This is a genomic window from Caulobacter sp. P1_D6, assembly GCF_056406095.1.
This window is the reverse complement of record NZ_JBFUAW010000010.1, coordinates 1-52,874: the sequence shown is the minus strand read 5'-3', so window position 1 is coordinate 52,874 and position 52,874 is coordinate 1. Positions and strand designations below refer to the sequence as shown.

The window sequence follows — 52,874 nt, the reverse complement described above, 5'->3', positions numbered from 1 at the left end:
CGCCCCGGTTGGCGATCAGCAGCTTCTTGAACATCCAGCCGTTCCCTACGCTTTTCTCGTTGTCTCGTTGGACAGGCACTAGCAGGCCGCCAGAGGTTTGCAACGGCGCCGCAGCGTGACATTGTTCATGACACCGGTTTCCAACAGGAACCGTAACGACGAGTGACGACCAGCGCCCGGCCTGTTCGCACGCCCCAGAGGAAACCACCGATGCTTCGTCCCGCCTTCGCGCTGCTGACCCTTGCCGCCATCCTGACCGCGGGCCCTGTCCTGGCCCAGACCGCGCCGGCCCCGCCCGCCCCGCACGCCCCGCCGCCGGCCCCGCCCTACGGCCAGCCGGTCACCCTGGCCCAAGCCAAGATCGCCGCCGCCGCCGCCGAGGCCGAGGCCCGCAAGCAGGGCTGGTCGATGGTCATCGTCRTGGTCGAGCCCAGCGGGGCCTTGGTGTTCAGCGAGAAGATGGACGGCGCCCAGTACGGCTCCAACGACGTGGCCCGCCGCAAGGCCGAGACCAGCGCCAGCTTCCGCCGCCCGACCTCCTACTTCCAGGAAGCGGTGAAGGGCGGCACGCTGAACGCCATCTTCACCGGCGCCCTGGCCATCGACGGCGGCGAACTGCTGATCGTCGACGGCAAGATCGCCGGAGCCATCGGCGTCTCGGGCGGCTCCGGCGCCCAGGACGGCGCCGTGGCGCGGGTCGCGGCGGCGGCGCTGAAATAGGATCTCGCGATCGGGGACATGCCCATGGGCATGTCCCCGGCCAAGCACGTCTGGCCTCAGTCCGCGAACTCCCGGGCGCACATCGCCACGTACTCGTCGTGCTTGTCGGCCGCTTCCGGCGCGACCAGACGGCAGATCGCGGCGCTGAAGGTCACGGGCGCCGTGCCCGGAGCGGTCACCAGCTTGCCGTGGGTCACCGCCTTGGCGCTGTCGACATAGCCCTCGCTTCCGGCATAGTCCGGCGCGACCTTGTTGAACCAGTCGCGGTCGTTGGACGTGTGGGTCCGGCCCGCCAGCAGCCCGGCCCGCGCGGCGGCCACGGTCCCGGCGCAGATCGCCCCGACGATCTTGCCGTCGGCCAGGGCCTGGCGCAGCAAGGCGAACAGCCCGTCGTCCTTGTAGCCGGCCCAGGCGTCCGAGCCGATCAGCAGGAAGACGTCGGCGTCCGACAGCACCGGATCGGCGAACTTGTAGTCGGCGGCGGCCAGCACCCCGCCGATCGAGGTCTGCGGCTCGCCGTCCGGCGTGGCGATCTCGATCTGCACGCCATAGTACTCGCGCAGGGCCGGCAGGACCTGCCCGGCCTCCCAGTCGGCCCAGCCCGGTTGCAGGAATGCGACGGCGACGGTCATGGGAAGGTCCTTTCAGCGGTTCGAAACGAACGCGGCGAGCGACCTTATGCTCCGCCCAGCCCCGACTTGTCAGCAGGCCGCCCTCTATCGGTGACGGGTCCGAATGCCTAGATTGCTGGCCATGACCGACACAGCCCATCTCTCCGCCACCGGCTTCGATCTGACCCCGCCGACCGAGCCGGAACGCCAGCGCCTCGAGGCCGACCTGACGGCCGAGGAAGCCCGCGTCCTGCTGCACCACGGCACCGAGGCCCCGTTCTGCGGCGGCCTGCTGGGCGAGAAGAGCCCCGGCGTCTATTGCTGCCGCGAATGCGGCCTGCCGCTGTTCGAGTACAAGACCAAGTTCGAGAGCGGCACCGGCTGGCCCAGCTTCTACGCCCCGTTCGACGAGGCCCACGTCAAGGAGGTGCGCGACACCTCCTACGGCATGCTGCGCATCGAGACCCTGTGCGCTCGTTGCGACAGCCACCAGGGCCACGTCTTCCCGGACGGCCCTGCCCCGACGCGGCTGCGCTACTGCATCAATTCGGTGTCGCTGCAGTTCGTGAAGGCCGGCGATCCCCTGCCCGACCCGCTGCATCGCGGCGACAAGGTCGCGGGCTAGCGCCGCTGGGGACATGCCCTTGCGGCGTGTCCCCGAGTTCAGACGCGGCGTTCGCGGGTGGGGACACGCCGCGAAGGCATGTCTCCGGATCAGCGCGCCACTTCGTTTCCACCCTCGGTGACCATCGGCACGCTGTAGTTCAGGTAACCGCGCTCGACCATGCGCCGCATGGCCTCGTAGACCGCGGCCAGCTCTTCGTAGGCGGTGCGCAGGGTCGCCAGGCGCGCCGTCTGCTCGGCCGAGATCGCCCCTCCGCTTTCGGTCATGGACACCGCCTCGGCCACCCAGCGGGCACGGGCCACGGCGGCGGCCACCGCCAGGCGCTGGAACTTGCCGGAGTCGCTCTTGCCGATCACCTGGGCGATCACGGCGGTGTTGGAGGCGAAGGCCGTGTAGTCGATCTGCTCCAGGTGACCGCGCAGGCGGCGCTGGGTCTGGGGATCGGTGTCCTGCGGCTCGAAGTGATCGTGGCCGCGTCGAAAGCTGGATGTCACGGTCGAGGACATGACGGTCTTCCCTGGGCTCCACCCTAAAGCCGGGTATTGGGCTGGCGGATTGCGGAAAACTCTGCGCCCGCCGCCTTAACGGCCGATTGAGAAGCGTCAGCAGGGTCAGTCCGAGGTGAAGATCCCCTGCAGGCCCACGATCATGGCGATGATCCCGAACACCGCCAGCACCAGGCCCGGCCCTTGCGCGCCGCTGGCCGGCAGGTCGCGGCCCGCCAACCTTCCGGCCCGCAGGCGATCCCACAGCAGCAGCACCCCGACCGCGATCCCGACGATCTCGAAGTGGAAGACCCGCGGCCCGCTGATCAGGTGGACGATCAGGAAATAGCCGCCGCAGATCAGGGCGATGATCCCGACGATCCAGCGGAACGGGCCCATCCGGTCGGCGAACCGGACCAGGCTGTCGCCGGCGTTGGGGATCAGCGCCAGCAGGCCGATGGCCAGCAGGAAACCGCCGAGGATGTTGGAAAGGTCGAGGATCAGGGCGAGCATGGCTGTGGAATGCGGAAACGGCGCCGCGCGTTCCAATCGGCCCCGTTACGCCGGGCTTGAATTATTACAAACGTACTCTAACCTCGCCGACAAGCTTCGCTGGAGACGACCCGTGCGCGTGACCATCTTCAAGGCGATCCTCGCCGCCGCCCTGCTGTCATCGACCGCCCTGCCGACCCTCGCCATGGCCCAAGCCGTCGCCTCGCCGCCGGCCGTCGACCAGAAGGCGTTCGACAAGCAGGAGGCCAAGGACCGCAAGGTGGTCGAGAAGGCCCTGAAGGTCACCTCCTTCGCCGAGTTGGAGCCGATGGTACCGGACCTGCGGAAGGTGGTGGCCAACGCGCCCGCCCGATGGCCGGTCGTCGACTATCAGCCGGGCCTGACGACGATCCGCGTCAACGACTCGCGCGCGGTCCTGGTGACCATGTTGGCCGTGGCCGCCTCGAACGAGGGCAAGAAGGGTTCGGAGCAGAGCAAGGGCGTCGCCACGTTCAACACTTACGGCACGGCCGCCTTCCTGCTGGGCACGCTGGCGGTCGAGCATCGCCAGCCCGAAGAGGCCCTGGTCTGGCTGGACCGCGGACTGGCCTTCCAGCCCGACAATCTGATGCTGGTCACCGAGAAGGGCTCGGCCCTGGTCCTGCAGCATCGCTTCGCCGAGGCCCTGGCCTTCTACGACGCCCGGCCGCCGCTCGACATGCTGGCCACCCTGGCCAATCCCGACGGCGAGGCGCGCGTGCAGCGCGGCCGCGGTTTCTGCCTGATCGAGCTCAACCGCCTGGACGAGGCTGAGGCCGCCTATGTGAAGTCGCTGGAACTGGAGCCCGACCACGGGGGCGCCAAGGCGGAGCTGGCCTATATCCGCAAGCTCAAGGCGGGCGGCGCCAAGCAGGGCGTGGACGTCTACACGGGCGAAGAGGCCAAGGCGCGCAAGGACTAGCGTCCCCTAGGCCAGCGCCTTCCACCCGAACGTCAGAAGCGGCCGGGCGTGGGCGACGAAGTCGGCGATGATCTCGGGCAGTTCGTCCTCGCCGATCTGCTCGCCGGTCAGCGGCTGGCGAACCAGCCATCGCGTGCGCTTCAGGGCCGGCTCCAGCGTGGTCCCGGCATGCGCCTCGAAACCCTTGGGCATGCGCTTGGTCGGCTCGCCGGGGTCCAGCGGCAGACCCTTGGCGGCCAGGGCCTTCTCGACCGTCGCCCAGCCCTTGGGATCGGCGACGATGGCCCGGCGGAAGGCGTCGATGTGCGGGCGTTCGGTCAGGTAGAACCCCGCGGCCGCGAACGGTCCGTTTCCGGCGTAGCCCGCATCCGCCTCCTGGGCCGACGGCAGGGTCGAGGGGTCCAGCGGGTCGATGGTCTCCGGGTCGAAGGCCGGCAGCGGGCCGCCCTCGGGCTCGATGTGCACATAGACCAGGCCCGGCGACAACTTCTGCCAAGTTCCATCAAGATTGGCACGAGTGAGCGTGGCAGAGACATGGGTCTTGTAGGGCCGCTTGTCCTTGGAGAACCGCACGTCGCGATGGATGCGGAACACGCTCTTCTTGGGATCGCCGGCCAGCGGCAGGCCGCGCCGCGCCAGAGCCGCGTTCAAGGCTTCGATCAGGGCCGACAGGGTGGGCTTCAGGCGCTCGTCATAGACGGCGCGGTTGGCCGTGAACCACTCGCGGTCGTTGTGCGCGGCGAGCCCGGTCAGGAAGGCCAGATCGGCGGCGGCGAAGCCGGGAAAGGACGGATGATTCATGACGCGAGGCTAGACCAGAAACGCGCCGGCTGTCCCTGCTGACACCCGCTGTCAGCAACGCGTGTTGACGCGAACATATACGGAACAAACCGTCTTGCGCCTGTCACCTTCAAGGCGGATGGTCCTGCCCGGAAAGCCCCCACATTCCAGGAGCACTGCCATGACCGTTCAAGAGATCGCCGCCGACCTCGTCGCCCTGTGCAAGGCCGGCAAGTTCGACGAGGCCGGCGAGAAATACTGGGCCGACGACGTGGTCAGCATCGAGGCCATGCCGGGCGACATGGCCCGCGTCACCGGCAAGGACGCCGCGCGCGGCAAGGGCGAATGGTGGGCCGCCAACCACGAGGTCCACGACTTCGAGGTCACCGGTCCGTTCGTCAACGGCGACCAGTTCGCGGTCGGCTTCAAGATGGAGCTGACGCCCAAGGCCACCGGCGAGCGCACGACCATGGACGAGGTCGGCCTCTACACCATCCGCGACGGCAAGATCGCCGAAGAGCGGTTCTTCTACTGAGCGACAACGATCGATCTGCCTGCTTGCAACGAGGCCGTTCTCGATCACGTGTGATTGCAAAGGCCATAGCGTGGCGACCACCCCCATGGGTTGGTGCCCGCGACGGCGCTCGCGCGAAGGGTTGCATCCCCAGACCCCCTGGGTCTTAGATAGCTCTGCTATACAAAAGGGGAGGCTCGTTCCATGGACCTAGCAACACGCATCCTGGAGCTCCAGAAGCGCGCGCTTGAACATCGCGAAGTGCTGCTAACGGAAGAGGCCGCGAAAACCGCGCTGGTGATGCCGTTCCTGCAATCGCTTGGTTACGACGTCTTCAATCCGAGTGAAGTGGTTCCAGAGTTTACCGCCGACGTTGGAACCAAGAAGGGCGAGAAGGTCGACTATGCTATTTGTAACGAAGGTAAGGTATCGATCCTAGTCGAATGCAAGCCTTCGACCATCGAGCTTAATATCAATCACGCCGGCCAACTTTTTCGCTATTTCAGCGTCACGGACGCACGACTTGCGGTGTTAACCAATGGCGTCGTTTATCAATTTTATTCCGACGTCGAACGCCCCAACAAAATGGACGACAAGCCCTTCTTCACGTTCAGCTTGGACGGCGTAAAGACGGCAGACGTCAAGACGCTTGAGAAGTTCGCCAAATCGTCCTTCGACATTGAAAAGATCGTTCAGGAGGCTGGCAACCTCAAACTTCAATCGCTCTTGCGCAAAGAGATCGAAAAGGAATTCGCCGAACCGTCCGAAGAGTTGGTGCGCTTACTGGCCAGCCGCGTCCACGAAGGCCGGCTAACGCCCGCGATCAAGGACAGCTTCGGCAAAATGATCGCCTCATCGATCTCGACCATCATTCGCGAACTCGTCAACGAACGACTCTCATCGGCTCTGAACGCTTCCAACCCTTCCATCATGGAACCGGATGGCTCGGCGGAAGAGCCTGACGACGATGGTGTGATCACCACGCCCGAGGAAATCTCGGGTTTTCACATCATTCAAGCGATTGCTTCGAAGTATGTCGATCCGAAGAGGATCATCATCCGGGACGCGAAGTCCTACTGCGCGGTGTTGCTGGACGATAACAACCGAAAGACCATCGCCAGAATGCATTTCAATGGCATCACCACGAAGTATCTTGGAACCTTTGTCGGCAAAGAAGAACATCGCCATCTGCTTCCGGAACTGACGCACATCTATCAACTCAGTGATCACATCGAAACGCGCATCAAGGAACTGAACAACAGCAGTGAGTAAAATCCGAATGGAAAGCGTAGTCGGGCGGCGGCCAAATCGAAGCTATTCGCCCGACCACATTTAGCTGGGTTTCACCCGGAGATTTCGCTCACCGCTCCAGGAACGGCGCGAAGCCGCCGAAGATCATGCGCTTGGCGTCGAAGGGCATGTCCTTCATGTCCTTCTGCAGGCGCGGATCGGCCATGACCTTGGCCATGATCTCGTCGCGCGAGGCCTTGTCCTTGTAGACGATCCACGAGAACACCACCGTCTCGTCGTCGGTGGCCTGCACCGCCCTCGGGAACGAGGTCAGTTCGCCATAGGGCACGTCGTCGGCCAGGCACTCCACGTAGGACAGCGCGCCGTACTCCATCCAGACCTCGCCGCCCAGCTGGGCCATCTTCTTGTAGGCCTCGATATTGGCCTTGGGCACCGCGATCACGAAACCATCGACATAGGACATGGCGTCCTCCTCTGCTGGGTTGTGAACAGAGGACGCTCGACGGCGTGACGTTCCGACATGCCAGGGCAAAAAAGGGTTCGCCCGTGGCCCTCCCCCTTATGCGAGACGGCTCAGGGCTGGACCGTGTAGCCCGCCGAGGCCGGCACCCATAGCAGGGTGTCGTTCATCTCCTGCTGGGCGACGCCGTCCATCGTGACCTCGGCGATCCACCAGTCGCCGCTGCGCCGGTAGGTCGTGCAGACCTCCTTGCCCAGCATCGCCGCCATCGATTGCAGGAGCTGGGCGCGGATCGGAGCGGCCTCGGCCTCGGGCAGCCGCCGGCCGCGCACGGCGATTTGGGCCTTGTCGACACCCGACAGCGGGCCGCAGACCGCGCCTTCCCGCACGACCACCGGCGAGACGGTCTTCATCGTCACCAGCGGCGAGGGCTGGAGCACCACCTCGGCCTGGTTCAGGATCTGGCCGCCGGTCCCGAAGGTGTAGCCGGCCACCCCCCCCGCCCCCCCACGGCCGGCGCGGCGACCTGCAAGGCCGCCGCCAGAAGAAGGCTGATCACCCCCTAGCTCTCCGTCTTCAGATAGATCTCCGACCCCTGCTCGCGGAACTTGTCGCTCATTTCGGCCATGCCCTGTTCGATCGAATTCGGGGCCATGCCGGCCGCGAATTCGCGGACTTCCTGGCTGATTTTCATCGAGCAGAACTTGGGACCGCACATCGAGCAGAAGTGCGCGGTCTTGTGCGCCTCCTTGGGCAGGGTCTCGTCGTGGAAGGCCCGGGCGGTCTCGGGGTCCAGACCCAGGTTGAACTGGTCTTCCCAGCGGAACTCGAACCGCGCCCGGCTGATGGCGTCGTCCCACATGGCCGCGCCAGGGTGACCCTTGGCCAGATCGGCGGCGTGAGCGGCCAGCTTGTAGGTGATGACGCCGGTCTTGACGTCGTCGCGGTCCGGCAAGCCCAGGTGCTCCTTGGGCGTGACGTAGCAGAGCATGGCCGTGCCGAACCAGCCGATCATCGCCGCCCCGATGGCGCTGGTGATGTGGTCGTAGCCAGGGGCGATGTCGGTGGTCAACGGGCCCAAGGTGTAGAAGGGGGCCTCGTGGCAGTGCTTCAGCTGCTCGTCCATGTTGGCCTTGATCTTGTGCATGGCCACGTGGCCCGGCCCTTCGATCATCACCTGCACGCCGTGCTTCCAGGCCACCTTGGTCAGCTCGCCAAGGGTGCGCAGCTCGGCGAACTGGGCCTCGTCGTTGGCGTCGGCGGTCGAACCCGGACGCAGGCCGTCACCCAGCGAGAACGACACGTCGTAGGCGCGCATGATCTCGCAGATCTCTTCGAACCGCTCGTAGAGGAAGTTCTCCTTGTGGTGCGCCAGGCACCACTTGGCCATGATCGAGCCGCCGCGCGACACGATGCCGGTGACCCTCTTTGCAGTCAGCGGGATAAAGGGAAGCCTGACGCCGGCGTGGATGGTGAAGTAGTCCACCCCCTGCTCGGCCTGTTCGATCAGGGTGTCGCGGAAGACCTCCCAGTTCAGGTCCTCGGCCACGCCGTTGACCTTCTCCAGCGCCTGGTAGATCGGCACCGTGCCGATCGGCACCGGGCTGTTGCGGATGATCCAGTCGCGGATGTTGTGGATGTTGCGCCCCGTGGACAGGTCCATGACCGTGTCGGCGCCCCAGCGGGTGGCCCAGACCAGCTTGTCGACCTCGTCGGCGACGGTGCTGAGCACCGCCGAGTTGCCGATGTTGGCGTTGATCTTGACCAGGAAGTTGCGGCCGATCGCCATCGGCTCCAGCTCGCCGTGGTTGATGTTGGCCGGGATGATGGCCCGGCCGCGCGCCACTTCCTGGCGGACGAACTCGGGCGTCACGAAGTCGGGGATCGAGGCGCCGAAGTCCTCGCCGTCGCGGATGCACGGGCGGTCCTGCTCGCGGCGCAGGTTCTCGCGGATGGCCACGTATTCCATCTCGGCGGTGACGATGCCGGCGCGGGCGTATTCCAGCTGGGTGACCAGCTTGCCTTGCGCGCCCTTGAAGATCGGGCGCTTGGCGGTGAATTGCGGGGCCAGGTGCTTGCCCTGGGCGAAGCCGTTGTCCTCGGGCTTCACCTCGCGGGGATTGGCGACCAGCTCGCAGTCGCCGCGGGCGATGATCCAGGGCTCGCGCGAGCGCTCCAGCCCCTGCTCGATGTCGATCTTGGCGTGGGGGTCGGTATAGGGGCCCGACGGGTCGTAGATGGTGACCGGCGGCTCGTTGGCGCTGGGATGGACCGCGACTTCGCGGAACGGCACCCGGATGTCGGGGAACAGCGAGCCGGCCTGGTAGACCTTCCGGCTGCCGGGGCGCTCCCCGGTGGGGATGGCGCCGATGGCGTCTTTGATGGGCAGTTGAACGTTCATTTCGGGCGCTCCTCAGGCGTTAAGGAGACCCGGACGTGTCGCGCTAAGTCGGTTTACGGGCTGGGTTTCTAGGCCGAGACCGCGTTCCCTCCCTTCGCCGGCATGACCCGGATCAGGTTCGACGGGTCAGGGCTGGCGCCCAATCTCAGCCGCGCGAAGCGGCCCCCCGGTGAACGGGGGGACACTAGGCCGACTGACGCACGGGTCAAGCCGTGTGACGAGGAGTTCACTTGCCAAGAGGGCCGGCCCCGCCCGATCAAGCGAACGCCGTTCTTCCGGAGCCCTCGCATGATCCCGTCCCGCCTCGCCCTCGCCGCCCTGCTGGCCCTGACCGCCGCGCCCGCCTTCGCCCAGGACGTGGTCAGGAAGATCCCCGCCCCGCACGGCGAGGTGATCATCGCCAACGCCCGCCAGCAGCAGAGCTACGACACCATCCACTACGCCCCGGCGCGGCGGGCCGGAGACACGCTCTACGTCTCGGGTGTGATCGTCGGGCGCGCCGACGACGAGGGCACCGACCCGGAGGCCTTCAAGGCCCAGGTGCGCCGGGCGTTCCAGGCCATCGACGCCACGCTGAAGGCCTCGGGCGCCAGCTTCGACGACGTGGTGATGATCAACAGCTTCCACGTCTGGGAAGGTCCCGACCAGCCGGCTCCGCGCCGCGAGCAGCTGGCGATGTTCAACGCCGTGAAGTCCGAGTTCATGAAGGCCCCGCACCCCGCCTGGACCGCGGTGGGCACGACGGGCCTGCTGAACCCGCACGGCATCGTCGAGGTGCAGGTGATCGCCAAAGTGCCTGCCCAAAGCCGCCCGTAAGCTTCGCATGGGCCTGGAGCGCCAGGCCCATATGAGGTTTGCTACGATCGATCCTCAGTCATTCCGGGAAAGGGCCGACGCATGATCACCGTTTGGGGCGGACAGACCTCGCGATCGATCCGGGTCGTCTGGGTGCTGGAGGAGATGGGCCTGCCCTACCGGGTGCGGCAGGTGGACATGCTCGCCGCTGAGCAGGACCCCGAGTTCCTGGCGATCAACCCCGCCGACTACATCCCGGCGATCCAGGACGGCGACGTCGTCATGGTCGAGTCGATCGCGATCATGGAGTACCTGTTGGCCCGCTACGGGCCGACGCCGCTGGCGCCCGCGCCGCACGATCCGAACTTCTCCGCCTACCAGCAGTTCCTGCACCTGGGCGAAGCCGGCCTCGCGACCCTGATGATGCCCGTCGTCGTCAGCCGCTTCATCGCGCCCAAGGCCGAGCGGGAGAACTGGGGCGCGACCTGGTGTCTGCGGTCGTTCCAGAAGCGGCTGAAGCTGGTCAGCCAACGACTTGCCAGTTCGCCCTACCTCGCGGGCGAGGCTTTCACCGCCGCCGACATCTCGGTGACCTACGCCCTGAACCTGGGCCAACGGAACTGCGGCGTCATCCTCGGCGACGTCGAACAGGCCTACCTCGCCCGCACCACGGGCCGCGACGCCTACAAGCGCGCCATGGAGCGGTCGCACGAAGGGGTGAACACCTAAACCCCCGTCCGCCCCGCGAATTGAGGCGCGTTAGCTCTCCCCCAACGCCTGCCTGGCGCGCTCCAGGATCGACGACCGGTCCAGCGCCGCCTCCAGCCGCTCCAGCGCGGCCAGGGCGTCCTGGGCCTCGGCGTTCAGCGCGACCGCGGCCGCCGACAGGGCTTTCCAGGCCGGCGCCAACCGTCGCGTCAAGGCCAAGCCGTCGTCGGTCAGGCGCAGGACCCGGCTGCGGCCGTCGCGCGGATCGCGGTCCTCGGCCACCAGCCCTTCGGCCACCAAGGCCTGCCGCACCTGGCTGACCGCGACGTGGGTGACGCCCAGGGCGGCGGCCAGCTCGCCCACCGATCGCGGGCCGTTCAGGGTCAGTTGGTTCAGCACACCGAACCACCGCTGCTCGAACCGCACGTCGAGTTCGGCGTAGAGCCGGCCGGCGTTGCGGTCGATCCGCTCGGACAGCCGCCGCAGCCGCGCGCCGAGGGCGGCGGCCCCGGATCGCAGGGTGTAGTCGCCGGACTCCGGCGGCGCCTCATCGGCCATTGACAATATCCGTAAGCACTTACATTTCTTCGGGGCAGCTATACAGGAGGCTTCGGCGGATGAACAGGCGTGGTTTCGTGGCGGGCTCGATCCTGCTGGGCGGCGGCCTGAGCGCGACCACCGCCTGGTGCGCCGACGACCTGGCCGGCGACGAGCCCGCCAAGGTCTGGTTCAGGCAATGGCTGGCGGCGTTCAACGGCGACGACCCGATCGCCTATCGCGCCTTCATCCAGGCGCGGCTGCCCGACGGCCTGCCCTATGTGGACGAGGACCTGGCCACCCGCGAGGCGTCCGGCGGCTTCACCGTGCTGCGCGCCGCCCTGACCGCGCCCAACGAGCTGACCGCCTGGGTCCAGGACCGCGCCTGGGACCGGTTCTCGAAGGTCGTCGTGACGGCCGGACCGAACGGAGGCCTGGCCGACATCGCCTTCTCCGGCGCGACGGCCCCGGACGGATTCACGATCGCCCGGCTGGGCCAGACCCAGGCCGTCGCGGCGCTGACGAGCAAGCTGCGCGTCGAGGCCGGCGCCGACCACTTCTCCGGCGCGGTGCTGGCGGCGCGCGGGGACCGCGTGATCTCCCGCCAAGCCTACGGCCTGGCCGACCGCGACAACGGGCGGAAGGCCCAGGTCGGCACGCGGTTCTGCATCGGCTCGATGGGCAAGATGTTCACCGCTGTCGGGGTCCTGCAGCAGGTCCAGGCCGGACGGATGGGCCTGGGCGACACGGTCGCCGCCCTGCTGCCCGACTATCCCAACGCGGCCCTGGCCAAGCGCCTGACCGTCGAGCACCTGCTGACCCACACCGGCGGCACGGGCGACATCTTCGGCGCCTTCCACGACAGCCACCAGGCCGAGCTGCGCACGGTGTCGGACTATGTGCGGCTGTACGGCCCGCGCGAGCCGCTGTTCGAGCCAGGCGCGAAATTCGCCTACAGCAACTACGGCTTCGTCCTGCTGGGCGCGATCCTCGAGCGCGTCGCCGGACAACCGTACGAGGCCTATTTCGAGGAGCACGTCTTCAGCCGGGCGGGCATGGCGGCGACCAGCCAGCAACCGCGCGTCGGCGACGCCCTGCCCTATTCCGGCGGCGCGCTGGCCGGGTTCAAGTCGCTGACACCCTATGCCGGCCTGCCGGCGGGCGGCGGCTATTCCACCGTCGACGACCTGCACGCCTTCGCGACCGCGCTGACGACCCACCGCCTGCTGGACCCCGCCCATACCCGGCTGCTGACCACGCCGAGGGTGGAGGCCAGCGCCACCTCGCGCTGGGCGCTGGGCTTCCGGGTGCAGACCCGCAACGGCGTCACCTTCCACGGCCACGGCGGCGGCGCGCCGGGGGTCAATGGCGAGCTGGCGATCTATCCGGGGTCCGGCTACGTCACGGCGGTGCTGTGCAACCGCGGCCACCCGACGGCCGTGAACCCGGCCGAGTACCTCGGCAATCGCCTGCCGAGCTTCACGAAGGCGTGAGCCCCGTATCCATCGCCCCCGTCCAGCCGAATATGGCATCGTGATCCACGGCTGGAGGACAACGGCATGGCTCGATCGACCACCCTCAATCGCCGCGCCGCCCTGCGCGCGGCCCTCGGCGCGGCGGCCCTGGCCGGCGTTGGCGGAACGCGGGCCTTCGCCCGGGCGCCGGTGCGCAACGTGGTGCTGGTGCACGGCGCCTGGGCCGACGGCTCGTGCTGGAGCGATGTGATCCCGAGGCTGCAGGCGGCCGGCTTCAACGTCACCGCCGTGCAGAACCCCCTGACCTCGCTGGCCGACGACGTGGCCGCCACGCGCCGGGTCCTGGCCCGGCAGGACGGCCCGACGGTGCTGGTCGGCCATTCCTGGGGCGGCGTGGTGATCACCGAGGCCGGCGTCGATCCCAAGGTCACGGCCCTGGTCTATGTCGCCGCCCGCGCGCCCGACGCGGGCGAGGACTTCGCCGCCCTCGCCGCGCGCTACCCGACGATGCCCGTCCGCGCCGGGGTGGTGACGACCGACGGCTATTCTTGGCTGACGGAGGACGCTTTCCTGAAGCACTTCGCCGGCGACGTGCCCGCCGCTCGTGCGCGGGTGCTGTACGCCGCGCAGCAACCGATCGCCGCGGACTTGTTCGCGGCCAGGACCACGGTCGCGGCGTGGCGCGGCAAGCCCAGCTGGTACGCCGTCTCGGCCCGCGACGAGACGACCTCGCCCGACCTGGAGCGGTTCCTGGCCCAGCGGATGAAGGCGACGACGATCGAGTTGCCGTCCAGCCACGTCTCGATGATTTCGCACCCGCAGGCGATCACCGACCTGATCGCGACGGCGGCCAAAGCGGGCGGCTAGAGCGTCCGCGCCGTGAAGGTGTCGCACGCGCCGGGGTCGCCGGCGTCGTAGCCCTTGCCGAACCAGCGCATGCGCTGGGCCGACGTGCCGTGGGTGAAGCTGTCGGGCATGACCCGGCCCTGGGACTGCTCCTGGATGGCGTCGTCGCCGACCGCCGCGGCCGCGCCCAGGCCGTCCTCGATGTCGGCCCGGCTGATCTGGATGCCGCCGCCCGAGGCCTCGGGCGCGTGGCGGGCCCAGACGCCGGCGTAGCAGTCGGCCTGCAGCTCCAGCCGCACCGAGCCGCTCTCGGCCCCACGCGCGCCCAGGCGCCGCGCCTCGTCCGAGGCGCCGGTCAAGCTTTGGATGTGGTGGCCGATCTCGTGGCTGATCACATAGGCGCGGGCGAACTCGCCCTTGGCTCCGAACCGGCTTTCCAGCTCGTTCCAGAAGCTCAGGTCCAGATAGACCTTGTTGTCGGCCGGGCAATAGAACGGCCCCATGGCCGACTGGCCCGTGCCGCAGCCGGTGCCGGTGGCCTGATCGTACAGCACCACCGCCTGGGGCGGGCGATAGCTGACGCCGTGCTTGGCCAGCAGCGGACCCCAGACGTCGGTGTTGGAGGTCTCGATCACGTCGACGAACCGGCCGGCCTCGTCGCTGACCTGACCGCGCACGCCCTCCTGGGCGGCGGGCTGCTGGACGCCGTTGACGGCGTTAATCGTGGTCTCGGGCGGCACGCCGAACACGAAATAGCCGATCACCGCCAGCACCACCGCGCCGATGCCGCCACCGGCCACGCCCACCGGACCCAGACCCCGACGGTCCTCGATATTGCCTTCGCGGCGTCCCCCACCCCATTCCATGCGATCGGTCTCCTGGTGCTGTTAGAGAAGTGTCAGGACGCGGGCCTGATGGCGCGCATGCGGGCGTTGCCGGCCGCCAGGGCCTGGTCGGTCAGGCGGTCCATCCGCTCGATGTCGGCGGCCATGTCCTCGGCGCCGGGGCCGCGCGGCGGGGTCGGCGGAAGGGGCGGCCGCAGGGTCGGCGCGGTCGGCGTCGTCGCGGACTCGTTCAGTCCGCGCAGGGTCAGCTGGGTGGCGTAGCGGCTCTGGGCGGCCGACAGCTCGCGCTGGGCCGCCAGGGCGTTCTGGCGGGCGATATCCTGCTGCAGCAGGATCACGTTGCGATCGCGCACGCCCCTCAGGTCGGCCTGGGCGTGGGCCGACGTGCAGACAGCCAGGGCCAACATCAGGGTTGGCCCCGTCGCCGCGATCATCGTCCGAACCGTGCTCATGCCTTTGGGGCTCCACATCCAGGGGCCCCGATTCAACGCCTTCAATGCGTCGGGTTCAGGGCTGCTTGACGGTGAAACGCGTCAGTTCGGTTTTGGGCGCATCCCATTCGGGGTCGAGTTCGGCGGCCTTGGTGAAGTCGCGATAGGCCGCCGTCACGTCGCCCAGGCTCTCATTGGCCACGGCCCGGTTGTAATAGGCCTTTTCGGGATCCTTGACGCCCAGGGCCAGGCCCCGGTCGATCTGGCTGAGACCCTCGCCATAACGGCTGGTGCCCACGTAGGCCGCGCCGCGATTGACGTAGGCCTCGCCCAGATTGGGGTCGATCCGCGAAGCGGCGTCGAAATCCTCGACAGCGTCGTCGAAGTTGCGCTGCCGCATCTGCAGGACGCCGCGATTGACGTAGGTGCGGGCCTTGTCGCGGAAGTTCAGGGTCTCGGTCTCAAGGGCCACGGTGCAGGTGGTGACCGAAGCGCTGTCCTTGCGCCCGTCCATCGCCGCGTCGGCGCAATCCTTGGCCGCGCCGCCGCCGATGACCAGGGTGGATGCGCCGGCGGTTCCGGCGCAGGCGATGGCGGTCGCGAAAGCCGCCGCCCAGAGGGTGGTTTTCAACATGCGTCTTCTCCCAAACTCGCACGGCCTTCTGACGAGGGCGCGCGGCTGGGGGCAGTCGCGCGTTGGCCGCGCCGGGTCGTGCTTTTATGGTCGTCAGCATAGCACAGCGGCGGCCGAGCCTGTAGGGAATCGGCGAACGATAGTTCCCTTGCTGCGAAAGGCCTTCGATGCACCTGGCCCGTTTCCCCCGCGCCCGTTTCGCCCACCTGCCCACGCCCCTGGAGCCCCTGCCCCGCCTGGGCGCGGAGCTTGGGATCGACCTGTGGGTCAAGCGCGACGACTGCACCGGCCTGGCCGGCGGCGGCAACAAGACCCGCAAGCTGGAGTTCCTGCTGGGCGAGGCCCTTGCCCAGGGCGCCGACACCCTGGTCACCCAGGGCGCGGTGCAGTCCAACCATGTGCGCCAGACCATCGCGGCCGGCGCGCGCTTTGGCCTCAAGAGCGAGATCATCCTGGAGGAGCGCACGGGCTCGAAGGCCAGCGACTATGTCGGCAACGGCAACGTCCTGCTGGACCGGCTGATGGGCGCGGCGATCCGCTTCGTGCCGGGCGGGACCGACATGGTCGCCGAGCTGGAAGCCTCGGCGGCGGCGGTGCGCCAGCGCGGCGGCAAGCCCTATGTCATCCCCGGCGGCGGCTCGAACACGGTCGGTGCCCTGGGCTATGTCGACTGCGCCCGCGAGCTGGTGGTCCAGGCCGACATGATGGACCTGAAGATCGACCGCCTAGTCACCGCCACCGGCAGCGCCGGCACCCATGCGGGCCTGGTGGCGGGCTTCGCGGCGCTGAGCGTCGACATCCCGATCCTCGGCTTCGGCGTCCGCGCGCCCAAGGCCAAGCAGGAGGAGAACGTCTTCAACCTGGCGGCCGCCACCGCCGAGACGATCGGCGCGGCCGGCCGGGTGACGCGCGAGATGGTCGTGGCCGACTGCGACTATGTCGGCGCGGGCTACGGCCGGGTCGACCAAGGGGTGATCGACGCCCTGACCCTGGCGGCCCGCACCGAGGGCCTGCTGCTGGACCCGGTCTATTCGGGCAAGGCGATGAAAGGCCTGATCGACCAGGCCCGCAAGGGCGCGTTCAAGGGCGAGCGGGTGGTGTTCCTGCACACCGGCGGCGCGCAGGGGCTGTTCGGCTATCAGAGCGAACTGGAGGCCGCCCTTGTCTAAGGTTTTGGGCGTTCTCGGCGGCATGGGCCCGGCCGCCACCCTGGACTTCCTGGCCAAGCTGCAGGCGGCCACGCCGGTCAGCCGCGAGCAGGACCACCTGCGGGTGCTGGTCGACATCAACCCCAAGGTTCCCGACCGCAACAACAGCTATGACGAGGCCGGGCCGGTGCTGGCCCAGATGGCCGTGGGCCTGCGCGAGGCCGGGGCCCAGGTGCTGGCCATCGCCTGCAACACCGCCCACGCCTATGCGGACCAGGTGAAGGCCAGCGGCCTGCCCCTCGTCGACCTGATCGAGACCGCCGGCTTGGCCGCGAAGGCCGCCAAGTCAGAGGGCGGCGCCGAGCGCGTCGGCGTGCTGGGCACCGGCGGGGCCCTGGCGCTGTATCGTCGGACCTTCTCGCACCTGGGGATCGAGGCGGTGACCCTGGACGACCACGAGCAGGTCGAGTTCATGGCCCTGCTCTATCGCATCAAGCACGGAGACCTGGGCGCGGACAGCCGCGAGACCATGGCCGCCCTCGCTCATCGGCTGGTCGGCAAGGGGGCTCAGGTGGTGGTGGCGGGCTGCACCGAGGTGCCGCTGGTGATGGGGGCGGCCGACCTGACCGTGCCGTTCATCGACGCCACCGAGGCCCTGGCAAGGCGGTGCGTCGAGGTCTGCTCGGCCGGCTGATCAGTCCTTCGCAGTCGGGGGCGCGGCAGTCGGGGGCGCGGGTCCCAGGCCGATGCAGTCGACCTGCTGGGGCGAGCTTTCGTGCTTGGACACGCTCCAGGTCTTGTCGGGCATGGCCCTGAGCGAGACCACCTCCTCCCGGCACTTGGCTTCGTTGGCGAACTTCGTCTGGTAGGTGACGATCGCGTAGCCGCCCTTCGGCCGGCCCGGCGGATCCACCTCCCGCTTGGCGCCCGTCTGCCGCCGGTCGATCACGGCGCCCAGGGGAACAAGACCGGTCTTGTAGGTGGCCTCGAACGTGGTCCACGGAACGCCCATCGACTTGTCGACGGATTCATAGGCTTCCACGAATTTCCCGTTGTCGACGAGGTCGACATATTTCCGGGCCGCGAAATCCGCGTCTTCGGTCGGCCAGACGATCTCCTCGGGCGCCTGCGCGTCCGGGTTCGGCGATGCGGGTTTCCGCGCGGCGTCCGGTGCGGGGAACGCCAGCAGGATCAGCACGAACACGCCGATGGCGCCGCCCGCCTGGACGAACCCCTTGTACTTGATGTCGATGAAGCCCGGCAGGATGGCCGCGACCCCGGCGGCGGCCAGGGCCAGGATGATCCGATAGGTCCAGACCTCGGTCGGACTGGGGTCTTTCACCACCGCCGTGAAGACCAGGATCGTGATGATGAAGATCGCGCCGAACACGAACGCGATGAGCGTCTTGACGTCTATTTCACCGGTGACGAAGGAACGCTTCGGCGGATCGTCCATGAACCTTGCCCCCGAAAATCAGCGCGACTCCCCCATAACGTGAAACGGGAAGCTTTGCACGCCCGACTCCCAGGCCGGCGCGCCGCGCGAACCCCCTCCTAGTCCGCGGTGACCCCCGCGAAGGTGCGGGCCTCGGGCTTGATCGTGACCTGGGTCCGGATGCCCTCGTCGAACAGCGCGCTGGCGTAGTCGAGGGCGGCCTTGTAGGCGGCCTCCTGGCTGGAATGACGCGACAAGGTCTGCCCCCGCCGTTCGACGCACCAGTCGAAGGGTTTGGTGACCACCAGGATCAAATCCACGGGCTGCTCCTGACCAGGCGGCCCGACGCCGCACGTGATCCCCCGTCGATGATTGATGCCCGATTCCAGAACCCAGACTATGCAGAACGGTGCGGTTTCGCTCCGTGAACGCCGGTTTCTGCGCGAACGCGGTTAATGCCCGCAGCAGCCGCCGTGACCGCCCGTTGAGCCGCCATGCCCGCCGCCGCCATAGCGACCGCCGCCGGACACCGTCACGCTGCTCGAGGAGCTGGCGCTGGCGCTCGCCCGGGCGCTGGAGGCCGCGCCGGCGCTCGACCAGCCACGGGCATAGCCCGTCCGGCCATAGGCCTGGCCGCCGATCCAGCCGCCGCCCACGCCGTAGCGGGCGCTGGAATAGCCGTAATAACCGCCGCCGGCCGCGCCCTCGAGCGACTGGGCGTAGCCGTCGCCGGCCTGGTAACTGCCCTGATAGCTCCAGCCCTGGCCTTCCTCGCTGTAGCGGGAGGTTTCGGACTCGTAGGTCTCCTCGGAACGTTCGACGCTGCTTTCGGCGCGATCGTAGATCCGCCCCTGCTCGCGATAGCCGCGATCCTCGTAAGCGCGACGGTCGCCGTTACAGTCGCAGCCGCGGCGTTCGACCCGGCGCTCCTCGTGCTCGACATAGACCGGCACCCGGACGATTTTCTCGACCGGCACCTCGACCCGCTTTTCGATGATGCGATCCACCGGCACTTCCACGCGCTTCTCGACGATCCGGTCGACGGGACGGTCGACATAGACGGGACGATCGACGGGCTTCTCGACGATCTTGACCACCGGCACCTCGACCCGCTTCTCGACGACGCGGTCCACGGGGCGATCGACATAGACGATGCGATCGACGGGCACCTCGGTCCGCTTCTCGATATAGACCGGCTGCTTGACGATCTTTTCGACATAGACCGGGCGTTCGACGATCTTGACCCGGGTCCTGACCACGGGCTTGGCGGCCGGCTTCGACGCGGGTCTGGGCGCCGCCTTGGTGATGGGGGTGACGCGGGCCGGATAGCCGTCCGCCAGGGCGGTCGTCACGGGTCCCAGCGCGGCGAGCATCATCGTCGCCGCTCCAATCAGGAGCACTGCCTTCGGGTTCATTCCAAGCGCCTTTCCGACTACGCCGCCCAGCACCCGGCCACCGCTCCCCCGACGGGCGGTCGCCAAGCGTCCCATTCTGGGTCGCGGCGTTCGGTTGGCAGCAAGGCTTGGACCAACCTGGACCTTGCGGAAATCAGAGCCCGAAGATCCGCCGGATCCACTTCGGCACACGCTTCGGGCGCGCCGCCTCCTCCACGACTTCCGGCGCGGGCGCGTAGCGCGGCTCCGGCGGACCGTCCCGCGCCACCAGGCCGGCCTTCAGCCCGGCGGTCATCACGTCGCGCCAGATGCGGGCCGGAAGATCGCCGCCGACCATGCGGTTCATCGGCGAGTGGTCGTCGTTGCCGACCCAGACCCCGACCACCAGGTCGCCGGTGAAGCCGACGAACAGCGCGTCGCGATAGTCCTGGGTGGTGCCGGTCTTGCCATAGGCCTTCTGCCCCAGGCGCGCGGCGCGGCCGGTCCCCTCCTCGACCACCGCGCCCAGCAGGTCGTAGAGCGCCGCGCGCTCGGCCGTGTCCATGTCGGCGGTGGCGATGGGGGTGGCGCGCGCGCGGCCGTAGGGCTGGACCGGCATCTTGCCCGAGGCGACGGCGGCGTAGGCCCCGGTCAGTTCCAGCAGGTTGGTCTCGGCCGTACCCAGGGCCAGGGTGGCGTCGTCCTCGCGCAGCGGCGAGACGATCCCCAGGTCCCGCGCCGCCCGCACCACCTCGGGACCGCCGGCCTGCTGGTAGACCCGCGCGGCGATGATGTTGTTCGACTCCGCGAAGGCGTCGCGGATGGTCAGGTCGCGCCCGCCGCCGCCCTCGTAGTTGGCCGGCGTCCAGCCGCCGATCGTGATCGGGTCCCCGATCACCAGGTTGTCGGGCGTGGCCCCGTCGCGCAGGGCGGCCAGATAGACGAACAGCTTGAAGGCGCTGCCCGGTTGCCGCTGGGCCTGGACGGCGCGGTTGAACGGGGTCTGGCGATAGTTCGTGCCGCCCAGCATGGCCACCACCCGGCCGTCCGGACGCATGGCGACCACGGCCACCTGTCCCACCTTGGCCTTGGCCGCGCCCTTCATGTCCTTGGCCACCGCGCGCTCGACGATCCGCTGGAGGCGGCTGTCCAGGGTGGTTGGCACGCGCACCTCGCCATAGCCCGGCCCGTCGAAGGCGGACTTGACCTGCGGCGAGATCCAGTCGGCGAAATAGCCGCCCACCGGCAGGTCGGCCCGGGTGGTGCGCACCACCACATGACCGGCCGCGTCGGCCTGCTGGCGGGTGATCGCCTTGGTCTGCACCATCGCATCCAGCACCAGCCTGGCCCGCGCGCCGGCCGCCTGGGGATGGTCGACCGGGTCCAGGTCGACCGGCGCCTTGACCATGCCGGCCAGCATCGCCGCCTCGCCGATCGACAACTGCTCGGGCGGCTTGCCGAAATAGTGCCGGGCCGCCGCGCCCAGACCGTAGACCCCGTCGCCGAAATAGATGCTGGAGAGATAGCGCGCCAGGATCTCGTCCTTGGACAGCCGCAGCTCCAGCCACAGGGCGATCATCGCCTCCTGGCCCTTGCGGCGCAGGCTGCGCTCGGGTTTGAGGAAGGCGTTCTTGGCCAGTTGCTGGGTGATCGTGCTGCCGCCCTGCACGGTGCGATGGGCCTTGGCGTTGACCACCAGGGCGCGCGCCATGCCGCCGAAGTCGACGCCGATGTGGCGGTAGAACCGGCGGTCCTCGATGGCCAGGAAGGCGGCCGGCACGTGCTTGGGCAGGGCCTTGATGACCACCGGGGYCTCCTTGTACGCCCCCCGTCGGGCGAAGGGCCGACCCTGGTCGTCCAGCAGGATCAACGCCCGGTTCGGCAGGGGCTCCAGGGCCCGCGAAATCGGCAGGCTGGCGCCCAGCCAGACCAGCAGGACCAACAACGGCAGCAAGGCGCCGATCCCCGCCCCGAACCACAGCCGATGGCGCACGACGAAGGCGCGCGCGGCGGTCCAGGCGGACGCCAGCCTTGTCTTCGCACCTTCGGGGATCATCAGCGACGCGCCTCCGCGACCTCAACGCCGCTCAAGCTTGGACAACGGCTCAGGAGGATCGGGGTTCACCGTGTCAGGACATTGACCGCCCCGATCTGGCTCGTCTTGGGGCGGCCGCCTAGGACAGCGGCATGAAGGCGTCGACCCGGTTCAGGGCCGCCAGCGGCGCGCGGATGCGGCAGTGCAGCCCTTCGGGGCGATAGTCGAGATCCACCTCCCCGCCCAGTTCGTTGGGCAGGGCCAGCTCGATGATCCGCGAACCGAACCCCCGCCGCTCGGGCGAACGGACCGGCGGTCCGCCCTGTTCGGTCCAGGAGATGTCCAGCCGTTCGCCCCCCGCCACCGACCAGCCGATGTCGACCTTGCCGTCCGCGACCGACAGCGCGCCGTACTTCAGCGCGTTGATCGCCAGTTCGTGGAAGGCCAGGGCCAGCACCACCGCCGGCTTGGGCGAGACCATCAGGTCGTCGCCGCTGATGGTCAGCTGTCCCGAATTGTTGCGATAGGGCGTGACCGAGCCGTCGACGATCTGCCGCAGGCTGGCGGCCGACCAGTTCTCGTCGGTCAGCACGTTGTGGGTGGCGGCGATCGCCATCAGCCGCCCTTCCAGCGCCCCGCGCACCGACATGTCGACGCCGGCGTTGCGCAACGACTGGCTGGCGATCGACTGGATGGTGGCCAGGGTGTTCTTCACCCGGTGGTTCAGTTCGTTGACCAGCAGCTGCCGATGGGCTTCGGCGCGCATCTCGCCGGTGACGTCGCGCGAGGTGGCCAGGACGCGGATCACCCGGCCCTCCTCCCCCGGCTCTTCCGAGAGGATCGGCGACACCGTGGTGTCCCACCAGCGCGGATCGCCCTTGGCGGTGGGGCAGATGGCGCGAAAGGCGGCGGCCTCGCCCTTCATGGCGGTGCGCAGGGCCTGCTCGACGTCCGCCCGGCTTTCAGGCGGCCACATGTCGGGCCAGTAGCGGCTGCGGTTGCGGCCTTCGAAGTCGTCGATCTCGAACAGCGCCTGGCCGCGGGCGTTCATGAATTCGAGGAAGCCCTCCGGGCTGATCACCCGGATGCAGTCGCGACTGGCTTCCACGATGCTGAGGAAGTACGCGCCCGCGCCTTTCAGAACGGCCTTGTCCGATCCCTCGCCCGACACCAGGGTCTCCTTGCACCACGCCATGTTCACCGTGCCGCGTCGCAATTCAAGCCATGCGTGTATGTTGAAGACGGGTTTCGCGAGGATGAGGCGATCCGCGCCGCGCTAGCCCGGATGATCTTCGCGGCTGGCCTCCAGCATGCCGACCAGGGCCGCCGACAGACGCGAGGTCTGGGCCATGCGACGCAGCGCGTCGCGAGCGTGATCGCTGTCGGCGATCTCGGCTTGTCGCTCGAGACGCTCGGCTTCGTTCAGGTGGTCAAGCTGGCTGGGCATGATGAATATTTACGGGAGATGAACGACCCCATCCATGTGACCGCTGGTCGCAGAACGGTGTAACCTCACGTAAAAACAAATCGTTACGCGAGAAACTGGTGTCAGAAATGAAAACGGCCCCGGGTCATTCCTGACCCGGGGCCGTCGTCCTGTTCCCCAACAGGACGGCGTCGCGCGCTACCAAAACCGGCGCGGCGGCGTCGCCTCAAAACCTATGACCCGTTCTCGCCCACCCGTCGGTTGGACACAACGTGACGGCCTGTCGCAGGAGAATGACTCGGCGTCATATAACAAAGCTCCACCAAAAGCCTCTGGTCAAGTCATGACACCGGTATCATAACTGTCCACAACACCGCGCCGACCCAACGGCGACAGGGGTTTCGGCAAGGACCGACCGGGAGGAAGACCAGGAACGCGAGGGTTTGGAAGACCCCTCTTCGCTCCTCTCCCAGCCGCCATGCCGCGTCCTTGCGTCGCGGGGGGTTTCGGCCTGAAAGCCCCTGGGAGAGTATCGTCGCCATGCCGCTTAGCCCCCTCACACGCCGCCGCCTGCTGGCGACGACCACCGCCACCTTCGCCGTCGCCGCGGCCATGGCCCCGCTGAAGGCCCTGGCCCAAGGCGCCGCGCCGTCCAAGGACCAGGTCCTGGCGACGATGAAGAAGGCCACGACCTTCATGGCCGAGAAGGCCGCCTACGAGGGCGGCTATGTCTGGAGCTACCTGCCCGACTTCTCGCGCCGGTTCGGCGAGATGGAAGCCTTCCCGACCATGATCTGGGTCCAGCCGCCCGGCACGGCGACCATGGGCCACCTGTTCCTCGACGCCTATCACGCCACGGGCGACGAGTATTACTACGAGGCGGCCCGCAAAGCCGCTCAAGCGCTGATCAAGATCCAGCACCCGGCGGGCGGCTGGAACTACATGGGCGACCTGGCCGGGCCGGAGTCGCTGCAGAAGTGGTACGACACCATCGGCAAGAACGGCTGGCGGCTAGAGGAATTCCAGCACTACTACGGCAACGCCACGTTCGACGACGAGGGCACCGCCGAGAGCTGCCAGCTGATGCTGCGCATCTATCTGGAAAAGAAGGACAAGGCCTTCAAGCCGGCGCTGGACAAGGCCATCCAGTTCGTTCTCGACAGCCAGTATCCGAACGGCGGCTGGCCCCAGCGCTTCCCGCTGTCGGGCGGCTTCGAGAACAAGGGCCACCCCGACTACACGGGCTACATCACCTTCAACGACGGCGTCGTCGACGAGAACATCAAGTTCCTGCTGATGGTCTGGCAGACCCTGGGCGACAAGCGCGTGCTGGACCCGATCAAGCGCGCCATGGACATCTACATCGCCGCCCACCAGCCGATGCCGCAGCCCGGCTGGGGCCTGCAGCACACCGTCGCCGACCTCAAGCCGGCCGGCGCGCGCACCTACGAGCCCAAGGCCTTCGCCAGCCACACCACGGCCGGCAACCTCGAAAACCTGATGGACTATTATCAGCTGACGGGCGACCCGAAGTACCTGGACCGCATCCCCGAGACCATCGACTGGCTGGCCGGCCTGAAGCTCGACGACAAGATCGCCCCGGGCAAGCCGCGCTATCCGACCTTCATCGAGATCGGCACCAACGAGCCGCTCTACGTGCACCGTCGCGGCTCCAACGTGTTCAACGGCGAGTACTTCATCGACAAGCACTGGGAGAACACGATCGTCCACTACTCGTCGTTCCGTGCGGTCGCCATCGACAAGCTGCGCAAGCGCTACGAGACGCTGAAGGCCACGCCGCCCGAAGTGGTCAGCAAGGACTCGCCGCTGAAAGTGAAGGGCGGCAGCCGCCCCCTGCCCCGCTACTTCACCACCAAGGACCTCTCGGTGTCCGACCTGAACGTCGGCGCCCTGAAGACCAGCGACAAGACCACCGACGCCGACGCCGCCAAGCTGATGGCGCAGCTGAACGCCGAGGGCTGGTGGCCAACCGAGATGAAGGCGGTCAGCAACCCCTATATCGGCGACGGCTCGATGACCGTGACCCCGGGCGAGTTCTCGGCGACCCGCGTGGGCGATCCCACCGACACCTCGCCCTACATCGCCGACGTGCCCAAGCCGGGCATCTCGACCGGCGCCTATATCGAGAACATGGCGGCCCTGATCCGCTACGTGACGGCCTAGGACGATCTGGGGACACGCGCATGCGCGTGTCCCCACCCGCTACACCAGCGCCTTGCGCATGAACCACCGCGGATAGAACGGCGCCGGGCCGTCCATCTGGCCGAAGACCTCGAAGCCCAGCCGCTCGTAGAACGGCCGGGCCTGGAAGGCGTAGGTGTCCAGCCACATCAGGTGGCAGCCGCGCGCCCGCGCCTCGGCCTCGGCGCGGGTCATCAGGTCGGTCCCGACGCCCGTCCCGCGCAAGGCCTCCGGCACCACGATCATGTCGACATAGAAGGCGCCCCACCGCGACTGCCCCCAAAGGCCGCCCAGGACGGCCGCCTCGCCCGGAGCTGTGATCAGCAGCGCGAAGTCGCGGTTGTCGGGCGGGCCGACGGCCTCGCCCGTGAACGCACGCAGCACGGCCAGGCCCTGCTGGTAGGAGTCCAGCGAAGGCTGGTCGGTCTGGCGGATCTCGAACGTCATGCGCCCACTCTCGCCCGCGCCGTCGCGGTCGTGAAGGCGTTGCGTACGGAAGCCGACTTTGGAACCCGCCGCCCGACCGGGGCGCTGTTTCAGGGTCGGATTAACAGCAATTCGTGTGCGTCATGGCCCTCAAGGCCTTCATTTCCCTGGCCGTCCTGGCCGCCGTCCTGGTCGGAATGCTGATGCCGGTTCCCGGCCACCGCAAGGCCGAGGCCACCCAATCGCGGATCGAGACGATCGAGATCAACAACTAGCCGGCCCTTGATCCTTGGGCCGGGCTCGGTAGGCTGCCTTCAAACAAGTGTTTGCGAGGATCTAGCCGTGACCGACGCCTTCATCTGCGACGCCGTCCGCACGCCGATCGGCCGCTACGGCGGGGCGCTGTCGGGCGTGCGGGCCGACGACCTGGCGGCGATCCCGATCAAGGCCCTGATGGCCCGCAACGGCGGCGTCGACTGGGGCGCGCTGGACGACGTGGTGCTGGGCTGCGCCAACCAGGCCGGCGAGGACAACCGCAACATTGCCCGAATGGGAGCTTTGCTGGCCGGCCTGCCGACCACCGCCTCGGGCTCGACCGTCAACCGCCTGTGCGGCTCGGGCCTGGACGCCCTGGGCGTGGCCGCCCGCGCCATCAAGTCCGGCGAGGCCCAGCTGATGCTCGCCGGCGGCGTCGAGAGCATGAGCCGCGCGCCGTTCGTGATGGGCAAGGCCGACAGCGCCTTCTCGCGCAACGCCGAGATCTTCGACACCACGATCGGCTGGCGCTTCGTCAATCCGGCCATGCGCAAGGCCTATGGCGTCGACTCCATGCCCGAGACCGCCGAGAACGTCGCCGAGGCGTGGCAGGTCAGCCGCGCCGACCAGGACGCCTTCGCCCTGCGCAGCCAGGCCCGCGCGGCGGCCGCGCAGGGCTCGGGCCGGTTCGACGCCGAGATCGTCTCGGTCACCCTGGCCCAGCGCAAGGGCGACCCGGTGGTCGTGTCCCGCGACGAGCATCCGCGCGTCACCACGATCGAGGCGCTGTCGGCCTTGAAGCCTATCGTCCGCCCCGACGGCACGATCACCGCCGGCAACGCGTCGGGCGTCAACGACGGGGCGGCCGCCCTGATCGTCGCCTCTGAGGCGGCGGCCAAGGCCCACGGCCTGACGCCCCGCGCCCGCATCCTGGGCGTCGCCGCCGCCGGGGTCGAACCCCGCGTGATGGGGATTGGTCCCGTCCCGGCCACGCAGAAGCTGCTGGCGCGCCTGGGCCTCTCGATCGGCGACATCGACGTGGTCGAGCTGAACGAGGCCTTCGCCGCCCAGGGCCTGGCCGTGCTGCGCGACCTGGGCCTGCCCGACGACGGCGAGCACGTGAACCCCAACGGCGGGGCCATCGCCCTGGGCCATCCGCTGGGCATGAGCGGCGCCCGCCTGGGCCTGACCCTGGTCGAGGAACTGCACCGCCGCGGCGCCCGCTACGGCCTGGCGACCATGTGCATCGGCGTGGGCCAGGGCATCGCGATGGTGGTCGAGCGCGTCTGAAACGGCGCTGCAATCATCCCGCAACACGCCGCGCCGACCCTCCGGACAGCGAAGGTCGCGCCGCGCCTTCCGCTCTCCCGAAGGAGGCCGGTCATGAAACCCGTCTTGCCGCTGATCCTGGCCTCCGCCCTGCTGACGGGCTGCGCCGTGGTGTCCGAAACGCCGTTGTTCGCCGCCGCCGACGCCTCGCCCCATGGCCTGGCCGACGGCGTCTGGGCCTTGTCCGGGCCTGGCTGCGACGTCCGGCCCGACCCATCGGGCCGGTTGCCGGACTGCTCCGCCCCGGTGAAGGTCGCGCACGGCAAGATGAGCTGGGACGCCGAGACCGCCATGGTCCGGGCGTTCGGTCCGGCGGCGCGATCGCTCGCGGCGCTCCAGCCGCCCAAGTCCAGCGACTACCTGCTGATCGACGGAGACCCTGAGATCGTCGAACTGATCAACGGCGCCACCAACGGTCCGCCGTCGGCCTCGACGCCCCAGGGCGGACCGCTGAAACCGGGCTACCTGGCCCTTCGTCCCCTCCACCGGACCAGCGCCGGCCTGATCGACCGGGCGGTCGTCTGGCCGGTGCAGTGTCCGTCGCAGACCCCGCGGCCGGCCGGCTTCGCCACGGCCGGCGGCAAGTGCGAGGTCCAGAGCGCCGACGCCCTGCGCCGGCAAGCCAAGGTGCTGTCGCCTTTCCAGAGCGCGTTCCTGACCTGGGTGGCGGCCGAGGGTCCGGCGACCGCCCGTCCCTGAACGGCCCACCCTGGAATGGCCCGTCCTTGAATGGCCCCTCCTTGAATGGATTGGCGACAGCGCCGCTGAATCAGCCATGATCCCGGCTCCGCATCGCTGGAGCCGTCCATGATCCTTCGCGCCCTCGCCCTGCCCGTCCTGGCGGCGGCCCTGCTGGCCACGCCCGTCGCCGCCCAGACCCTGAAGGTCACCGGCGGCGAGATCGCCCACGCCGCGCCGACCGCCGACGGCGTGCGGGTCTACAAGGGCCTGCCCTACGCCGCGCCGCCGGTCGGGGAGAACCGCTGGAAGCCGCCGCAGCCGCTGCGGCCCTGGGCCGGCGCGCGTCCGGTCGACGCCTACGCCCCCAACTGCCTGCAGCCCAAGCGCTACGACGACATCGACCCGTTCACCCCGTCCATGAGCGAGGACTGCCTCTATCTGAACGTCAGCACGGCGGCCAAGCCGGGCCAGAAGCTGCCGGTGTTCTTCTGGATCCACGGCGGCGGCTACGGCGCCGGCTCGGGCGCCGAGCCCCGGCACGACGGCGAGGCCCTGGCCCGCAAGGGCGTGGTGGTGGTGACCATCAACTACCGCCTGGGCGTGTTCGGCTTCATGGCCCATCCGGAGCTGACCGCCGAAAGCCCGCGCCACGCCAGCGGCGACCAGGCCCTGGCCGACATGATCGCCGCCCTGCGGTGGGTGAAGGCCAACGCCGCGACCTTCGGCGGCGACCCCGCCAACGTCACCATCGTCGGCGAGTCGGCCGGATCGGACGCGGTCAGCCGGATGATGATCTCGCCGGAAGCCAAGGGCCTGTTCCATCGCGCCATCGGCGAGAGCGGATCGGCCTTCTCGATGACGCGCGACGACCAGACCCTGGCCCAGGCCGAGGCCGTCGGCAAAGCCTTCGCCCAGTCGCTGGGCGGCGACGACCTGGCGAGGCTGCGCGCGCGTTCCTCCGCCGAGATCCTGGCCGCCTTCACCGCGCCGAACGCCGACTTCGGCTTCCGCCCCAACCTGGACGGCTGGATCCTGCCCGCCGGCGCCGCCCAGACCTTCGCCGCCCGCGAGCAATCGGACGTGCCGCTGCTGGTCGGCTGGAACCGCGACGAGGGCAGCCTGTTCGGCAACTTCGGGAACAAGACCCTGCAGCAGGTGCTGGCCGAGCGCTTCGGGGCCCGTGTCGGCGAGGCGCTGGCGCTCTATCCGGTCCACACGCCGGCCATCGAACAGGCCTCGCGACAGACCTACGCCGGCGACCTCTGGATGGGCCTGCCGACCTGGCGCTGGGCCATGGCGCAGACCCGGACCGGCAAGTCGCCCGTCTATGTCTACCGCTTCGACCATGCGCCCAGGATTCCGGACGCCTGGTTCGGCGCGGCCAATCGCGGCAAGGATTTCGGCGCCTTCCACTCGGCCGACATCGTCTACGTGTTCAACCACCCGGAGATCATCAAGGCCTGGACCACCGACGCCACGGACCGCCGCGTCGCCGACCAGATGTCGTCCTACTGGGTCAATTTCGCGCGGACCGGCGATCCGAACGGACCCGGCCTGCCGACCTGGGCGCCGTATTCGCCCGACGCGCCGAAGAAGATGCTGATCGGGCCGGAACCTCGGCTCGTGGACGACCCGGACGTGGCGCGGCTGCGCTTGCTGGAAAGCGTGGGGAAATAGCGACGCCTAGCCCTTCGCCGCCTTGATCGCCTTCTGAAGCTGGACCCGCCGCGCCGCGAAGCCGTCGATCGCCGCCGCTTCCTCGGCGTCGAGCGCCGCGTGGCGCTCGGCGAAGGCCAGCTCCGAGGCCTCGGCTTCGTCCTCGACGCCCTCGAGCTCCGCCTTCAGGGCCGCCAGCTTCTCCGCCCGCGCCGTCTCCACCTTGGACGGCTTGCGACGCGCCTTGGCGGGCAAGGCCTTGAGCGCCGCGCCCAGGCCGCCGGCCGGGGTGGTGATGACCGTCTCCGGCTCGGCGACGGCGGCGTCGTGGTTCGCGCCCTCGGACAGCTCCCGCGCCGTGCCGTCCTTGAACAGGTCGCGACCGACGTCCCAGGCCTCCAGGGCCTTGGCGCGCGAGGTCGCGGCCACGGTGTAGTCGTGGAGGCCGTCGGACCAGGAGAACACCTTGAGCTTGCGCGCCATGCTCTCCGAACGACCGGATAATCCAGGCCGTTCCGAAGGTCGGCTTTAGGAACCCGACCCGCCGGCGACGGATTTTCCCTCCACAGCGAATGGAGGACGACGATGCCCCAGGGCGACAAGTCGAAATACACCGACAAGCAGGAGCGCAAGGCTGACCACATCGCCGAAGGCTACGAAGCGCGCGGCGTCTCCGAGAAGGAGGCCGAACGGCGGGCCTGGGCGACGGTCAACAAGGACGACGGCGGCGGAAAGGAGCCCGGCGGCTCGGGGCGCGGCAAGCACACCGGCCACCCGGCGGCCCACAAGGGCGGCGAAAAGGGCGGCAAGGCGGCGGCCTCCCGCACGGCGGCCGAACGCTCGGCCTCGGCCAAAAAGGCCGCCGCGACCCGCAAGCGCGACGCCACCCATCACTGAGAGGGTTCATGACCGACAAGATCAACAGTCCCGGCCGCGAGGCCAACGAGGCCCTGCCCGCCGGCGAGCGTCCCGGACTTGTGTCTGACAAGGACACCAAGAAGACCGGCCAGAAGGAGCGGCGCTCGGCCGGACCGGACGGCGGGGATTCCCGCGAGGTCGGCGACACGTTCAAGGACAGTCCAGGCGGGCGGGTCTAGGTCCCGGCCAACGCTGGGGACAGGCGCATGCGCCTGTCCCCGACAGCAGGCCTAGCCCCTATGACTTCCTCAGATCCATCCCCAACGTCGGCCCGATCCCGTCCGGATGCTCGCCGAACGGATTGCTGGACCGGTGCTTGGCCACCGCCTCCAGCTTGCGGCGCAGGTCATCGTCCAAGGCCAGCTCGGCCTTGGGGATCGGGTCGTCCTCGTCGACCGGATCGTCGACGATCGAGGCCGACAGCACCTGCCGCAAACGGTCGCCGAAACGAGCGTCTTCCGGCGTGCCCGGCGCGGGCGGATCGGCCAGGAATTCCAGGACCTCCTCCAGGGCGGTGTCGTTGTCGACGCGGTCGGTCATCGGAATCTCCAGACCCAATTGCACTGCTGAAGCAACGGCCTTGCGCCCATGACGGTTGCCGAGCGCCCCCGCGTGGCCCTAGACAGGCCCGCTCACCTCTCTGGACGCCCGACCATGGCCTGGACCCGCCTGTACGACGAAGCCGAGCCGCAGCGCGTCAATCGCTGGCTGGCCCAGAACGGCGTCTGCTCGCGCCGCGAGGCAGAGGCCCTGATCACCCAGGGCCTGGTGTCGATCGACGGCCAGCGGGTCGACGATGTCGGCCGCAAGATCGAGCCCGGCCAGACCCTGGTGCTGTCCGACCGCGCCCAGGCCCAGCTGGAAGGCGCGCTGACGGTGATGATCCACAAGCCGATCGGGATCGTCTCGGCCCAGCCCGATACGGGCCAGGTCCCGGCCGTGCGCCTGCTGACCCGCGAGGCGCTGTTCGGCCAGAGCCCGGTCATCCCCGGCTTCAGCAACAACCTGGCCCCGGTCGGTCGCCTGGACATGGATTCGCGCGGCCTGCTGATCCTCTCGGAGGACGGGGTGGTGGCCAAGGCGGTGATCGGCCCGGCCTCGGACATGGAAAAGGAATATCTGGTCTGGGTCGACGGCTGGATCACCGACGAGAAGCTGGCCCTGCTGCGCCATGGCCTGGAGCTGGACGAGCGGGCGCTGCGCCCCGCCCAGGTCGAGGTCGTCGGCCGCCAGCAGCTGAAGTTCATCCTCAAGGAAGGCCGCAATCGCCAGATCCGCCGGATGTGCGAACTGGTCGAGCTGATCGTCGTGGACCTGCTGCGCATCCGCATCGGCGACCTGGTCCTGGGCGACCTGCCGGAAGGCCGCTGGCGGCCGCTGACGACCGCCGAACGAAACAGCCTGACCACCTCCGCCGCCTGAGCCGCCGTTGTTGACCGCCAACCCGGGCGGAGGCAGGGTCGCAATACCTCTTGGGGGATCGCGCCGGGAGGCTTAAGCCGGTCGTCCATTGCCTTTCGCCCGTCGCTTTCAGTTCGCACAGCCATGATCGCCATCACGCCCGCAGCCGCCAAACCGGTCCGCAAGAAGAACCGCAACCGCCACCGCAAGCCGGTGCGGGCGATGCGGACCGTCCTGCCGGCCATCGCCATCGGCATGGCGGTCGCGATCGTCGGCCAGGGCGTGATCCGCGCCATGGCGATCAAGCCCACCGCGCCCGCCTCCGCCGCGCCGCTGCGCATGGACAATCCGCGCTTCACCGGCACGCTGAAGGACGGACGGGCCTTCCTGATCACCGCCACCTCGGCCACCCGCGATCTCAACAACGCCGACCAGGTGTTCCTGAAGAATCCGCAGCTGACCCGCGGCTACGGCTCGCCCGCCCCCACCCACGTGGTCTCCAAGGACGGCGCCTACCAGGAAGAGAAGGGCTCGTTGCTGCTGACCGGCGACGTCAAGATCGACAACGGCGCGGGCTATCAGTTCGCCTCGCAGAAGGCGCTGATCGACACCCACACCGGCGACCTGGTCGGCGGCGCGGCGGTCGAGGGCGCGGGCCCGAACAGCGGCTCGATCCGGGCCGACAACTACTCGGTCAGCGACAAGGGCGACCGGGTGGTGTTCAAGGGCCGGGTGCGCACGCGCCTCACGCCGCAACAGTGATCAAGCCCGATCCGAAGGGGCCCAATCCGAAAGGGCGGGGAGCCAGGCCCAGCGTCTGCTTCCTCTACATCGCCCAGACCCACCAGATCCTGCACAGCCTGCCGATCGCCATCGCGCTGGCCAAGGGCTGGCCCGACATCGACGTCCACATCGCCACCACGACCCAGGAGCACCTGGACTATGTGCGCGAGCTGCTCGAGACCTTGAAGGTCCCGCCGATCCCTTCGCGGCTGCTGCCGCCGAGCTGGCTGCGGGACCTGCGTCTGAAGGGCGCCAGCACGCCGCCCAAGGCGCTGATGCTGGCGGCCAACGCCCGGCGGCTGGCGCGGTACGACGCCATCGTCACCCCCGAGCGCACCACGGCCCTGCTGCGCAAGCTGGGGGTCAAGGACAGCAAGCTGGTCTACACCCAGCACGGCGCGGGCGATCGCGGCGGGCCGTTCGAGCCGCGCCTCAAGCAGTTCGACCTGGTGATGGCCGCCGGCCCCAAGCAGCGCGACCGCATGCTGGACGAGGGCTGGGTCACGCCCCAGACCTGCGCCATGGTCGGCTATCCCAAGTTCGACATCATCGACGCCCTGCCCGGCTCGCCGCTGCCGGTCTTCCCGCAGGCCAAGCCGCTGGTGCTGTACAACCCGCATTTCCACCCGACCCTGGGCTCCTGGCCGCGATGGGGTCGGCAGATTCTCGAGCGGTTCGCGGCGGACGAACGTTACAATCTGATCTTCGCGCCCCATATCCGGCTCTTCGAGGGCGCGGACCCGAGGACGATCGAGGCCTTGGCGCCGTTCGTCGACCATCCGCGCATCCATCTTGACCTGGGCGGGCCGGCGGCGATCGACATGACCTACACCCGCGCGGCCGACATCTATCTGGGCGACGTGTCCAGCCAGGTCTACGAGTTCCTGCGCACGCCCAAGCCGTGCCTGTTCCTCAACGCCAGCAACGCCGACTGGCGGGGCGACGAGAGCTTCCATCACTGGCGCTACGGCCCCGTTCTGGAGGGGATCGACGACGTGGACGACGTGGTCGACGCCGTCGCCTCGGCCCAGCGCGGGCACGGCGACTATGTCGAGGCCCAGAAGCGCGGCTTCGCCGAGAGCTTCGACCTGCGCGAGACCCCGTCGTCGGTGCGCGCCGCCCAGGCGATCGTCGACCGGTTGCCGGTGATGAAGCACCGTCCAAGATGAGTAACGATTCCAAGGTCTTGAAGCGGGTTCTGGCCAATGCCGGAACCCTGCTCGGAGGCCGTACCGTCAACGCCATCGTCAGCCTGGCCTACATCGCCCTGACCGCGCGCGGCCTGGGCGCGGTGCAGATGGGCGTGCTGGTGCTGATCAACGCCTACGCCCAGTTCCTGGGCGACGTGGCCAAGTTCCAGTCGTGGCAGACGGTGCTGCAGTACGGGACCGGACCGCTGCTGACCGGCGACCGTCCCCGCTTCCAGCAGGTGCTGCGGTTCACCCTGCTGCTGGACCTGATCGGGGCGGCCGTGGGGGTGGTGCTGGGCGTCGGCGGCGCGCTGCTGCTGGGCTCGACCCTGGGCTGGCCGCGCGAGCTGGCCCCGGCGGCGGCGCTCTACGCCCTGTCGATCGCCATGATGACCTCGGCCACCTCGGTCGGCCTGCTGCGCCTGTTCGACCGGTTCCGCTTCCTGGCGGGCGAGCAGGCGGTCAGCTCGATCGTGCGCCTGATCGGCTGCGCCGCGGCGTTCGCCCTGGACGCGCCGATCGGCTGGTTCCTGGTCGCCTGGGCGGCCGGCACCGTGGCCTCGTTCCTGTACGTGATGGGCGTGGCCCTGTGGGACCTGGCCCGGCGCGACCTGCTGAAGGGCTTCACGTTCCGGGGACCGACCAGCGAGGGCCTGCCCGGCGTCTGGCGCTTCGCCTGGGCCACCAATTTCAGCGGCACGCTGGACACCGCCTTCACCCACGTCATCACCCTGGTGGTCGGCGCGGTGCTGGGCCCCACCCAGGCGGCGCTGTGGCGCGTCGGCCGGCAGGTGGCCGACGGCATGGCCAAGCCCGCCAAGCTGCTGACCCCCGCCCTCTATCCGGAACTGGCCAAGATGCGCGCCACCGGCGGCGAGGCGGCGATGCGCAAGCTGGCCGGCCAGATCGGCCTGATGGGCGGCGCCGTGGCCGGCTTGCTGTTGCTGGTCTCGATGCTGTTCGGCGCCCCCATCCTGACCCTGGTGATGGGCAAGCCGTTCGCCGCCGCCGCCCCGATCATGACCTGGCAGGTGGCCGCCGCCGCGATCGGCGTCCTGGCCCTGCCGCTGGAGCCGATGCTGGTCTCGCTGAACCGGGCGGGCGTCGCCCTGCGGGTGCGGCTGGTGGTCTGCGCCGTCTATCTGGCGGCGCTGGTTCCGATCATCAAGGCGCTGGGCCTGACCGGCGCCGGAGCCGCTCTCGTCGGGGCCGCCGCGGCCATGGCGCTGGGCATGTTCTGGACCCTGCGCCGCAGCCTAGCCCGATCCACCGCCGCCAAAGGCGACGAACAAACTTGCGCCGAAGGTCAAAACGGCGCCAAAGGCCTCTCGCAATGATTACTCCGACGTCCCCCTCGCGAACCGTTAGATTCGCCGATTTCCCCACCCTGACGGCCGCGCTCGACTTCGCCGCGACCGGCGAAACCGGGGTCAACCTCTACTCGCTGCGCGGCGAACTGGTCGAGGCCCTGCCCTACGCCGCGCTGCGCGAGCAGGCCCTGGGCCTGGCCGGGCGGCTGCTGGCGACCGGGGCCAAGCCCGGCGAAAGCGTCGGCCTGATCGCCGACACCGAGGCCGACTTCGTGCGCGCCTTCTTCGCCTGCCAGTACGCCGGCCTGGTGCCCGCGCCCCTGCCCTTGCCCGCCCCGCTGGGCGGCCGCGAGGCCTATGTCGAGCAGATCGCCCGCATGCTGGGCTCGGCCCACGCCAAGCTGCTGATCGGCCCTGCCGGCATGAAGGACTGGGTGGCCGAGATCGCCGCCCGGACGCCGCTGGACTTCGCCGGCGTCCTGGCCGACCTGCCTGACTCCAAGGGCGACGCCCTGCCCGAAGTCGCGCCGGACAACACCTGCTACCTGCAGTTCTCGTCGGGCAGCACGCGCTTCCCGACCGGGGTGCTGGTCACCCACCGGGCCCTGATGGCCAACGCCGTGGCCATCACCCGCGACGGCCTGCAGGTGCGGCCCAGCGACCGCGCCGTCTCATGGCTGCCGCTCTACCACGACATGGGCCTGATCGGCTTCCTGCTGAGCCCCATGACCAGCCAGATGTCGGTCGACCTGCTGCCCACCGGCGCCKTCGTGCGCCGGCCGCTGCTGTGGCTGGACCTGATCACCAAGAACGGCGGCACGATCAGCTACAGCCCGACCTTCGGCTACGAGCTGTGCGCCCGCCGCGCCGAGGTGGCCTCGATCGAGCACCTGGATCTCTCCAAGTGGCGCAGCGCCGGCCTGGGCGGCGACATGATCCGCACCGGCCCGCTGCGCGCCTTCGCCGAGCGGTTCGCCAGCGTCGGCTTCGCCGACAAGGCGTTCGTCGCCAGCTACGGCATGGCCGAGGCGACCCTGGCCCTGTCGATGGCTCCGCTGGGCGGCGGCCTGAAGACCGAGCGCCTGGACGTCGAGCGCCTGGAGCAGCACGAGGCCGTCGTCACCAGCGACACCGAGCGCTCGCGCGAATTCGCCCGCAACGGCCCGGCCCTGCCCGGCCATGAGCTGGAAGTGCGCGACGAGAACGGCGCTGTCCTGCCCGAGCGCGGCGTGGGCCGCATCTACGCCCGCGGTCCCAGCCTGATGCGGGAATATTTCGAGCAGCCGGCCGAGACCGCCCGCGTGCTGTCGACCGACGGCTGGCTGGACACCGGCGACCTGGGCTACCTGATCGACGGCGAGATCGTCATCACCGGCCGCGGCAAGGACCTGATCATCCTCAACGGCCGAAACATCTGGCCGCAGGACCTGGAGTGGACCGCCGAAGCCGAGGTCGAAGGCCTGCGCAGCGGCGACGTGGCGGCCTTCTCGGTCCCCGGCGACGGCGAGGAAGTGGTCGTGGTCCTGGTCCAGGCGCGCGGCGGCGACGCCGACACCCGCGCGGCCCTGGTCGAGAAGATCGCCGGCGTCCTGCGCCTGCGCCACCAGGTCGAGGCCCAGATCCAGCTGGTGGGGGCCCACGCCCTGCCCCAGACCTCGTCGGGCAAGCTCAGCCGCTCCAAGGCCAAGGCCGCCTATCTGGCCGGCGCCTACGCCCCCACAGAGCGCGTCTGACATGGACACGGCCAAAGGGCCTGTGGTCGCCGTCACCGGCGCCACGGGCTTCCTGGGCCGTCGGCTGGTCAAGGTTCTCGCCGAACAAGGCTGGACGGTCCGCATCCTGGCCCGGCGCGACATCGCCGACCCCGCCTGGACGGGGTTTGAACCCCAGCTGGTGATCGGCGACCTGGCCAACGCCCGCGCCCTGGCCGCGCTCTGCGACGACGCCGAGGCGGTCGTCCACGTGGCCGGCCTGATCAAGGCGCGGGACCGGGCGGCGTTCGACCGGGCCAATGTCGAGGGCTCGCGGCAGGTCGCCCTGGCGGCCAAGGCGGCTGGCGCGCGACTCATCCTGGTCTCCAGCCTGGCCGCGCGCGAGCCTCAACTGTCCGATTACGCCGCGAGCAAACGTGGCGGAGAAGACGCAGCGCGCGAGATTTTTGGTGGTGATCTGACCATTGTCAGGCCCCCGGCCATCTACGGCCCAGGCGACATCGAGACGCTCAGACTGTTCGAAATGGCTTCAAAATCGGCTTTTTTGCCGGTTTTGAGCCCGAAAACCCGCATGGCCTGGATCCACGCCGACGACGCCGCCGAGCGTATCGCCCACTTGGTCAAAACGCCGCGCCCCGGGCTGCTCAGCTTGTCCGACGACCGTCCGGAGGGGTATGGCTGGGTCGAACTCATGCAGACCGCGTCCAAAGCGGTCGGCGCGTCGCCAAGGCTGGTCCGGATCCCTTCGGGAGCGATCAAGGCTTTGGCGATTTTGTCAAAATGGGCGGCAATCGCCACCGGGAAAGACTCAATTCTCACACCGGGCAAGGCTCGGGAGTTGCTTCACGGCGATTGGGCCCTATCTAGCAACGATCCGATTCCGGACTTTCCCCCAGTGAGATACCCTCTCGAAGCGGGATTCGCGCAAAGCGTGCGCTGGTATCGTTCGGAAGGTTGGTTGAAGGATAAAAAGTCTCGAAAGTAGCCGAATACGGCGATTTTCTGTCGAGACGGCTGTTACAATTCGGTTATGTAGGACATTGGTCGGGGATATCGTCGCGTCGATGGAAGCTGTTACGGATCTCACTTTGCGTGAAATCGGCTTGGCTACGGGCAAAGTGCTCGGGCGCTCGGTCGATGTGACGAACGATACCCATATCGGCCGTGATCTGGCCGTCGATTCCTTGGCCTTGATGAACATCATCATGGAGCTCGAAGACACCTTCGACATCTCCATTCCTCTGGATCGCCTGGCTTCGGTGGAAACCGCCGGAGACCTAGCGTCCCTGATTAAAGACCTACGGAATAGGGCCTAAGCCATGGGGCTGTTCGACAAGCACCTCGCGTATCGCGACGCTTACAACGCGATCCGGCAAGCCGGCGCCGATCCCTTCAGCGTGCGCTTCGACGCCGTCGTCTCGCCGACTGAAGGCGTGATCAACGGCAAACGCACGATCCTGCTGGGCACCAACAACTATCTGGGCCTGACCTTCGACGAACAGGCGATCGCCTCCTCGGTCAAGGCCGTCCAGGAACGCGGCACCGGCACCACCGGTTCCCGCATCGCCAACGGCAGCTTCGAAGCCCACGTCGAGCTCGAAGAGGCTCTAGCCAAGTTCTACAAGCGCAAGCACGCCATGGTGTTCACCACCGGCTACCAGGCCAATCTGGGCGTGCTGTCGACGCTGGTCGGCCGCGGCGACCACCTGATCCTGGACGCCGACAGCCACGCCTCGATCTACGACGGCGCGCGCCTGGGCCACGCCGAGGTCATCCGCTTCCGCCACAACGATCCGGAAGACCTGTACAAGCGCCTGCGCCGCATGAAGGACGTTCCCGGTGAACGCCTGATCGTCGTCGAAGGCATCTATTCGATGATCGGCGACACCGCGCCGCTCAAGGAAATCGCCGCCGTGAAGCGCGAGCTGGGCGGCTACCTGCTGGTCGACGAAGCCCACTCGATGGGCGTGCTGGGCGAGCACGGCCGCGGCCTGGCCGAACTGGCCGGCGTCGAAGAGGACGTCGACTTCGTGGTCGGCACCTTCTCCAAGAGCCTGGGCGCCATCGGCGGCTTCTGCGTCTCGGACATGGACGACTTCGACGTCATGCGCGTCACCTGCCGTCCGTACATGTTCACCGCCTCGCTGCCGCCGGCCGTGGTCTCCTCGACCGTGACCGCCCTGCGCCGCCTGGAAGAACAACCCGAGCTGCGCCACAAGCTGATGGCCAACGCCCGTCGCTTGTACGACGGCCTGAGCGGCATGGGCTACATCACCGGCCCGACCTCCAGCCCGATCGTGGCGATCACCATGCCCGACACCGAGCGCGCGATCGGCATGTGGAACGCCCTGCTGCAGAACGGCGTCTATCTGAACCTGGCCCTGCCGCCCGCCACGCCGGACAGCCGTCCGCTGCTGCGCACCAGCGTCAGCGCCGCCCACAGCGAACAGCAGATCGACCAGGTGCTGGCCGTGTTCGCCGAGATCGGCGCGGCCATGGGCCTGATCGAAGCCCCGCTGAAGCGCGTCTCGGCCTAAAACTGGACTGACATCACCGATAAGCGAAAGGTCCGAGGGAAACCTCGGGCCTTTTCTTTTGGAGCCGGGGACATGCCCTTGCGGCGTGTCCCCGGCGCCGGCCTAAACTTTCGCCTTGCCTTGGCGCTGCCGCCAGAGCCGCCACAGCACCCCCGGCGCGGCCAGCACCGGATGACGCTCGCGCCACGGCGTCAGGGCCACCGGCATGCCGGTATGGCGCTCGATCTTCCAGGCCGCGTAGCGCGCCGCCCCGTCGAAGGTGAACGCCGCCTTGATCAGGCGGGCGTAGTTCAGGGGCCGGCCCATGCGGCGACGCAGCCGCCAGGCGGCCTGGATGCGCTTGCGGTCGGCCTGGCTCAGCGCGGGCCGAACCTGGCCGGCGACCTCGATGTCCAGAAGCCCCTCCTCATGCCAGCAGGCGACCAGCAGGCGATGGTAGCGGGCGACGTCGAAGCCCAGGATCGAGCGCTCGCGCCCGCCCTTCTCGACCCGGAATTCGGCCGCGTAGGTTTCCTTGAACAGCGCCGACCAATAGGCCTCCGGCGTTCCCTCCGCGGGGCCCAGGGCGGCGGCGAAGCGGGCGGCCGTGCGGGCCGCGTCGTCCACGGCCCCGACCACCTGCTCGGCGATCGCGGGACTGGCGCTCCACACCAGGCCGGCGGGCTGGACGAAGCGGGCCCAGATGGTGGTGTCGATCCCCTGCCCGCGCGTCGCGGCCTGGAACTGGGTCAGGGTCATGGTCGCGACCTTGGCCCGCAGCACCTGACCGTCCACCTCCAGCTCGTGATAGCTCACGTCGGGCCACAACAGGCGCGTTGCCAGGCCGCGCAGGCCCGGACCGACACGCTCGGTCAGCACGTAGAAGTCCAGGACGCCGTCCAGGTCGCCGGTGCGCAGGATCGAGCCGTAGAACAGCACCGCCAGCGGCGCCTCGAAGCGGTCCAGCAGCTTGACCGCCAGGGTCACGGCCTGCGGCGGGGCGGGAGCCAGAAGCTCCTCCCCCACCAGGCTGGCGACGGTCCCGGTCATGCCGCCAGGAACCTCAGGGTGGGAGCCAGGACCACGGTCAGCCCGCCCGCCCCGTCATAGACGTCGCCGTCGACCACCAGCGGCTGGTCGGTGGTGATGCGCAGCTTCGAGGCGTCGCCGCGCCGATAGCCGTAACGCGGCGACCAGGCGGACTCCTTGCCGGCCAGCAGGGCCGGGAACGCGCCCGGCAGCCGCCGGGGCGGGGCGTCGACGTCCAGGAACTTCAGCCCCTCGCGCGGCGGACCGAACGGCTTGACGCCCAACGGCAGCCGCTTGAGCGTGGTGGCCAGAACCAGGAACCGCTCGGCGGTGCGCTTTTCCTCGCCGTCGATGGCCAGGCACATCGGCACGCCGGCTCGCCACTGATCGCGCTTGCCGCCCATCACCGTGCCCACCAGGGCCCCCAGCACGCTCATGCCGACCGAGATGCTGTGGAACGCGCCCATCTTGTGGACGCTGTGGGCCAGGTTGGTGGCGCGCACGAAGGCCCCCAGGCCAAACACGAAGCCCAGCAGGCTGGGCCGCCCGTCGTCCCAGCGCACCTCGAGCGGCGCGCGGTGCTTGATCACGGCGTTTCCGGACTTGGCTGCGGCCATGGCCTTGGCCAGGGTCCAGTCGCGCGGCACGCCCAGGTCGATGGCCAGGACGTTGGTCTTGCCGGACGGGATCAGGGCGATCAGCGGCATGGCCGAGCCGAAGATCGGCGCCGCCCGGCTGAGCACGTCGCGGATCGTGCCGTCGCCGCCGTCGATGACCAGCAGGGTCACCCCGCACTGGGCGAAGGCCTGGAGATCCTGCTCCAGCGCCTCGGGCGTGGCCGGCTCGACCAGCAGCACCGCGTCGGGCGTCGACTCGTCATCTGTCCGCCCGATATTGGCGTGACTCATCGGATTGCGGACGACGCCTACACGCATCAGCGCGACAACCAGGAAACGACGGCCCCCTTCGGGGTCGCCAGGGCTTGAAGGATCTGCGCGGCGTGCACGACCAGGCAGATCGCCGTCCAGACCGCCACCGCCAGGAACCCGATGTCGGGACGCCCGACCAGGACCGCAAGGGTCAGGAAGATCAGGTTGGGGTTGCGGCGGGCGGTGATCAGCCGGAAGAAGCTGTCGAACGGCCGCCAGGCGTGCATCTCGACCTTGAACAGCGCCAGGAAGATCCCCTCCTCGACCCGCTGCAGCACATAGCCGGCGACGATGACGGCCAGGGCCAGTTCGCCGTGGGGCATGGCAAGGCCCACGGCCCCGACGCCGACGTACCAGGCCCACCACCAGAACGGCGGATGGACCAGGTCGATGCCGTGGTCGAAGACGTTGCCCCACTTGGACGAGGTCAGGGTCACCCGGGCCAGCTTGCCGTCGACCGTGTCGAGGAAAGTCATGATCCAGGCGCAGACCAGGCCCCAGCCGAACTCGCCGATCCAGAACAGCCAGAAGGCCGCCAGCACCCCGATGAAGCCGATCAGGGTCACCTGGTTGGGGGTCATCCTGGCCAGGGCGCACCAGCGGGTGACGATCCGGGCGGGCGTGGGCCAGACGTACTTGGTCACCAGGTCGGTGACGCCCTTGTACGAGCCCTGGAACAGGCGCTTCTCGACCGCCACGCGGGTCTCGGGCGTCAGGCGCTCCAGCACCGGCGGCTCGCGCTTGCGCAGGGCGCTGTTGTAGGCCGAGCCGAGCTCCAGCGCCGTCAGGCGGGTGGTGGCCAGGGCGGTGACGTCCTCGCCGGTGTCGAGCCGCACGATCGCCTCGCGGGCCTGGGCCGCGGGGACGTTGACGGCGACCACGCGTCCGGCCTCGTCGACCAGCGCCACGCCGGGCCGACCGGCCAGGGCCTTGATCAGCGATTCGTCGAACACCCAGCCGGCGTCGACCACGACCACGTCGCCAGTGATGAAGACCGTCTCCGGTCCGGCCTCGACCAGGCCCAGGCGGCGGTAGATCCGCGACAACCGCTCGGCGGAGGTCATCCCCCAGAGGCGCGTTTTGGCCTGTCCGACCGTGACGGCGGACGGGCCGGCGGCCTCATTTGGATGATTTTCCACGCTCACGATAGACAACCCCTTGAAACCTGGGGCGATTGATAAGCAGCTTCGGCCTCTTCCGCCAGAATCCGTGAACCAAACTTGTCGATATTCCGCTTAGCCCACCTCTCGGATCTCCACCTGCCGCCGCCGGAGGGGGCGTTCGGTTGGCGGGATCTGCTGTCCAAACGCCTGCTGAGCCGGATCGCCTGGCGACGCAAGCACCGCGAGCACCGGCCCGAGGTGCTGGCCGCGATCGTCGCCGACCTCAAGGCCCACGCCCCGGACCACATCGCCATCACCGGCGACCTGACCAACTACGCCTCGCCCGCCGAGCACGAGGCCGCCCGCGTCTGGCTTGAGGCCCTGGGCCCGGCGCGCGAGATCACCGTCAGCCCCGGCAATCACGACGCCCTGGTCGAATCGCGGGGCGAGCCCTTCGCCATCTGGACGCCCTGGTTGGGCGACGACGGCGAGACCGCCTTCCCCCAGGTGCGGGTGCGCGACGGTGTGGCGCTGTTCAACCTGTGCTCGGCCGTGCCGACCGCCCCGCACCTGGCCACCGGCCGGCTGGGCCAGGCGCAGTTGGACCGCCTGGACGCCCTGCTGGGCGATCCGGCCTATCGCGACGCGTTCCGGGTGCTGCTGATCCACCACCCGCCCATCCCCGGCGCGGTGTCCAAGCGCAAGTCGCTGGAGGACCAGGACGCCCTGCGCGCCTTGCTGGCCCGGCACGGCGCCGACCTGGTCCTGCACGGCCACGCCCACGAGGCGATGGTGGCGACGGCGCCGGGTCCGGACGGCGCGATGATCCCGGTGCTGGGCGTGCCCTCGGCCTCGGCCGTCGGCCAGCTGGGCCATCCGGCGGCGCGCTGGCACGGCGTCGAGATCGACCGCCAGGCCGACGGCGGCGTCGAGGTGAAGGTCGTGGCGCGCGGCCTGGACCCGAAGACCGGCCAACCCGGCGAACTGGGCCGCTACGTCCTGACCCAGGCCAGCCGCCCGGCGCCCTAACGCCCGTAGCGCATCCTCACCCGCAGGACCGTGTCTCCGGGCTTGACCGTGAAGCGCGCGTCTTCGAACGTCGGCAGGCCCACCTTGCTGGGCGCGTCGTTCGAGAAGGCGAAGCCCTCGACGGGCAGGCCGACGGCGTTGCGGTCGAAGTCCCGGTTGGCGTTGGCGTCGTGATAGACGGCCACCGCATAGGCGTCGGGCTTGGGAAGATAGAAGCAGGCCTCGGTCGTCGGCGCGCCGGCCTTGGCCCGCACGCGCATCAGCTTGCCGTGCGGCGCCAGGAAGCGCCGGGGATCGGACGGATAGACGGTGACCGCCACCTCGCCCTGATTGGACCTCAGCCGCCCGACCTGGACGATCAGCCGGGTGTTGGTGGGCCGCCCCTCGCACGGCCTGTGGTTGCTGGCGACGGCCGCGCCCTCCCCGTTCGCGGAATCATCCGCCGACGTCGGTCCGGCCAGGATGGCGAAAAGGGCCAGAACCGAGGCGAACAACGCGGATCGTACTTCCATGCAAAAGACGGCGTCCCTATTGTATGAGCGACGGCGGCGAACGCCCCGAGGCGAGGCCGACATGACCAATCCCACCGCTGAGAACTTCGGTTTCCCGCGCACCAAGGTGGCCGAAACCGAAAGCTGGCTGGTCCTGGTGCGTCCCAAACAACCGACATTTGGGTCATTGGTGCTGGTATGCAAGGAGTCGGCGCAAGCCTTCTCCCAGCTGAGTCCCGCCGCCTTCGCCGATCTCAAGACGGCCACCGAAGGCGTCGAGCGCATGCTGAGCAAGGTGGTCGCATACGAGAAGATCAACTACCTGATGCTGATGATGGTCGACAAGGACGTGCATTTCCACGTGATCCCGCGCTACGCCGGGAACCGTGAGCATGAAGGCCAGGTGTTCAACGACGCCGGCTGGCCCGCCGTTCCCGCACTGGGATCGACGGTCGACCTGGACCTGGACGCCGCCGAGCGCCTGGCCAAGACCCTGGCCCAGGTCTGGTCCGCGGCGTGAAGAAGAAGCCCATCCCCACGCCGCACGGCACGTCGCGTTTCCGGCTGATCGACGCCTATCTGCTGCGCATGCTGGCCTGGCCGATCGTCGGCTGCCTGGGCGTGACGGTGATCGCCCTGCTGCTGGAGCGCGTCCTGCGTCTGCTGGACGTGCTGTCGCAGAGCAGCGCCCGTTTCGGCTACGTCACCTCGCTGGCCGCCAACCTGGTGCCGCACTATCTGGGCCTGGCCCTGCCCGTGGCGTTCTTCGTGGCGCTGTTCATCGTCATCACCAAGCTCAGCGACGGGTCGGAGATCGACGCCCTGCTGGCCAGCGGCCAATCCCTGACCCGCGTGGCCGCGCCGTTCGTCTGCGTCGGACTGTTCCTGATGGTCTTCAGCCTGATCGTCTTCGGCTACATGCAGCCCTACAGCCGCTACGCCTATCGGGCCGTGATGCACGAGGCGATCAACGCCGGATGGAACGGCAAGCTGAACGGCGGGTCCTTCATCGACCAGCCCAAGCTGCTGATGACCGCCGACGGCGCCGACGCGGCCGGGCAGCAGCTGACGCGGGTGTTCATCCGCCGGATGGACGCCGCCGGCCACGAGGAGGTGATCACCGCCGCCACCGCCGACCTGCGGGCCGACGCCGACGGCAAGACCGTCACCATGCTGCTGCGCAAGGGCCAGCGGATCGGCGTCGACGCCCGCGGCCAGTACCGCACCCTGATCTTCGACCAGTTCACCACCAACGTGCCCCTGGCCGGCGCGGCCGCCCTGCTGCGCAGCCGGGGCGGCGACGAGCGCGAGCTGACCCTGGGCGAGCTGGCCCGCCAGGCCGACATGCCCAATCCGATCGTGCCGCGCGCCACCCTGCTGGCCGAGCTCTACGGACGCCTGGCCCGGGCGCTGTTCCTGCCCTTCCTGCCCCTGCTGGCCTTCCCGCTGGGACTGGCCGCCAAGCGCGGCAACCGCACGCCCGGCCTGATCATCGCCGGCGTCCTGCTGCTGGCCTTCCAGCACAGCCTGCAGCTGGGCCAGAGCCTGGCGGAGTCGGGCAAGGCCATGCCGCTGGCGGCGATCGGAACGCCCTGGCTGATCTTCACGGCCTTGAGCGTCTGGATGTTCGTCGGCAGCCGCAAGCGGCCCGGCCAGACCCCGGTCACCGAGCTGATCCGCAGGTTCGGCGTGGGCATCAAGCGCTTCCGCCGCATGTTCCGGGACAAGTTCGAGCAGGCCGAAGCATGAAGATCCAGCTCTACGTCCTGCGCACGGTCGGCACGCGCGTGCTCGGCGCGGCCCTGATCCTGTTCTCGATCCTGCAGATCCTCGACCTGCTGGAAGTGACCACCGACATCCTCGACCGGGGCCTGGGCACGGCCGGGGTGCTGTACTACGCCGCCCTGCGCTCGCCGCGCCTGATCGAGCAGGTCGCTCCGATCGCCACCCTGGCCGGCGGCCTGTTCGCCTTCTCGCAGCTGGCCCGCGAGAGCGCGATCATCGCCATGCGCGCCACCGGCATCTCGGCCTACCGCATCGTCGGCATGGCCCTGCCCGTGGCCTTCGTGGTGATGGCCGTCGATTTCAGCTGCGCCCAGTTGATCGCCCCGCGCACCGACCCGGTGCTGGCCGACTGGTGGCAGGCCACCACGCCGGTCGCCGACCGCAAGGTCCCCGGCCCGCGCAGCTTCCGGGCCGGCGACGACCTGGTGATCGCCGCCGGCGCCTCGGCCGACGGCCGGGTGCTGAACGCGGTGAAGATCTATCGGCGCGACAAGACCGGCCGGCTGATCGAGCGCATCGAGGCGCCCTCGGCGGCCTATGCCCGCGCCAGCGGCTGGACGCTGAACAACCCGGTGATCGCCCGGTTCAACGGCGAGCAGATCAATGTCACGCCGGCCTCCAGGATGAGCTGGCCCTCGCCGCTGCACCGCCAGGACGTCCAGGCCCTGTTCGCCGACAGTCCCGTGCCGACCGCCGCCACGGCGCGCCGGGCGCTGCTGAACGGCGGCGGCGACCGCCCGGCCACCTTCTACGAGACCCGCCTGCTGGCCGCCTTCGCCGGACCGATCGTGTCCCTGGTGATGCTGCTGCTCAGCGCGCCCGTCGCCCTGGCCAACTTCCGCMGCGGCCAGGGCGCGATGCTGCTGACCGGCGGCCTGGCGTCCGGCCTGATCTTCCTGGTCGTCAACGGCCTGCTGTCGGCGCTCGGCGAAGGCGGCTCGCTCTCCCCCATCCTGGCCGTCTGGGGCGGCCCGGTCATCTTCGCGGCCCTCGCGATCTACGCGCTTGTTGTTTTGGAGGGCTGAATGCCGTTCGACACCGTTGATTCCGATCTCACGATCGTCCCCGTCGCCTCCAAGGCCGAGCTGAAGCGGTTCGTGAACCTGGCCAACCGGCTGAACGCCAAGGACCCCAACTGGGTCGTGCCGCTGATGTACGAGCGGATGGCGGCCCTGACGCCGGCGACCAACCCGTTCTTCGAGCACGCCGACGTCCAGATGTGGCTGGCCGTGCGCGGCGGTCGCGACGTGGGCCGGATCAGCGCCCAGATCGACCACCTGGCCACCGAGGAAGGCGACGCCAAGGAAGCCAACGCCAAGACCGGTAACTTCGGCATGATCGCCGCCGAGGACGACGCGGCCATCTTCTCGCTGCTGTTCCGCACCGCCGAGGACTGGCTGAAGGCCCGCGGCTGCAACCGGGCCCTGGGGCCGTTCAACCTGTCGATCAACGAGGAGGTCGGCCTGCTGGTCGACGGCTTCGACACCAAGCCGATGGTGATGATGGGCCACGACCCCCGCTACACCGCCGCGCGCGTCGAGGCGCAGGGCTACGCCAAGGCCAAGGACGTCTACGCCTATGTCTGCGATCCCCGCGCCGCCCTGCCCGCCGTGGTGGTGCGCCGGGTCAAGCGCGGCCTGCCCGAGGGCGTGACCCTGCGCGAGCTGGACATGAGCCGCTACGACGAGGAGGTCAAAGCCCTGACCGACATCCTCAACGACGCCTGGTCCGGCAACTGGGGCTTCGTGCCCACCACCGAGGCCGAGACCGCCCAGCTGGGCAAGTCGCTGAAGGACGTGCTGGACAAGCGCCTGATCCTGTTCTCCGAGATCGACGGCGAGCCGGCCGGCTTCATCGTGCTGCTGCCCAACGTCAACGAGGCCATCGAGGGCCTGAACGGCAAGCTGCTGCCGTTCGGATGGGCCAAGCTGCTTTGGCGGCTGAAGGTCAAGCGGGTGAAGTCGATCCGCATCCCGCTGATGGGCCTCAAGCGCAAGTTCGCCGACACCCTGCGCGGCCAGGTCGTGCCGTTCCACCTGATGAACGCCGGCCGCGATGCGGGCCTGGCCCTGGGCTACGACAAGTTCGAGTTCTCGTGGATCCTGGAGGACAACACGCCGATGCGCCGGATCTCCGAGGCGATGGGCGCGGAGATCTACAAGACCTACCGCATCTACGAGAAGGCGCTCTAGAACCGTGGCGGCGTTCCAGGCTCTCGTGCTGGCCGGCTCGCGCGGCGGGGTCGACCCCGTCGCCGGATACGCCGGCGTCAGCCAGAAGGGCCTGATCGTCCTGGGCGGCCAGACCCTGCTGACGCGGGTGCTGACCGCGCTGGACCAGGCCGGCGCCGAGCGCATCGCCGTCTCGACCAACGACAAGGCCCTGCAAGCGGCCCTGGAGACGCAGAAGACCCGGGCGACGCTGTCGCGCCTGCCCTCGGCCGCCGGTCCCAGCCAGAGCGTCCACGAGGGCGCGGCGGCCATGGGCACGCCGCTGCTGGTGACCACGGTCGACCACGCCCTGCTTCAGCCGGACTGGGTGACCGACTTCATGGCCGACACCCCGGCCGACGCCGACATCGCCATCCTGCTGGGCGAGGAGCACCTGGTGCAGGCCGCCGCCCCGACCACCAAGCGCACCTATCTGGCGTTCCGCGACGGCCGCTATTCGGGCTGCAACCTGTTCTATCTGAAGACCCCGGCGTCGCTGAAGGCCATCGACCTGTGGCGCACGGTCGAGAAGCACCGCAAGCAGCCGTGGAAGATCGCGGCCCTGTTCGGGCCGGTGATGCTGGTCCGCTACCTGCTGGGCCTGATGACCCTGGACGAGATGGTGGCGCGGATCGGCCGCCTGGCGGGGGTCAGGGCGGCGGCGGTCAGGGCCCGGCACGGCTTGGCGGCGGTGGACGTCGACAAGCCGGCCGACCTGGACCTGGTGAGGTCGATCGTCGAGGGGTGACCCCTCAGCTTTCGCCCCCTCAGCTTTCGCCGGTGTCGCCGCGGTAGAAGAACCCGATCAGCGTCGTCCAGACCACCGCTATGAGGGTCGGGATGAAGGCGAGATTCTGCGGAATCGGGATCGGCGAGTTCGGAACGCCCAGCGCCATCAGCCAGATCACGAACGACCCCGCCGAGATGATGATCGCCCAGACCTGGGGACTGCCTGTCGCCAGGGAGGTGCTCTTGTAGCGAACGACGATCGAGACCGCGAGACAGATGCAGGCGAGAATGATCAGCAGCACCAGGCGCAAGGTCGTGTTGTCCGGCATCAGCGGCAGGACGCCGGCGGCCGCGCCGTAGAGGCCCAGGGCCTCGGCCGGAATCAGCTTGGCCAGTCTGGTGGCCCATCCGTCGGGCGCTGTCGGAACCGATGGCGGGTCGCCGCCACCCATGGGCATGCCGTGGACTCTCAGTGACATTGGTCGCTCCCTCATGGTGTCGATCGAGATGTTCGATCTTTCGAGCAAGGCGCCGACGTCGCGACTTTCCGACGCGAACTGAGTCATCCACGAGACGCCCCGGCGCGAGCCTGACCGAACTCGTCCGTGAACGCAATTGGCGATAGAGTATGCATTTAAGCGCAACCACGGAGACCCCTCACGCTTTGGCCACGAAAAACCCCGCCGCCCGGGCGCCGCGAAAGCGGCTGGGCGACGGGGTTCTCGAAACGTCGGATGACGCTTGGCGGGGCCTACCGCAGCTTGGCGCTGACCGAGATCCCGACGATGCGCGGCTCGTTGTAGACGGCCGCCATGTAGTTCTCGATCACGCCCTTGAGGTTCTTCTCGTTGGTGATGTTGCGACCGAACAGGGCCACCTCGTAACCACCGTTGTTGCCCTCGTAGCCGAGCTTCAGCCCGCCCTCGAAGTTGTCCTTCGAGTAGAACTCGTCGGTGTCGTAGAGCACGAAGTTCGTATAGCCTTGGACGTTCCAGTCCGTGGCGACGAACAGCTTGCCGTCCGCGCCCACCGGCACGTCATAGCGGCCCGTGAAGCTGAAGTTGTACTTCGGCGCGTTGGGCAGCGGCTGGCCGTCGATCTGGGCGAAGGTGTTGGCGCCGAACGGCCCGGCGACGACGATCGTCGGGTTCTTGACCGTGCAGACCACCACGCCGTTGAGGGCGCAGACCTGGGCGTAGACGCGCTTGTCGTCGATCTCGCTGTGCAGCAGGCTGAGGCCGGCCGTCAGGGTCAGGTTGGCGATCGGGCGCCACTCGGCGTCGGCTTCCAGGCCGTAGGCCTTGGCCTTGTCGGCGTTGAACAGCACGCCGTTGCCGTTGGAGTCGTTGCCGTTCAGCTGGATGTCCTTGACCTCGTAGGTGAAGGCCGAGGCGTTCAGGCGCAGGGTGTTGTCCAGCAGCGTGCTCTTGAAGCCGGCTTCCCACGACAGGATCGTTTCGGAATTGGCGGTCGTGAAGTCGCTGTTGAACACCGCCGAGCGGCCCTGGATGGTCGGGCCGCGGAAACCCTTGGCCGCGCGGGCGTAGAGGTTCAGGTCGGGGTTCACCTCGTAGTTGGCGGAGAGGTCCCAGCTGACCTGCTCGTCCGACAGGCGCACATAGCGACGGCCGGTATAGGTGACGGCGTTGGCGGCGGTGTTGGCCGTCTTGACCAGCTTGGTCCTCTTGGCGTCGTAGGTGTCGCGCAGGCCGCCGGTGATCGTCAGGGCGTCGGTCAGCTTGTAGCTGACCTGGCCGAACACCGCCCACGAGGTGTTGAGGTTGTCCAGCCGCACCCAGTTGTTGGGGTTGTAGCCGGTGGTCCCGGGCTTCAGGAAATAGGCGCGCTGGTAGAAGTCGGTCGTGTCGCGCGAGTCGAAGTACAGCGCGCCGACCTGCCACTTCAGGCGGTCGTCGCCGTTGCTGGCCAGGCGGATTTCCTGGGTCAGCTGGTCGAGGTCGCGGATCTGGCCCATCGATTGGCCGAAGCCGTTGGGAACGCCGCCGACCGGATAGTTGGCGGCCGCGCCGCCGTCGGTGTCGCCGCGGCTGTAGCCGGCGGTGGTCTCATAGGCGCTGATCGAGGTCAGGGTCACCGGGCCCAGGTCGTAGGCGATGTTCAGCGACGCGCCCTGGGTGTCGTAGGCCTGCGGGTTGTTGGCCGCCTCGTCGAACGCGACGCTGTCGCGCGGAGCCGAAGAGCTGTTCGAGCCCTTCTTCAGCGCCTGGCGCAGGAACAGGGTCGAGGTGCCCTCGTAGTTGCGCGCGTGGGCCGAGGCCAGGACCGTCAGCTGATCGGTCGGGGTGGCCAGCAGTTGGAGCCGCACGTCCTTCTCGTCGAAGCCGCCCATGGCGTTCTTCTGCGGGGTGACGGTGCCGTCGGCGCTGGCGCCGGCGAAGGTGTTGTCGACGTAGTCGTCGCGGTGCTGGTAGAGCGCCGAGACGCGGAAGGCCAGCTTGTCGGCCACGATCGGGCCGCCGATGCCGCCGTCGAAGGTGGTCGTGCCGTAGGTGCCGTACGAGGCGCTGGCGCGGCCTTCCAGGGTCTGGGTCGGCTTGTTGGTGTCGAACTTGACGATGCCGGCGGTGGTGTTGCGGCCGAACAGCGAGCCTTGCGGGCCGCGCAGCACTTCAACCTGCTTGATGTCGAACAGCGGGTTCGACTTCAGCACCACGTGCTCGAGGATGACGTCGTCGTGGATGATCGACACCGGCTGCGAGGCGCCGAGATAGAAGTCGATGTTGCCCAGGCCGCGGATGTAGAAGCGCGGGAAGATCCGGCCCGTGGTGGTCTCGGCGTAGAAGCTGGGCACCTTGCCCGACAGAGCCAGGATGTCGCTGCCGTCGCCATTGATTGCGCGCAGCTGGTCGCCGCCGACCACGGCCACCGAGACCGGCACCTTCTGCAGGTTTTCCGAGCGGCGCTCGGCGGTCACGACGATTTCGTCGAGAGCGGTCGAGGACGCCTCCTGGGCGAGCGCGCCGCTAAACGACAGCGCCGACAGGGCCGCGCCCGTCAGCAGGCTGACCTTATGAATTCCAAATTTCCGCATGACATCCCCGTTCCGCCCGACCCCGGGCTCGCATCGACCAAACACCCAGGCGGTATTGGCTTTGCGGCCGGCCTCCTTGAGCGTGCTCACCGATCTAGGCTGAGTCCGTCGGCGTATAGGGACGTCATGTGACTGGTCGATGACAGGGTAAGGAACAGCTTACTTAATTGGCTTTCGCGCGCGTAATGCTCGATTGTAGGCACGAAAATGCCACACCTGACGGCACATCGTCAGGATACGGAAGATCGAAGCCAGCTCAGTTCGGGAGCGGACGCTCCGGCGAGCGTCCTCGCCTGCCCTACTCGCCCGCCGCGACCCACTTGGCCGCCAGGGCGCGATTGCCCGGCAGGTCCTCGGGGAAGTCCATCTCGGCCCATTCCAGGCCCTCGATCGACTGGGTGCGGACCACGTCGTGTTCCTGGGCGATCTGGTTGATGACGCTGAGGTACCAGCGCTTGAGGCCTTCCGGCGTGCGCAGGGCCTGCTCGACGATGCGGGTGAACAGCGCCGCGCCCTCGGGGTCGAACTTCAGGAAGCCGATCGACTCCGCGTCGTACTGGTCGATGGTCTTGCCGATGGCGCGCAGGCTGAGGCCCTCGGTCAGCACCTTCATGTCGTCGGCGTCGTAGCCGGCGGCCTTGCGGTCGATGGTGACGGTGATCGGGGCCGACGGGGCGGCGATCAGGGTCTCGGCGATGGCCTTCTCGAACAGGGTGTCGCCGTTCAGCAGCAGGAAGTCGCCGCGCATCTCGCCGCGCGCCAGCCAGCAGGTCGCCAGGTTGTCGGTCAGGGCGTAGAACGGGTTGAACAGGGTGCGGACCTTGAGGCCCGGGATGTGCAGGCCGGCGACCTCGGTTTCAACCGTGTCGGCGGCGAAGCCGGTCACCACCACCGCCTCGGTGATCCCCGCCTCGGCCAGGTGCTTGAGCTGCCAGTGCAGCACGGTGCGGCCCGAAAGCTCGACCAGGCACTTGGGACGCGTGTCGGTGAGCGGCGACAGGCGCTTGCCCTGGCCGGCGCTGAGGATGATGGCTTTGGCCGGTTTCGCCACGGGCGTGGTCTCGTCTGTCTGGGGAAGCAAGGAACGGGGAATACGAAGAGCGCGAAATAGCGACGACGGGGCGGGCCAACAAGCCCGCCCCCCCGCCCC

At 68.8% G+C, this 52,874-nt stretch carries 60 protein-coding genes and 1 riboswitch (1 of these 61 running past the window's edge); of the genes, 32 read left to right on the top strand and 28 right to left on the bottom strand.

The window, feature by feature from the left end; genetic code table 11:
* Nucleotides 1-34 carry the start of an acetyl-CoA carboxylase biotin carboxylase subunit gene (locus AC1DYP_RS07235; protein ID WP_477045771.1) on the bottom strand. 1,976 nt of this gene lie to the left of the window's left edge, so only the first 34 of its 2,010 coding nucleotides appear in the window; the start codon lies at nucleotides 32-34; its stop codon lies off the left edge, out of view.
* A 176-nt stretch (nucleotides 35-210) separates the two neighbouring features.
* Between AC1DYP_RS07235 and AC1DYP_RS07230 the strand changes: the two genes are divergently transcribed.
* On the top strand, nucleotides 211-720 hold the full coding sequence (locus tag AC1DYP_RS07230; RefSeq protein ID WP_477045770.1) for a heme-binding protein: 510 nt from the start codon (nucleotides 211-213) through the stop codon (nucleotides 718-720).
* 56 nt (nucleotides 721-776) lie between these two features.
* Here AC1DYP_RS07230 and AC1DYP_RS07225 read toward each other — a convergent pair whose 3' ends face one another.
* Nucleotides 777-1,352 carry a DJ-1/PfpI family protein gene (locus tag AC1DYP_RS07225; RefSeq protein ID WP_477045769.1) on the bottom strand — a complete coding sequence of 192 codons (576 nt, stop codon included), beginning with the start codon at nucleotides 1,350-1,352 and terminating at the stop codon, nucleotides 777-779.
* 121 nt (nucleotides 1,353-1,473) lie between these two features.
* On the opposite strand from AC1DYP_RS07225, the gene msrB reads away from it, so the two are divergent.
* Nucleotides 1,474-1,956, top strand: coding sequence for a peptide-methionine (R)-S-oxide reductase MsrB (gene msrB / locus AC1DYP_RS07220; protein ID WP_477045768.1), 483 nt, complete (start codon nucleotides 1,474-1,476; stop codon nucleotides 1,954-1,956).
* A gap of 89 nt (nucleotides 1,957-2,045) precedes the next feature.
* On the opposite strand, the gene AC1DYP_RS07215 is transcribed toward msrB, so the two are convergent.
* Entirely contained in the window at nucleotides 2,046-2,462 is a 417-nt protein-coding gene (locus tag AC1DYP_RS07215) for a hypothetical protein (protein WP_477033473.1), read from the bottom strand.
* A 105-nt stretch (nucleotides 2,463-2,567) separates the two neighbouring features.
* Complete coding sequence (locus AC1DYP_RS07210; RefSeq protein WP_477045767.1) at nucleotides 2,568-2,954, bottom strand: hypothetical protein; 387 nt, start codon at nucleotides 2,952-2,954, stop codon at nucleotides 2,568-2,570.
* Nucleotides 2,955-3,066: 112 nt separating this feature from the next.
* Between AC1DYP_RS07210 and AC1DYP_RS07205 the strand changes: the two genes are divergently transcribed.
* Nucleotides 3,067-3,894, top strand: coding sequence for a tetratricopeptide repeat protein (locus tag AC1DYP_RS07205; RefSeq protein WP_477045766.1), 828 nt, complete (start codon nucleotides 3,067-3,069; stop codon nucleotides 3,892-3,894).
* Between the two features lie 6 nt (nucleotides 3,895-3,900).
* On the opposite strand, the gene AC1DYP_RS07200 is transcribed toward AC1DYP_RS07205, so the two are convergent.
* Nucleotides 3,901-4,695 (bottom strand): DUF2461 domain-containing protein, encoded by a 795-nt coding sequence (locus AC1DYP_RS07200; protein ID WP_477045765.1) that lies wholly within the window; start codon nucleotides 4,693-4,695, stop codon nucleotides 3,901-3,903.
* A gap of 160 nt (nucleotides 4,696-4,855) precedes the next feature.
* Here AC1DYP_RS07200 and AC1DYP_RS07195 point away from each other — a divergent pair, with 160 nt between their 5' ends.
* Both AC1DYP_RS07195 and AC1DYP_RS07190 read left to right on the top strand, forming a co-directional pair.
* The gene (locus AC1DYP_RS07195) at nucleotides 4,856-5,209 is read left to right on the top strand and encodes a SnoaL-like domain-containing protein (RefSeq protein ID WP_477033469.1); all 354 of its coding nucleotides are present in this window, start codon (nucleotides 4,856-4,858) and stop codon (nucleotides 5,207-5,209) included.
* 183 nt (nucleotides 5,210-5,392) lie between these two features.
* Nucleotides 5,393-6,460, top strand: a complete 1,068-nt coding sequence (locus AC1DYP_RS07190; protein WP_477045764.1) for a type I restriction endonuclease — start codon at nucleotides 5,393-5,395, stop codon at nucleotides 6,458-6,460.
* Between the two features lie 88 nt (nucleotides 6,461-6,548).
* Here AC1DYP_RS07190 and AC1DYP_RS07185 read toward each other — a convergent pair whose 3' ends face one another.
* The 3 genes from AC1DYP_RS07185 to thiC form a co-directional block, all read right to left on the bottom strand.
* The gene (locus tag AC1DYP_RS07185; protein ID WP_477045763.1) at nucleotides 6,549-6,902 is read right to left on the bottom strand and encodes a DUF1428 domain-containing protein; all 354 of its coding nucleotides are present in this window, start codon (nucleotides 6,900-6,902) and stop codon (nucleotides 6,549-6,551) included.
* A gap of 110 nt (nucleotides 6,903-7,012) precedes the next feature.
* Nucleotides 7,013-7,393 (bottom strand): hypothetical protein, encoded by a 381-nt coding sequence (locus tag AC1DYP_RS07180; protein WP_477045762.1) that lies wholly within the window; start codon nucleotides 7,391-7,393, stop codon nucleotides 7,013-7,015.
* A gap of 68 nt (nucleotides 7,394-7,461) precedes the next feature.
* Nucleotides 7,462-9,300: a phosphomethylpyrimidine synthase ThiC gene (gene thiC / locus AC1DYP_RS07175; RefSeq protein ID WP_477045761.1), complete on the bottom strand. Its 1,839-nt coding sequence runs from the start codon at nucleotides 9,298-9,300 to the stop codon at nucleotides 7,462-7,464.
* 72 nt (nucleotides 9,301-9,372) lie between these two features.
* Nucleotides 9,373-9,479, bottom strand: a riboswitch (TPP riboswitch).
* Between the two features lie 109 nt (nucleotides 9,480-9,588).
* On the opposite strand from thiC, the gene AC1DYP_RS07170 reads away from it, so the two are divergent.
* Together AC1DYP_RS07170 and AC1DYP_RS07165 are read left to right on the top strand one after the other, a co-directional pair.
* The gene (locus AC1DYP_RS07170) at nucleotides 9,589-10,116 is read left to right on the top strand and encodes a RidA family protein (RefSeq protein ID WP_477045760.1); all 528 of its coding nucleotides are present in this window, start codon (nucleotides 9,589-9,591) and stop codon (nucleotides 10,114-10,116) included.
* An 81-nt stretch (nucleotides 10,117-10,197) separates the two neighbouring features.
* Nucleotides 10,198-10,824: a glutathione S-transferase family protein gene (locus AC1DYP_RS07165; RefSeq protein ID WP_477045759.1), complete on the top strand. Its 627-nt coding sequence runs from the start codon at nucleotides 10,198-10,200 to the stop codon at nucleotides 10,822-10,824.
* Between the two features lie 30 nt (nucleotides 10,825-10,854).
* Here AC1DYP_RS07165 and AC1DYP_RS07160 read toward each other — a convergent pair whose 3' ends face one another.
* Entirely contained in the window at nucleotides 10,855-11,361 is a 507-nt protein-coding gene (locus AC1DYP_RS07160) for a MarR family winged helix-turn-helix transcriptional regulator (RefSeq protein WP_477045758.1), read from the bottom strand.
* A 59-nt stretch (nucleotides 11,362-11,420) separates the two neighbouring features.
* On the opposite strand from AC1DYP_RS07160, the gene AC1DYP_RS07155 reads away from it, so the two are divergent.
* Both AC1DYP_RS07155 and AC1DYP_RS07150 read left to right on the top strand, forming a co-directional pair.
* Nucleotides 11,421-12,833: a serine hydrolase domain-containing protein gene (locus tag AC1DYP_RS07155; protein ID WP_477045757.1), complete on the top strand. Its 1,413-nt coding sequence runs from the start codon at nucleotides 11,421-11,423 to the stop codon at nucleotides 12,831-12,833.
* Nucleotides 12,834-12,899: 66 nt separating this feature from the next.
* The gene (locus tag AC1DYP_RS07150; RefSeq protein ID WP_477045756.1) at nucleotides 12,900-13,682 is read left to right on the top strand and encodes an alpha/beta fold hydrolase; all 783 of its coding nucleotides are present in this window, start codon (nucleotides 12,900-12,902) and stop codon (nucleotides 13,680-13,682) included.
* Here AC1DYP_RS07150 and ypfJ read toward each other — a convergent pair.
* Genes ypfJ through AC1DYP_RS07135 form a run of 3 tightly spaced genes read right to left on the bottom strand, consistent with a single transcriptional unit; the run spans nucleotide 13,679 to nucleotide 15,571 of the window.
* Nucleotides 13,679-14,527: a KPN_02809 family neutral zinc metallopeptidase gene (gene ypfJ, locus AC1DYP_RS07145; RefSeq protein WP_477045755.1), complete on the bottom strand. Its 849-nt coding sequence runs from the start codon at nucleotides 14,525-14,527 to the stop codon at nucleotides 13,679-13,681. The two genes, AC1DYP_RS07150 and ypfJ, sit on opposite strands and share 4 nt — an antisense overlap.
* Nucleotides 14,528-14,559: 32 nt before the next feature.
* Nucleotides 14,560-14,958 (bottom strand): hypothetical protein, encoded by a 399-nt coding sequence (locus tag AC1DYP_RS07140; protein WP_477045754.1) that lies wholly within the window; start codon nucleotides 14,956-14,958, stop codon nucleotides 14,560-14,562.
* Between the two features lie 55 nt (nucleotides 14,959-15,013).
* On the bottom strand, nucleotides 15,014-15,571 hold the full coding sequence (locus tag AC1DYP_RS07135; RefSeq protein ID WP_477033458.1) for a tetratricopeptide repeat protein: 558 nt from the start codon (nucleotides 15,569-15,571) through the stop codon (nucleotides 15,014-15,016).
* 167 nt (nucleotides 15,572-15,738) lie between these two features.
* On the opposite strand from AC1DYP_RS07135, the gene cuyA reads away from it, so the two are divergent.
* Together cuyA and cuyB are read left to right on the top strand one after the other, a co-directional pair.
* The gene (gene cuyA / locus AC1DYP_RS07130; RefSeq protein ID WP_477045753.1) at nucleotides 15,739-16,740 is read left to right on the top strand and encodes a D-cysteate sulfo-lyase; all 1,002 of its coding nucleotides are present in this window, start codon (nucleotides 15,739-15,741) and stop codon (nucleotides 16,738-16,740) included.
* The gene (cuyB, locus tag AC1DYP_RS07125) at nucleotides 16,733-17,413 is read left to right on the top strand and encodes a cysteate racemase (protein ID WP_477033456.1); all 681 of its coding nucleotides are present in this window, start codon (nucleotides 16,733-16,735) and stop codon (nucleotides 17,411-17,413) included. Before cuyA ends, cuyB begins: the two co-directional genes overlap by 8 nt.
* Here cuyB and AC1DYP_RS07120 read toward each other — a convergent pair whose 3' ends face one another.
* The 6 genes from AC1DYP_RS07120 to AC1DYP_RS07095 form a co-directional block, all read right to left on the bottom strand.
* Nucleotides 17,414-18,175: a DUF4019 domain-containing protein gene (locus AC1DYP_RS07120; protein WP_477045752.1), complete on the bottom strand. Its 762-nt coding sequence runs from the start codon at nucleotides 18,173-18,175 to the stop codon at nucleotides 17,414-17,416.
* Nucleotides 18,176-18,273: 98 nt separating this feature from the next.
* Nucleotides 18,274-18,474, bottom strand: a complete 201-nt coding sequence (locus AC1DYP_RS07115; protein WP_477033454.1) for a hypothetical protein — start codon at nucleotides 18,472-18,474, stop codon at nucleotides 18,274-18,276.
* A 132-nt stretch (nucleotides 18,475-18,606) separates the two neighbouring features.
* Nucleotides 18,607-19,530 (bottom strand): IMCp domain-containing protein, encoded by a 924-nt coding sequence (locus tag AC1DYP_RS07110; protein WP_477045751.1) that lies wholly within the window; start codon nucleotides 19,528-19,530, stop codon nucleotides 18,607-18,609.
* Nucleotides 19,531-19,702: 172 nt separating this feature from the next.
* A complete protein-coding gene (locus AC1DYP_RS07105; protein ID WP_477045750.1) occupies nucleotides 19,703-21,583 on the bottom strand; it encodes a transglycosylase domain-containing protein in 1,881 nt (626 codons plus the stop codon).
* 118 nt (nucleotides 21,584-21,701) lie between these two features.
* Nucleotides 21,702-22,733, bottom strand: coding sequence for a sensor histidine kinase (locus tag AC1DYP_RS07100; protein WP_477045822.1), 1,032 nt, complete (start codon nucleotides 22,731-22,733; stop codon nucleotides 21,702-21,704).
* Between the two features lie 105 nt (nucleotides 22,734-22,838).
* Nucleotides 22,839-23,009, bottom strand: a complete 171-nt coding sequence (locus AC1DYP_RS07095; RefSeq protein ID WP_477033451.1) for a hypothetical protein — start codon at nucleotides 23,007-23,009, stop codon at nucleotides 22,839-22,841.
* A 519-nt stretch (nucleotides 23,010-23,528) separates the two neighbouring features.
* Here AC1DYP_RS07095 and AC1DYP_RS07090 point away from each other — a divergent pair.
* Nucleotides 23,529-25,172: a pectate lyase gene (locus tag AC1DYP_RS07090; RefSeq protein ID WP_477033450.1), complete on the top strand. Its 1,644-nt coding sequence runs from the start codon at nucleotides 23,529-23,531 to the stop codon at nucleotides 25,170-25,172.
* Between the two features lie 39 nt (nucleotides 25,173-25,211).
* Here the strand turns inward: AC1DYP_RS07090 and AC1DYP_RS07085 are convergent, their stop codons facing one another.
* Complete coding sequence (locus tag AC1DYP_RS07085) at nucleotides 25,212-25,637, bottom strand: GNAT family N-acetyltransferase (RefSeq protein WP_477045749.1); 426 nt, start codon at nucleotides 25,635-25,637, stop codon at nucleotides 25,212-25,214.
* A gap of 122 nt (nucleotides 25,638-25,759) precedes the next feature.
* On the opposite strand from AC1DYP_RS07085, the gene AC1DYP_RS07080 reads away from it, so the two are divergent.
* From AC1DYP_RS07080 to AC1DYP_RS07065, 4 genes are all read left to right on the top strand, one after another.
* Nucleotides 25,760-25,891, top strand: a complete 132-nt coding sequence (locus AC1DYP_RS07080; RefSeq protein ID WP_477045748.1) for a hypothetical protein — start codon at nucleotides 25,760-25,762, stop codon at nucleotides 25,889-25,891.
* A 67-nt stretch (nucleotides 25,892-25,958) separates the two neighbouring features.
* Complete coding sequence (pcaF, locus tag AC1DYP_RS07075) at nucleotides 25,959-27,161, top strand: 3-oxoadipyl-CoA thiolase (RefSeq protein WP_477045747.1); 1,203 nt, start codon at nucleotides 25,959-25,961, stop codon at nucleotides 27,159-27,161.
* A gap of 93 nt (nucleotides 27,162-27,254) precedes the next feature.
* On the top strand, nucleotides 27,255-27,899 hold the full coding sequence (locus AC1DYP_RS07070) for a hypothetical protein (protein WP_477045746.1): 645 nt from the start codon (nucleotides 27,255-27,257) through the stop codon (nucleotides 27,897-27,899).
* Nucleotides 27,900-28,007: 108 nt separating this feature from the next.
* The gene (locus tag AC1DYP_RS07065; protein WP_477045745.1) at nucleotides 28,008-29,558 is read left to right on the top strand and encodes a carboxylesterase/lipase family protein; all 1,551 of its coding nucleotides are present in this window, start codon (nucleotides 28,008-28,010) and stop codon (nucleotides 29,556-29,558) included.
* A 6-nt stretch (nucleotides 29,559-29,564) separates the two neighbouring features.
* Here the strand turns inward: AC1DYP_RS07065 and AC1DYP_RS07060 are convergent, their stop codons facing one another.
* Nucleotides 29,565-30,020: a hypothetical protein gene (locus AC1DYP_RS07060; protein WP_477045744.1), complete on the bottom strand. Its 456-nt coding sequence runs from the start codon at nucleotides 30,018-30,020 to the stop codon at nucleotides 29,565-29,567.
* A 102-nt stretch (nucleotides 30,021-30,122) separates the two neighbouring features.
* On the opposite strand from AC1DYP_RS07060, the gene AC1DYP_RS07055 reads away from it, so the two are divergent.
* Nucleotides 30,123-30,434, top strand: a complete 312-nt coding sequence (locus AC1DYP_RS07055) for a plasmid stabilization protein (RefSeq protein WP_477045743.1) — start codon at nucleotides 30,123-30,125, stop codon at nucleotides 30,432-30,434.
* Between the two features lie 8 nt (nucleotides 30,435-30,442).
* Nucleotides 30,443-30,634: a hypothetical protein gene (locus tag AC1DYP_RS07050; protein ID WP_477033441.1), complete on the top strand. Its 192-nt coding sequence runs from the start codon at nucleotides 30,443-30,445 to the stop codon at nucleotides 30,632-30,634.
* 58 nt (nucleotides 30,635-30,692) lie between these two features.
* Here the strand turns inward: AC1DYP_RS07050 and AC1DYP_RS07045 are convergent, their stop codons facing one another.
* Nucleotides 30,693-30,995 carry a hypothetical protein gene (locus tag AC1DYP_RS07045; protein ID WP_477033440.1) on the bottom strand — a complete coding sequence of 101 codons (303 nt, stop codon included), beginning with the start codon at nucleotides 30,993-30,995 and terminating at the stop codon, nucleotides 30,693-30,695.
* Between the two features lie 114 nt (nucleotides 30,996-31,109).
* Here AC1DYP_RS07045 and AC1DYP_RS07040 point away from each other — a divergent pair, with 114 nt between their 5' ends.
* From AC1DYP_RS07040 to spt, 8 genes are all read left to right on the top strand, one after another.
* Nucleotides 31,110-31,877: a pseudouridine synthase gene (locus tag AC1DYP_RS07040; protein ID WP_477045742.1), complete on the top strand. Its 768-nt coding sequence runs from the start codon at nucleotides 31,110-31,112 to the stop codon at nucleotides 31,875-31,877.
* 123 nt (nucleotides 31,878-32,000) lie between these two features.
* Entirely contained in the window at nucleotides 32,001-32,618 is a 618-nt protein-coding gene (gene lptC / locus AC1DYP_RS07035; RefSeq protein ID WP_477033438.1) for an LPS export ABC transporter periplasmic protein LptC, read from the top strand.
* Complete coding sequence (locus AC1DYP_RS07030; RefSeq protein WP_477045741.1) at nucleotides 32,615-33,808, top strand: glycerophosphotransferase; 1,194 nt, start codon at nucleotides 32,615-32,617, stop codon at nucleotides 33,806-33,808. The genes lptC and AC1DYP_RS07030 overlap by 4 nt, the downstream gene beginning before the upstream one ends.
* Nucleotides 33,805-35,166 (top strand): lipopolysaccharide biosynthesis protein, encoded by a 1,362-nt coding sequence (locus AC1DYP_RS07025; protein WP_477045740.1) that lies wholly within the window; start codon nucleotides 33,805-33,807, stop codon nucleotides 35,164-35,166. The genes AC1DYP_RS07030 and AC1DYP_RS07025 overlap by 4 nt, the downstream gene beginning before the upstream one ends.
* On the top strand, nucleotides 35,163-36,872 hold the full coding sequence (locus tag AC1DYP_RS07020; protein WP_477045739.1) for a fatty acyl-AMP ligase: 1,710 nt from the start codon (nucleotides 35,163-35,165) through the stop codon (nucleotides 36,870-36,872). Before AC1DYP_RS07025 ends, AC1DYP_RS07020 begins: the two co-directional genes overlap by 4 nt.
* A 1-nt stretch (nucleotide 36,873) precedes the next feature.
* Nucleotides 36,874-37,836: an NAD-dependent epimerase/dehydratase family protein gene (locus tag AC1DYP_RS07015; protein ID WP_477045738.1), complete on the top strand. Its 963-nt coding sequence runs from the start codon at nucleotides 36,874-36,876 to the stop codon at nucleotides 37,834-37,836.
* A gap of 79 nt (nucleotides 37,837-37,915) precedes the next feature.
* The gene (locus AC1DYP_RS07010) at nucleotides 37,916-38,167 is read left to right on the top strand and encodes an acyl carrier protein (protein ID WP_477033433.1); all 252 of its coding nucleotides are present in this window, start codon (nucleotides 37,916-37,918) and stop codon (nucleotides 38,165-38,167) included.
* A gap of 3 nt (nucleotides 38,168-38,170) precedes the next feature.
* Complete coding sequence (gene spt, locus AC1DYP_RS07005) at nucleotides 38,171-39,388, top strand: serine palmitoyltransferase (RefSeq protein ID WP_477033432.1); 1,218 nt, start codon at nucleotides 38,171-38,173, stop codon at nucleotides 39,386-39,388.
* A gap of 102 nt (nucleotides 39,389-39,490) precedes the next feature.
* On the opposite strand, the gene AC1DYP_RS07000 is transcribed toward spt, so the two are convergent.
* Genes AC1DYP_RS07000 through AC1DYP_RS06990 form a run of 3 tightly spaced genes read right to left on the bottom strand, consistent with a single transcriptional unit; the run spans nucleotide 39,491 to nucleotide 42,389 of the window.
* Nucleotides 39,491-40,417: a hypothetical protein gene (locus tag AC1DYP_RS07000; RefSeq protein ID WP_477045737.1), complete on the bottom strand. Its 927-nt coding sequence runs from the start codon at nucleotides 40,415-40,417 to the stop codon at nucleotides 39,491-39,493.
* On the bottom strand, nucleotides 40,414-41,331 hold the full coding sequence (locus AC1DYP_RS06995; RefSeq protein WP_477045736.1) for a diacylglycerol/lipid kinase family protein: 918 nt from the start codon (nucleotides 41,329-41,331) through the stop codon (nucleotides 40,414-40,416). The genes AC1DYP_RS07000 and AC1DYP_RS06995 overlap by 4 nt, the downstream gene beginning before the upstream one ends.
* The gene (locus AC1DYP_RS06990; protein WP_477045735.1) at nucleotides 41,331-42,389 is read right to left on the bottom strand and encodes a CDP-alcohol phosphatidyltransferase family protein; all 1,059 of its coding nucleotides are present in this window, start codon (nucleotides 42,387-42,389) and stop codon (nucleotides 41,331-41,333) included. Before AC1DYP_RS06990 ends, AC1DYP_RS06995 begins: the two co-directional genes overlap by 1 nt.
* A 156-nt stretch (nucleotides 42,390-42,545) precedes the next feature.
* Between AC1DYP_RS06990 and AC1DYP_RS06985 the strand changes: the two genes are divergently transcribed.
* Complete coding sequence (locus AC1DYP_RS06985; RefSeq protein ID WP_477045734.1) at nucleotides 42,546-43,457, top strand: metallophosphoesterase family protein; 912 nt, start codon at nucleotides 42,546-42,548, stop codon at nucleotides 43,455-43,457.
* On the opposite strand, the gene AC1DYP_RS06980 is transcribed toward AC1DYP_RS06985, so the two are convergent.
* Nucleotides 43,454-43,969: a DUF2141 domain-containing protein gene (locus AC1DYP_RS06980; RefSeq protein WP_477045733.1), complete on the bottom strand. Its 516-nt coding sequence runs from the start codon at nucleotides 43,967-43,969 to the stop codon at nucleotides 43,454-43,456. The genes AC1DYP_RS06985 and AC1DYP_RS06980 overlap by 4 nt on opposite strands.
* Before the next feature lie 61 nt (nucleotides 43,970-44,030).
* On the opposite strand from AC1DYP_RS06980, the gene AC1DYP_RS06975 reads away from it, so the two are divergent.
* Genes AC1DYP_RS06975 through AC1DYP_RS06955 form a run of 5 tightly spaced genes read left to right on the top strand, consistent with a single transcriptional unit; the run spans nucleotide 44,031 to nucleotide 48,691 of the window.
* The gene (locus AC1DYP_RS06975) at nucleotides 44,031-44,468 is read left to right on the top strand and encodes an HIT family protein (RefSeq protein WP_477045732.1); all 438 of its coding nucleotides are present in this window, start codon (nucleotides 44,031-44,033) and stop codon (nucleotides 44,466-44,468) included.
* The gene (locus AC1DYP_RS06970) at nucleotides 44,465-45,697 is read left to right on the top strand and encodes an LptF/LptG family permease (RefSeq protein ID WP_477045731.1); all 1,233 of its coding nucleotides are present in this window, start codon (nucleotides 44,465-44,467) and stop codon (nucleotides 45,695-45,697) included. The genes AC1DYP_RS06975 and AC1DYP_RS06970 overlap by 4 nt, the downstream gene beginning before the upstream one ends.
* The gene (locus tag AC1DYP_RS06965) at nucleotides 45,694-46,758 is read left to right on the top strand and encodes an LptF/LptG family permease (RefSeq protein ID WP_477045730.1); all 1,065 of its coding nucleotides are present in this window, start codon (nucleotides 45,694-45,696) and stop codon (nucleotides 46,756-46,758) included. The genes AC1DYP_RS06970 and AC1DYP_RS06965 overlap by 4 nt, the downstream gene beginning before the upstream one ends.
* Nucleotides 46,759-47,925, top strand: coding sequence for a dATP pyrophosphohydrolase (locus tag AC1DYP_RS06960; RefSeq protein WP_477045729.1), 1,167 nt, complete (start codon nucleotides 46,759-46,761; stop codon nucleotides 47,923-47,925). It begins immediately after the preceding gene.
* Nucleotides 47,926-47,929: 4 nt separating this feature from the next.
* Nucleotides 47,930-48,691 (top strand): nucleotidyltransferase family protein, encoded by a 762-nt coding sequence (locus AC1DYP_RS06955; RefSeq protein WP_477045728.1) that lies wholly within the window; start codon nucleotides 47,930-47,932, stop codon nucleotides 48,689-48,691.
* A 19-nt stretch (nucleotides 48,692-48,710) separates the two neighbouring features.
* On the opposite strand, the gene AC1DYP_RS06950 is transcribed toward AC1DYP_RS06955, so the two are convergent.
* From AC1DYP_RS06950 to AC1DYP_RS06940, 3 genes are all read right to left on the bottom strand, one after another.
* Nucleotides 48,711-49,151 carry a hypothetical protein gene (locus AC1DYP_RS06950; RefSeq protein ID WP_477033421.1) on the bottom strand — a complete coding sequence of 147 codons (441 nt, stop codon included), beginning with the start codon at nucleotides 49,149-49,151 and terminating at the stop codon, nucleotides 48,711-48,713.
* Between the two features lie 272 nt (nucleotides 49,152-49,423).
* The gene (locus AC1DYP_RS06945; protein WP_477045727.1) at nucleotides 49,424-51,724 is read right to left on the bottom strand and encodes a TonB-dependent receptor; all 2,301 of its coding nucleotides are present in this window, start codon (nucleotides 51,722-51,724) and stop codon (nucleotides 49,424-49,426) included.
* Between the two features lie 298 nt (nucleotides 51,725-52,022).
* Nucleotides 52,023-52,775 (bottom strand): phosphocholine cytidylyltransferase family protein, encoded by a 753-nt coding sequence (locus AC1DYP_RS06940; RefSeq protein ID WP_477033419.1) that lies wholly within the window; start codon nucleotides 52,773-52,775, stop codon nucleotides 52,023-52,025.
* Between the last annotated feature and the right edge of the window lie 99 nt (nucleotides 52,776-52,874).

Excerpts from the sequence above, each read along its gene's own strand:
- AC1DYP_RS07225 (WP_477045769.1), bottom strand. The coding sequence starts at position 1,352 with ATGACCGTCGCCGTCGCATTCCTGCAACCGGGCTGGGCCGACTGGGAG.
- msrB (WP_477045768.1), top strand. The coding sequence starts at position 1,474 with ATGACCGACACAGCCCATCTCTCCGCCACCGGCTTCGATCTGACCCCG.
- AC1DYP_RS07215 (WP_477033473.1), bottom strand. The coding sequence starts at position 2,462 with ATGTCCTCGACCGTGACATCCAGCTTTCGACGCGGCCACGATCACTTC.
- AC1DYP_RS07210 (WP_477045767.1), bottom strand. The coding sequence starts at position 2,954 with ATGCTCGCCCTGATCCTCGACCTTTCCAACATCCTCGGCGGTTTCCTG.
- AC1DYP_RS07200 (WP_477045765.1), bottom strand. The coding sequence starts at position 4,695 with ATGAATCATCCGTCCTTTCCCGGCTTCGCCGCCGCCGATCTGGCCTTC.
- AC1DYP_RS07195 (WP_477033469.1), top strand. The coding sequence starts at position 4,856 with ATGACCGTTCAAGAGATCGCCGCCGACCTCGTCGCCCTGTGCAAGGCC.
- AC1DYP_RS07190 (WP_477045764.1), top strand. The coding sequence starts at position 5,393 with ATGGACCTAGCAACACGCATCCTGGAGCTCCAGAAGCGCGCGCTTGAA.
- AC1DYP_RS07185 (WP_477045763.1), bottom strand. The coding sequence starts at position 6,902 with ATGTCCTATGTCGATGGTTTCGTGATCGCGGTGCCCAAGGCCAATATC.
- thiC (WP_477045761.1), bottom strand. The coding sequence starts at position 9,300 with ATGAACGTTCAACTGCCCATCAAAGACGCCATCGGCGCCATCCCCACC.
- AC1DYP_RS07170 (WP_477045760.1), top strand. The coding sequence starts at position 9,589 with ATGATCCCGTCCCGCCTCGCCCTCGCCGCCCTGCTGGCCCTGACCGCC.
- AC1DYP_RS07165 (WP_477045759.1), top strand. The coding sequence starts at position 10,198 with ATGATCACCGTTTGGGGCGGACAGACCTCGCGATCGATCCGGGTCGTC.
- AC1DYP_RS07160 (WP_477045758.1), bottom strand. The coding sequence starts at position 11,361 with ATGGCCGATGAGGCGCCGCCGGAGTCCGGCGACTACACCCTGCGATCC.
- AC1DYP_RS07155 (WP_477045757.1), top strand. The coding sequence starts at position 11,421 with ATGAACAGGCGTGGTTTCGTGGCGGGCTCGATCCTGCTGGGCGGCGGC.
- AC1DYP_RS07150 (WP_477045756.1), top strand. The coding sequence starts at position 12,900 with ATGGCTCGATCGACCACCCTCAATCGCCGCGCCGCCCTGCGCGCGGCC.
- ypfJ (WP_477045755.1), bottom strand. The coding sequence starts at position 14,527 with ATGGAATGGGGTGGGGGACGCCGCGAAGGCAATATCGAGGACCGTCGG.
- AC1DYP_RS07140 (WP_477045754.1), bottom strand. The coding sequence starts at position 14,958 with ATGAGCACGGTTCGGACGATGATCGCGGCGACGGGGCCAACCCTGATG.
- AC1DYP_RS07135 (WP_477033458.1), bottom strand. The coding sequence starts at position 15,571 with ATGTTGAAAACCACCCTCTGGGCGGCGGCTTTCGCGACCGCCATCGCC.
- cuyA (WP_477045753.1), top strand. The coding sequence starts at position 15,739 with ATGCACCTGGCCCGTTTCCCCCGCGCCCGTTTCGCCCACCTGCCCACG.
- AC1DYP_RS07120 (WP_477045752.1), bottom strand. The coding sequence starts at position 18,175 with ATGGACGATCCGCCGAAGCGTTCCTTCGTCACCGGTGAAATAGACGTC.
- AC1DYP_RS07110 (WP_477045751.1), bottom strand. The coding sequence starts at position 19,530 with ATGATGCTCGCCGCGCTGGGACCCGTGACGACCGCCCTGGCGGACGGC.
- AC1DYP_RS07095 (WP_477033451.1), bottom strand. The coding sequence starts at position 23,009 with ATGCCCAGCCAGCTTGACCACCTGAACGAAGCCGAGCGTCTCGAGCGA.
- AC1DYP_RS07090 (WP_477033450.1), top strand. The coding sequence starts at position 23,529 with ATGCCGCTTAGCCCCCTCACACGCCGCCGCCTGCTGGCGACGACCACC.
- AC1DYP_RS07085 (WP_477045749.1), bottom strand. The coding sequence starts at position 25,637 with ATGACGTTCGAGATCCGCCAGACCGACCAGCCTTCGCTGGACTCCTAC.
- AC1DYP_RS07080 (WP_477045748.1), top strand. The coding sequence starts at position 25,760 with ATGGCCCTCAAGGCCTTCATTTCCCTGGCCGTCCTGGCCGCCGTCCTG.
- AC1DYP_RS07070 (WP_477045746.1), top strand. The coding sequence starts at position 27,255 with ATGAAACCCGTCTTGCCGCTGATCCTGGCCTCCGCCCTGCTGACGGGC.
- AC1DYP_RS07065 (WP_477045745.1), top strand. The coding sequence starts at position 28,008 with ATGATCCTTCGCGCCCTCGCCCTGCCCGTCCTGGCGGCGGCCCTGCTG.
- AC1DYP_RS07060 (WP_477045744.1), bottom strand. The coding sequence starts at position 30,020 with ATGGCGCGCAAGCTCAAGGTGTTCTCCTGGTCCGACGGCCTCCACGAC.
- AC1DYP_RS07055 (WP_477045743.1), top strand. The coding sequence starts at position 30,123 with ATGCCCCAGGGCGACAAGTCGAAATACACCGACAAGCAGGAGCGCAAG.
- AC1DYP_RS07050 (WP_477033441.1), top strand. The coding sequence starts at position 30,443 with ATGACCGACAAGATCAACAGTCCCGGCCGCGAGGCCAACGAGGCCCTG.
- AC1DYP_RS07045 (WP_477033440.1), bottom strand. The coding sequence starts at position 30,995 with ATGACCGACCGCGTCGACAACGACACCGCCCTGGAGGAGGTCCTGGAA.
- AC1DYP_RS07040 (WP_477045742.1), top strand. The coding sequence starts at position 31,110 with ATGGCCTGGACCCGCCTGTACGACGAAGCCGAGCCGCAGCGCGTCAAT.
- lptC (WP_477033438.1), top strand. The coding sequence starts at position 32,001 with ATGATCGCCATCACGCCCGCAGCCGCCAAACCGGTCCGCAAGAAGAAC.
- AC1DYP_RS07025 (WP_477045740.1), top strand. The coding sequence starts at position 33,805 with ATGAGTAACGATTCCAAGGTCTTGAAGCGGGTTCTGGCCAATGCCGGA.
- AC1DYP_RS07015 (WP_477045738.1), top strand. The coding sequence starts at position 36,874 with ATGGACACGGCCAAAGGGCCTGTGGTCGCCGTCACCGGCGCCACGGGC.
- AC1DYP_RS07010 (WP_477033433.1), top strand. The coding sequence starts at position 37,916 with ATGGAAGCTGTTACGGATCTCACTTTGCGTGAAATCGGCTTGGCTACG.
- spt (WP_477033432.1), top strand. The coding sequence starts at position 38,171 with ATGGGGCTGTTCGACAAGCACCTCGCGTATCGCGACGCTTACAACGCG.
- AC1DYP_RS07000 (WP_477045737.1), bottom strand. The coding sequence starts at position 40,417 with ATGACCGGGACCGTCGCCAGCCTGGTGGGGGAGGAGCTTCTGGCTCCC.
- AC1DYP_RS06995 (WP_477045736.1), bottom strand. The coding sequence starts at position 41,331 with ATGCGTGTAGGCGTCGTCCGCAATCCGATGAGTCACGCCAATATCGGG.
- AC1DYP_RS06990 (WP_477045735.1), bottom strand. The coding sequence starts at position 42,389 with ATGACCTCCGCCGAGCGGTTGTCGCGGATCTACCGCCGCCTGGGCCTG.
- AC1DYP_RS06980 (WP_477045733.1), bottom strand. The coding sequence starts at position 43,969 with ATGGAAGTACGATCCGCGTTGTTCGCCTCGGTTCTGGCCCTTTTCGCC.
- AC1DYP_RS06975 (WP_477045732.1), top strand. The coding sequence starts at position 44,031 with ATGACCAATCCCACCGCTGAGAACTTCGGTTTCCCGCGCACCAAGGTG.
- AC1DYP_RS06960 (WP_477045729.1), top strand. The coding sequence starts at position 46,759 with ATGCCGTTCGACACCGTTGATTCCGATCTCACGATCGTCCCCGTCGCC.
- AC1DYP_RS06950 (WP_477033421.1), bottom strand. The coding sequence starts at position 49,151 with ATGTCACTGAGAGTCCACGGCATGCCCATGGGTGGCGGCGACCCGCCA.
- AC1DYP_RS06945 (WP_477045727.1), bottom strand. The coding sequence starts at position 51,724 with ATGCGGAAATTTGGAATTCATAAGGTCAGCCTGCTGACGGGCGCGGCC.